Annotated in this window: 52 protein-coding genes, 1 tRNA gene, 1 other RNA gene and 1 pseudogene (1 of these 55 only partly in view); 26 read left to right on the forward strand and 29 right to left on the reverse strand. The window is 60.4% G+C overall.

Annotation, left to right across the window (positions count from 1 at the left end; genetic code table 11):
- From NW812_RS02100 to NW812_RS02115, 4 genes are all read left to right on the forward strand, one after another.
- Window positions 1–240, forward strand: partial view of a hypothetical protein gene (locus NW812_RS02100; RefSeq protein ID WP_414393603.1) — the final stretch only. 1,380 nt of this gene lie to the left of the window's left edge; only the last 240 of its 1,620 coding nucleotides appear in the window; its start codon lies beyond the left edge, outside the window; it ends in the stop codon at window positions 238–240.
- Entirely contained in the window at window positions 237–1,346 is a 1,110-nt protein-coding gene (locus NW812_RS02105) for a hypothetical protein (protein WP_414393605.1), read from the forward strand. The genes NW812_RS02100 and NW812_RS02105 overlap by 4 nt, the downstream gene beginning before the upstream one ends.
- A 28-nt stretch (window positions 1,347–1,374) precedes the next feature.
- Window positions 1,375–2,274 (forward strand): hypothetical protein, encoded by a 900-nt coding sequence (locus NW812_RS02110; RefSeq protein WP_414393607.1) that lies wholly within the window; start codon window positions 1,375–1,377, stop codon window positions 2,272–2,274.
- 101 nt (window positions 2,275–2,375) lie between these two features.
- Entirely contained in the window at window positions 2,376–3,212 is an 837-nt protein-coding gene (locus NW812_RS02115; RefSeq protein ID WP_414393609.1) for a universal stress protein, read from the forward strand.
- Between the two features lies 1 nt (window position 3,213).
- Here the strand turns inward: NW812_RS02115 and NW812_RS02120 are convergent, their stop codons facing one another.
- The 4 genes from NW812_RS02120 to prmA form a co-directional block, all read right to left on the reverse strand.
- Complete coding sequence (locus NW812_RS02120) at window positions 3,214–4,704, reverse strand: hypothetical protein (RefSeq protein WP_414393610.1); 1,491 nt, start codon at window positions 4,702–4,704, stop codon at window positions 3,214–3,216.
- A 7-nt stretch (window positions 4,705–4,711) separates the two neighbouring features.
- Window positions 4,712–5,971 carry a histidine--tRNA ligase gene (hisS, locus tag NW812_RS02125; protein WP_414393612.1) on the reverse strand — a complete coding sequence of 420 codons (1,260 nt, stop codon included), beginning with the start codon at window positions 5,969–5,971 and terminating at the stop codon, window positions 4,712–4,714.
- Between the two features lie 97 nt (window positions 5,972–6,068).
- Window positions 6,069–6,818 carry a 16S rRNA (uracil(1498)-N(3))-methyltransferase gene (locus NW812_RS02130; protein ID WP_414393614.1) on the reverse strand — a complete coding sequence of 250 codons (750 nt, stop codon included), beginning with the start codon at window positions 6,816–6,818 and terminating at the stop codon, window positions 6,069–6,071.
- A complete protein-coding gene (gene prmA / locus NW812_RS02135) occupies window positions 6,791–7,678 on the reverse strand; it encodes a 50S ribosomal protein L11 methyltransferase (RefSeq protein ID WP_414393801.1) in 888 nt (295 codons plus the stop codon). The genes NW812_RS02130 and prmA overlap by 28 nt, the downstream gene beginning before the upstream one ends.
- A 291-nt stretch (window positions 7,679–7,969) precedes the next feature.
- On the opposite strand from prmA, the gene NW812_RS02140 reads away from it, so the two are divergent.
- On the forward strand, window positions 7,970–8,797 hold the full coding sequence (locus NW812_RS02140) for a hypothetical protein (protein WP_414393616.1): 828 nt from the start codon (window positions 7,970–7,972) through the stop codon (window positions 8,795–8,797).
- Here the strand turns inward: NW812_RS02140 and NW812_RS02145 are convergent.
- Together NW812_RS02145 and NW812_RS02150 are read right to left on the reverse strand one after the other, a co-directional pair.
- A complete protein-coding gene (locus NW812_RS02145) occupies window positions 8,794–9,543 on the reverse strand; it encodes a phycocyanobilin:ferredoxin oxidoreductase (RefSeq protein WP_414393803.1) in 750 nt (249 codons plus the stop codon). The genes NW812_RS02140 and NW812_RS02145 overlap by 4 nt on opposite strands.
- Window positions 9,543–9,629, reverse strand: a tRNA-Ser gene (locus NW812_RS02150). Before NW812_RS02150 ends, NW812_RS02145 begins: the two co-directional genes overlap by 1 nt.
- Window positions 9,630–9,731: 102 nt before the next feature.
- Here NW812_RS02150 and panB point away from each other — a divergent pair.
- Together panB and NW812_RS02160 are read left to right on the forward strand one after the other, a co-directional pair.
- Window positions 9,732–10,550: a 3-methyl-2-oxobutanoate hydroxymethyltransferase gene (gene panB / locus NW812_RS02155; protein WP_414393617.1), complete on the forward strand. Its 819-nt coding sequence runs from the start codon at window positions 9,732–9,734 to the stop codon at window positions 10,548–10,550.
- Between the two features lie 38 nt (window positions 10,551–10,588).
- On the forward strand, window positions 10,589–10,849 hold the full coding sequence (locus tag NW812_RS02160; RefSeq protein WP_414393619.1) for a hypothetical protein: 261 nt from the start codon (window positions 10,589–10,591) through the stop codon (window positions 10,847–10,849).
- A 91-nt stretch (window positions 10,850–10,940) separates the two neighbouring features.
- Here NW812_RS02160 and NW812_RS02165 read toward each other — a convergent pair whose 3' ends face one another.
- A complete protein-coding gene (locus NW812_RS02165) occupies window positions 10,941–11,807 on the reverse strand; it encodes an acyl-CoA desaturase (protein WP_414393620.1) in 867 nt (288 codons plus the stop codon).
- 282 nt (window positions 11,808–12,089) lie between these two features.
- Between NW812_RS02165 and NW812_RS02170 the strand changes: the two genes are divergently transcribed.
- Entirely contained in the window at window positions 12,090–12,758 is a 669-nt protein-coding gene (locus tag NW812_RS02170) for a TetR/AcrR family transcriptional regulator (RefSeq protein ID WP_414393622.1), read from the forward strand.
- 8 nt (window positions 12,759–12,766) lie between these two features.
- Here the strand turns inward: NW812_RS02170 and rnpB are convergent.
- An RNA gene (gene rnpB / locus NW812_RS02175) (RNase P RNA component class A) lies at window positions 12,767–13,218 on the reverse strand.
- A 27-nt stretch (window positions 13,219–13,245) separates the two neighbouring features.
- Complete coding sequence (lipA, locus tag NW812_RS02180; RefSeq protein ID WP_414393624.1) at window positions 13,246–14,163, reverse strand: lipoyl synthase; 918 nt, start codon at window positions 14,161–14,163, stop codon at window positions 13,246–13,248.
- A gap of 300 nt (window positions 14,164–14,463) precedes the next feature.
- Between lipA and tkt the strand changes: the two genes are divergently transcribed.
- From tkt to NW812_RS02200, 4 genes are all read left to right on the forward strand, one after another.
- Window positions 14,464–16,464: a transketolase gene (gene tkt / locus NW812_RS02185; protein ID WP_414393626.1), complete on the forward strand. Its 2,001-nt coding sequence runs from the start codon at window positions 14,464–14,466 to the stop codon at window positions 16,462–16,464.
- 39 nt (window positions 16,465–16,503) lie between these two features.
- Window positions 16,504–16,989, forward strand: coding sequence for a hypothetical protein (locus NW812_RS02190; protein WP_414393628.1), 486 nt, complete (start codon window positions 16,504–16,506; stop codon window positions 16,987–16,989).
- A gap of 177 nt (window positions 16,990–17,166) precedes the next feature.
- Window positions 17,167–17,610, forward strand: coding sequence for a hypothetical protein (locus NW812_RS02195; RefSeq protein ID WP_414393629.1), 444 nt, complete (start codon window positions 17,167–17,169; stop codon window positions 17,608–17,610).
- The gene (locus tag NW812_RS02200; RefSeq protein WP_414393631.1) at window positions 17,594–18,199 is read left to right on the forward strand and encodes a hypothetical protein; all 606 of its coding nucleotides are present in this window, start codon (window positions 17,594–17,596) and stop codon (window positions 18,197–18,199) included. Before NW812_RS02195 ends, NW812_RS02200 begins: the two co-directional genes overlap by 17 nt.
- A 37-nt stretch (window positions 18,200–18,236) precedes the next feature.
- Here NW812_RS02200 and NW812_RS02205 read toward each other — a convergent pair whose 3' ends face one another.
- Complete coding sequence (locus NW812_RS02205; protein WP_414393633.1) at window positions 18,237–18,491, reverse strand: hypothetical protein; 255 nt, start codon at window positions 18,489–18,491, stop codon at window positions 18,237–18,239.
- A gap of 108 nt (window positions 18,492–18,599) precedes the next feature.
- Here NW812_RS02205 and NW812_RS02210 point away from each other — a divergent pair.
- A pseudogene (locus tag NW812_RS02210) lies at window positions 18,600–20,093 on the forward strand (DNA gyrase/topoisomerase IV subunit A); the annotation flags it as partial.
- 46 nt (window positions 20,094–20,139) lie between these two features.
- Here NW812_RS02210 and NW812_RS02215 read toward each other — a convergent pair.
- Together NW812_RS02215 and NW812_RS02220 are read right to left on the reverse strand one after the other, a co-directional pair.
- Window positions 20,140–20,703, reverse strand: coding sequence for a hypothetical protein (locus NW812_RS02215; RefSeq protein WP_414393635.1), 564 nt, complete (start codon window positions 20,701–20,703; stop codon window positions 20,140–20,142).
- Window positions 20,704–20,810: 107 nt separating this feature from the next.
- Window positions 20,811–21,941, reverse strand: coding sequence for a peptidylprolyl isomerase (locus NW812_RS02220; RefSeq protein ID WP_414393637.1), 1,131 nt, complete (start codon window positions 21,939–21,941; stop codon window positions 20,811–20,813).
- 330 nt (window positions 21,942–22,271) lie between these two features.
- On the opposite strand from NW812_RS02220, the gene NW812_RS02225 reads away from it, so the two are divergent.
- A complete protein-coding gene (locus NW812_RS02225; protein WP_414393639.1) occupies window positions 22,272–22,982 on the forward strand; it encodes a hypothetical protein in 711 nt (236 codons plus the stop codon).
- On the opposite strand, the gene tyrS is transcribed toward NW812_RS02225, so the two are convergent.
- Entirely contained in the window at window positions 22,960–24,216 is a 1,257-nt protein-coding gene (gene tyrS, locus NW812_RS02230) for a tyrosine--tRNA ligase (RefSeq protein ID WP_414393805.1), read from the reverse strand. The two genes, NW812_RS02225 and tyrS, sit on opposite strands and share 23 nt — an antisense overlap.
- Before the next feature lie 140 nt (window positions 24,217–24,356).
- On the opposite strand from tyrS, the gene NW812_RS02235 reads away from it, so the two are divergent.
- The 5 genes from NW812_RS02235 to glyS all read left to right on the forward strand — a co-directional run bounded on the left by NW812_RS02235 (window position 24,357) and on the right by glyS (window position 32,043).
- Window positions 24,357–26,327, forward strand: a complete 1,971-nt coding sequence (locus NW812_RS02235) for a transglycosylase domain-containing protein (RefSeq protein ID WP_414393641.1) — start codon at window positions 24,357–24,359, stop codon at window positions 26,325–26,327.
- Window positions 26,324–26,638 (forward strand): hypothetical protein, encoded by a 315-nt coding sequence (locus NW812_RS02240; RefSeq protein ID WP_414393643.1) that lies wholly within the window; start codon window positions 26,324–26,326, stop codon window positions 26,636–26,638. Before NW812_RS02235 ends, NW812_RS02240 begins: the two co-directional genes overlap by 4 nt.
- 223 nt (window positions 26,639–26,861) lie before the next feature.
- Entirely contained in the window at window positions 26,862–27,461 is a 600-nt protein-coding gene (locus NW812_RS02245) for a superoxide dismutase (protein ID WP_414393646.1), read from the forward strand.
- A 200-nt stretch (window positions 27,462–27,661) separates the two neighbouring features.
- A complete protein-coding gene (locus NW812_RS02250) occupies window positions 27,662–29,740 on the forward strand; it encodes a cation:proton antiporter (RefSeq protein ID WP_414393649.1) in 2,079 nt (692 codons plus the stop codon).
- A gap of 110 nt (window positions 29,741–29,850) precedes the next feature.
- Entirely contained in the window at window positions 29,851–32,043 is a 2,193-nt protein-coding gene (gene glyS / locus NW812_RS02255; protein WP_414393651.1) for a glycine--tRNA ligase subunit beta, read from the forward strand.
- Window positions 32,044–32,095: 52 nt separating this feature from the next.
- Here the strand turns inward: glyS and NW812_RS02260 are convergent, their stop codons facing one another.
- The 8 genes from NW812_RS02260 to NW812_RS02295 all read right to left on the reverse strand — a co-directional run bounded on the left by NW812_RS02260 (window position 32,096) and on the right by NW812_RS02295 (window position 39,619).
- A complete protein-coding gene (locus NW812_RS02260) occupies window positions 32,096–33,019 on the reverse strand; it encodes a fructosamine kinase family protein (protein WP_414393655.1) in 924 nt (307 codons plus the stop codon).
- A 157-nt stretch (window positions 33,020–33,176) separates the two neighbouring features.
- The gene (locus NW812_RS02265) at window positions 33,177–33,605 is read right to left on the reverse strand and encodes a hypothetical protein (RefSeq protein ID WP_414393658.1); all 429 of its coding nucleotides are present in this window, start codon (window positions 33,603–33,605) and stop codon (window positions 33,177–33,179) included.
- Between the two features lie 29 nt (window positions 33,606–33,634).
- Window positions 33,635–34,204, reverse strand: a complete 570-nt coding sequence (locus NW812_RS02270; RefSeq protein ID WP_414393660.1) for a GTP-binding protein — start codon at window positions 34,202–34,204, stop codon at window positions 33,635–33,637.
- 172 nt (window positions 34,205–34,376) lie between these two features.
- Window positions 34,377–34,910 (reverse strand): DUF4388 domain-containing protein, encoded by a 534-nt coding sequence (locus tag NW812_RS02275; protein WP_414393663.1) that lies wholly within the window; start codon window positions 34,908–34,910, stop codon window positions 34,377–34,379.
- Window positions 34,911–35,198: 288 nt separating this feature from the next.
- Window positions 35,199–37,667, reverse strand: a complete 2,469-nt coding sequence (locus tag NW812_RS02280; protein ID WP_414393666.1) for a heavy metal translocating P-type ATPase — start codon at window positions 37,665–37,667, stop codon at window positions 35,199–35,201.
- Window positions 37,668–37,759: 92 nt separating this feature from the next.
- Window positions 37,760–38,029, reverse strand: coding sequence for a hypothetical protein (locus NW812_RS02285; RefSeq protein WP_414393669.1), 270 nt, complete (start codon window positions 38,027–38,029; stop codon window positions 37,760–37,762).
- A 12-nt stretch (window positions 38,030–38,041) separates the two neighbouring features.
- The gene (fabF, locus tag NW812_RS02290) at window positions 38,042–39,307 is read right to left on the reverse strand and encodes a beta-ketoacyl-ACP synthase II (RefSeq protein WP_414393671.1); all 1,266 of its coding nucleotides are present in this window, start codon (window positions 39,305–39,307) and stop codon (window positions 38,042–38,044) included.
- 63 nt (window positions 39,308–39,370) lie between these two features.
- A complete protein-coding gene (locus NW812_RS02295; protein WP_414393674.1) occupies window positions 39,371–39,619 on the reverse strand; it encodes an acyl carrier protein in 249 nt (82 codons plus the stop codon).
- 193 nt (window positions 39,620–39,812) lie between these two features.
- On the opposite strand from NW812_RS02295, the gene rpsF reads away from it, so the two are divergent.
- The 3 genes from rpsF to NW812_RS02310 all read left to right on the forward strand — a co-directional run bounded on the left by rpsF (window position 39,813) and on the right by NW812_RS02310 (window position 41,214).
- Window positions 39,813–40,103, forward strand: coding sequence for a 30S ribosomal protein S6 (rpsF, locus tag NW812_RS02300; protein WP_414393677.1), 291 nt, complete (start codon window positions 39,813–39,815; stop codon window positions 40,101–40,103).
- A gap of 69 nt (window positions 40,104–40,172) precedes the next feature.
- Window positions 40,173–40,568: a single-stranded DNA-binding protein gene (locus tag NW812_RS02305; RefSeq protein WP_414393678.1), complete on the forward strand. Its 396-nt coding sequence runs from the start codon at window positions 40,173–40,175 to the stop codon at window positions 40,566–40,568.
- Between the two features lie 112 nt (window positions 40,569–40,680).
- Window positions 40,681–41,214: a universal stress protein gene (locus NW812_RS02310; RefSeq protein ID WP_414393681.1), complete on the forward strand. Its 534-nt coding sequence runs from the start codon at window positions 40,681–40,683 to the stop codon at window positions 41,212–41,214.
- Here the strand turns inward: NW812_RS02310 and NW812_RS02315 are convergent.
- The 5 genes from NW812_RS02315 to purM form a co-directional block, all read right to left on the reverse strand.
- Window positions 41,211–42,620, reverse strand: coding sequence for a DUF4340 domain-containing protein (locus tag NW812_RS02315; RefSeq protein ID WP_414393684.1), 1,410 nt, complete (start codon window positions 42,618–42,620; stop codon window positions 41,211–41,213). The two genes, NW812_RS02310 and NW812_RS02315, sit on opposite strands and share 4 nt — an antisense overlap.
- An 18-nt stretch (window positions 42,621–42,638) precedes the next feature.
- Window positions 42,639–44,207, reverse strand: a complete 1,569-nt coding sequence (locus tag NW812_RS02320) for a GldG family protein (RefSeq protein ID WP_414393687.1) — start codon at window positions 44,205–44,207, stop codon at window positions 42,639–42,641.
- Between the two features lie 24 nt (window positions 44,208–44,231).
- On the reverse strand, window positions 44,232–45,017 hold the full coding sequence (locus NW812_RS02325; RefSeq protein WP_414393689.1) for an ABC transporter permease: 786 nt from the start codon (window positions 45,015–45,017) through the stop codon (window positions 44,232–44,234).
- Window positions 45,014–46,024 (reverse strand): ABC transporter ATP-binding protein, encoded by a 1,011-nt coding sequence (locus tag NW812_RS02330; RefSeq protein ID WP_414393691.1) that lies wholly within the window; start codon window positions 46,022–46,024, stop codon window positions 45,014–45,016. The genes NW812_RS02325 and NW812_RS02330 overlap by 4 nt, the downstream gene beginning before the upstream one ends.
- 138 nt (window positions 46,025–46,162) lie before the next feature.
- Window positions 46,163–47,209: a phosphoribosylformylglycinamidine cyclo-ligase gene (gene purM / locus NW812_RS02335; protein WP_414393693.1), complete on the reverse strand. Its 1,047-nt coding sequence runs from the start codon at window positions 47,207–47,209 to the stop codon at window positions 46,163–46,165.
- A 239-nt stretch (window positions 47,210–47,448) separates the two neighbouring features.
- Between purM and NW812_RS02340 the strand changes: the two genes are divergently transcribed.
- Window positions 47,449–48,429: a septal ring lytic transglycosylase RlpA family protein gene (locus NW812_RS02340; RefSeq protein WP_414393696.1), complete on the forward strand. Its 981-nt coding sequence runs from the start codon at window positions 47,449–47,451 to the stop codon at window positions 48,427–48,429.
- Here NW812_RS02340 and NW812_RS02345 read toward each other — a convergent pair whose 3' ends face one another.
- Window positions 48,430–49,428, reverse strand: coding sequence for a ribose-phosphate pyrophosphokinase (locus NW812_RS02345; protein ID WP_414393698.1), 999 nt, complete (start codon window positions 49,426–49,428; stop codon window positions 48,430–48,432). It lies immediately after the preceding gene.
- A 129-nt stretch (window positions 49,429–49,557) separates the two neighbouring features.
- Here NW812_RS02345 and NW812_RS02350 point away from each other — a divergent pair, with 129 nt between their 5' ends.
- The 3 genes from NW812_RS02350 (at window position 49,558) to NW812_RS02360 (ending at window position 53,342) form a co-directional block, all read left to right on the forward strand.
- The gene (locus NW812_RS02350) at window positions 49,558–50,463 is read left to right on the forward strand and encodes an SDR family NAD(P)-dependent oxidoreductase (protein ID WP_414393700.1); all 906 of its coding nucleotides are present in this window, start codon (window positions 49,558–49,560) and stop codon (window positions 50,461–50,463) included.
- An 80-nt stretch (window positions 50,464–50,543) separates the two neighbouring features.
- Window positions 50,544–52,430, forward strand: coding sequence for an ATP-dependent zinc metalloprotease FtsH (gene ftsH, locus NW812_RS02355; RefSeq protein WP_414393703.1), 1,887 nt, complete (start codon window positions 50,544–50,546; stop codon window positions 52,428–52,430).
- A 90-nt stretch (window positions 52,431–52,520) separates the two neighbouring features.
- Entirely contained in the window at window positions 52,521–53,342 is an 822-nt protein-coding gene (locus NW812_RS02360) for a class I SAM-dependent methyltransferase (RefSeq protein ID WP_414393705.1), read from the forward strand.
- Here NW812_RS02360 and NW812_RS02365 read toward each other — a convergent pair.
- A complete protein-coding gene (locus NW812_RS02365) occupies window positions 53,339–53,968 on the reverse strand; it encodes a hypothetical protein (protein ID WP_414393708.1) in 630 nt (209 codons plus the stop codon). The two genes, NW812_RS02360 and NW812_RS02365, sit on opposite strands and share 4 nt — an antisense overlap.
- Window positions 53,969–54,051: 83 nt before the next feature.
- Window positions 54,052–55,455, reverse strand: a complete 1,404-nt coding sequence (gene dnaA / locus NW812_RS02370) for a chromosomal replication initiator protein DnaA (RefSeq protein WP_414393807.1) — start codon at window positions 55,453–55,455, stop codon at window positions 54,052–54,054.
- Window positions 55,456–55,534 lie beyond the last annotated feature (79 nt).

Consider the following 55,534-nt stretch of genomic DNA (forward strand, 5'->3'; position numbering starts at 1 on the left):
CCCCGCTCTTTCCTTACTCCTCACCAGTACGAGTTTGCCCTGGCCCTTCAGCATCCCCAGGAAAGGGTGGACTACCTCTTGGTAGCGGGGCCAGCGGATCCCTTGCGGAGCGCCGATCGCATCCTGCAATTTTGGCCTGAGCTCAATTTTGAGGGGCTGCCGGGCTTCAGGGAAGTTTATAGCTCCCCCCAAGTGCGGCTGTGGGCCCGCCAGGTAAAGCTTGAGGAGGAGACGGAATGAGCTGGAGACGACGATGGCCGAGGCGACAGGTGCTGCAGATGGGCGGAGCGCTGCTAGCTGCCTATGGAGTTGCCGGCTGTGGTCAAGGCTCCGAAAACGTTGCCCTTGGGAACCTGAACTTGTCAAAGCTGCTGGCCCGCTGGGAAGTGGGCATCGGGGCAGATCCCGGTCGCTTCCTCTGGGAGATTGAGTCGGATCCGCAGGTGGCGGCAGTGGCGCAGGGGTGGGATCCCCATTTCCTGAGTGGCTGGCTCAACAGCTTTGACCACCGCCAGGGGGATCTCTCCTTTTGGCGCAACTGGCACCAGGCCGGGCTTTTGCGGCAGTGGTTTGAGCGGGGCTATACCCTCCACATCATCACCTGGGAAGACGACACCCACCGCCCCTGCGGCGACTACCACATCTCCCAGCAGTTTATCCAAGACATAGCCGAGCTGGCGGGGTATATTGCCCAAGCCAACCCCCAAGGCCGCCCCACTTACTGGAGCTTGGCCACCGAGTTCTCCTACTGGCGCATTCCTGCCGATACCTACAACGCCGACACTGCCCCCTACTACCAGGCTCTCATGCGCAACGTCCTAAGAGCTCGCCAGGCCATCAAGGAGCGTTTGCCAGAGGCCGAAGTGGCCCTCTGTTGGGGCGGGTGGATTGCCACCTTCGACGATCCCCAGCGCGGGTCGGGGCGCAGCATGGTGGAGCCTTTTGCCGAGACGATGATCCAGATGGACGGGATCGCCTTCCAGTCCATGCGCCAGCGGCGGCCAGGGGAGTTTAACCCAGAGCTGAACGGCCCGGATCCCGGTAACCCGGAGCAGATCCGCCTCTGTTGCCATCTCTTTGCCCCCATCCACCGCAACTTGATGCTGGCCCACTACGAGCCCTCGATTAAGGAAAAACACCCCAACGGCGGTCGGGCCGACACGGTCCAGGTGGACTTTGCCATCATGAGCCGGCGGGAGTGGCTGCAAGAGGTGTCGCAACTGGGGCTGCGGCGCATGTCTCTCATGCACTACGGCCTCTACAAGGGGGATCCCTATGGGGCGCTGACAGCAGCGCGGCAATTCCGGGCCCGGGTGGGCTTGCCGGCTGTTGCCAGGAGGGTGTAGCCGTGGAGACGAGGACCCAAAACGGCCTTTGGCAGATACAATCCCCCTTGGCGGCGCTGTTGTTGGGGATCCCCAGATGAAGCCTTTTGCCATAGCAAGAAGCTGGCTGCTGGGCCTAAGCCTTGTCTTGGGTCTAGAGCTGCCAGCCTGGGCAGGCTGTGGCTTTCCTCGCGGAGAAGGGAAGACGTTTTTCTCGCTGCAGCCCGAGGTCTACCAACCCCGCACCCGCTTTGACCAGAAGGGACGCCTGCAGCAGGCCCTTTCCGAGTACGGCGAGACCCGCCTTAACCTGTTTACTGAAACTGGCCTTAGCGATCAACTCACCCTCAATCTCAACACCAGCTATGTTTTTTTGGAAAATCGCTTTGCTAGCGGCGACCAGCTTGTAACCCAGCGCAACCAGGGCCTGCGGGATCTGGAGCTGGGCCTGCGCCATACTTGGGGAGAGGGGGATCCCTTTTTCTCAGCTCAGTTGACGGCCCTCATCCCGCCTGGATACGCCACCGAAAATACCCCCCTGCCCTTGGGGTACGGAGTCTTTGGCTACGACTTCAGCTTAGGAGCGGCAGCCAATGTCGAGCTGGGATCCCTGCCTGCCTTTTTCGACTCCTGCCTCACGTTCCGGGACTACCTGGGCTATCCCGGCGATCGCCTCAAGGCCAACTTAACCCTTGGGGCTGATTTGACTCCTGAGCTGCAGGCCATCCTGGCTTTGGATGGAGATTTCACCCTGGGCAACGGTGCGCCTTTGTTGTTCGGGGATTTGGCCGTTCAGGATCCCAACTACGACAGCCTCAAGCTCTCCGGCCAGCTCAACTGGCGACTAGAGGGAGGGTTAACGCTGGGCCTAGGAGGGTTTCAATTCTTGACTGGTCGCAACACCAATGCCGGCGGCGGCTTCACCGGCTATGTGTGGCTGAGTTACTAAAACCCAACAAAATATTGCAGGATACCCGCCTCGGTAACAGGGATCCGCAGCGCCAGATCTAGGATGAGTCTTGGCAGCTGTTGGCCAGGAGAACGGATCCCATGCCTCGCTTTGAAAACATCATTGCCGCCATCGACGGCACTGGCCCCACCGAGCAGATGGTGCATACCCTCCTGTCCTTGCCGGCCTTTGCCCAGTGCCATGTGACGCTGCTGCATGCGGTGCCTTCCCAGACCTCTGCCGAGGAGATGCGGGCTGCCTGGCAAAGGGGGCAGGAGCTATTGGCCCAGACGCTGCAGACCTTTCCCCCGCGACCTGGGCTGAAGATCAGCACCCAACTGGTGGAAGGGGATCCCAAGGTGGTGGTGCTGCAGGTGGCGGAATCTCTACCCAATCCCCTGATTGTCATGGGATCGCGGGGGCGCAACCGCATCATGGCCATTTTGCAGAACTCGGTCAGCCAATACGTGTTCCAGCTTGCCTCCTGCCCCATGCTGCTGGTCAAGGACGACGCCTACGTCAAATACCCCAGCCACGTCATGGTGGCCCTCAACAACTCCCCCGCCGCCCAGGCCGCCTTTGCCACGGCCCTGGATCTAGTGGCCGGCATCCCGGGAGCCCAGATTTTCCTAGCCTCTGTGCAACTGGATGCCGATGCCCAAGCTCGGGACGAGGTTCTGGATAAAGCCATTGCCACTCTCAAAAGCCGCCAAATCAGCCATCGGGTGTTCACGGCGGTCGGGGATCCGGGCACCGAGATTGTCCGGCTGGCGGAAGAAAGCAAGGCCGACCTGCTGGTGATGGGATCCCCAGATCGCCGGCCCAGCATTGCCCGTAGCATCCCCGACTTGGATCGGCTCTTGGGACGATCTGTCTCCGACTACGTGCGGGTGCATATCGGCTGCCCAGTGCTGATGGTGCGCTCTGTCCAAGACTGACCTAGGGCAAGATGGAGCGGTGCTCCGTCACGCGGTCGCTCTGCTGCTGGCGATCTGGGCTGACGGCCCAAGCCTCGAAGATTAGCTCAGGGACGCCGGGAGGGATGGTCATGCGGGTGAGAGCTTGCCACTGCCCCTGCTCGTTGCGGGAGAAGTCCAGCAACCAACGAGGGCCATCCACCAAAGAGCGGGTGCGGCCATGCTTGACCCAAAACTTAATCCACAAGGGAGGCTGCTCGCTCGAGCTACTGGCAGAATTGAGCGAGGCGGGCAAACGCAGCACTACGTCAAAATTGTCACCTGCCCGCAGGTGCTCGGGCACCAGCAGTTGGGGCGCTGGGCACACGCCTGGGGGCAAAGGTAGGGTTTCCGGGTTTTGGTCGATAACAGCCGAAGGTGAGGTGGGCTGGATCTCGGTTTGGGCTGGCAGGACAGCCTCTTTGCCAGGCGGCTCAGTTGGAAGAGTCCCCACCCCAGGTTGGGCGTTGGCTTTGGCTGCAGCCTCTGCTGGGGAGGCAGGGGAGGCTGGGAGTTCTTCTGGCGGAAGCGGGTCGGGAGCTTCTTTTCCCCCAGAGGCGCTGCGCTGCCAGATGCGCAACAACTTCTGCAGGGTGCGCTCGGGGGAGAGCAAGGTTGTAGTCGAGGCAGGGCTGGCCTCAGGGGTGGGTGGCTCTGCTTCCTGGGGCAAAGAGGGTGGCCCTTCCCCCTGGCCGCGGCAGCGAACAGAGAAGGGGACTCTCAGCAGCTCTGGATGCTGCCAGGAGGAGGGAGCAAGGCACACTTCTCCCCGCAGAGGGCGAGCCCAGGGCTGGCTGGGTAGGGTGAGGGGAATGCTAAACACTGCCGTTCGCGCCTGTCCTGGGAGTTGAATCTGCCGTCGCCCTTGGAAAAGGGGATCCGGGCTCCCCTCCTGCCAAAGCCGTACCTGCAGTTCGCCGCTGCAGCCAATTCGCCCCGTCAACACCAGTACTTCCTCAGGGGATCCCTCCAGTTCGCTGTGCATGAGGGAAAACAGCTCGGGTGGGGGGGCAGGCTCTTTGGGCTGAGGAGCGGATTCGGGCTCTGTTGGCTGGGCCACCAAGGCGGCTGCTGGTTCTGACTGAGCCGGGGCAGGCACGACCTGGAAACGCAGACAATTCTTCAGCTCCTTCTCGCCAAACAGCTCAGCTATCAAGTCGGCATCGCGGCAGTGCAGTTCCCAGGAACCAGGGGCAAGACGAGTGGCCGGCAAGATAATGGCGATCCCCTCCTCGTTGGTGCGCACCGAACGGGTTTGCAGGAGCAAGAGATCTCTTTTCGAGGTCTTCGCCTCCGCCGGGGCCTGCTCATCCTCTGCTGCCAAAGGGCGGTGGCGAACTTCCACAGTAATGGTGAAGTAGGGCTGGGGACAATGGGCCAGGACAGTGTACGTGTCTTCCTCCAGAATGGCTCCTTCGGCTGGTACTGGCTGCCATTCTTCTTGTCCGTTGCGCCGTACCCAAAAACTCAGCATTCCGCGGTCACCTCTGGGAGAGCAAATACTTCACCAGCTCAGCTTGCAGGAGGGTTTGCTGCTGTCCTGTGGGCAAGTGCTTCAGCTGCACCTCGCCGGCCACCGCTTCCGCATCTCCCAGGACCACAGCCCAAGTGGCGCCGCTGCGGCTAGCCCGCTTGAACTGCTTGCTAAAGGGGCTGCCGCTGAGATCCAGCTCGGTGCAAAAACCAGCTTGGCGCAGGGCCTGGGCAACCTGAAGGGATTGGGCCTCTGCCTTGGCTCCGCGGGAGATCACGTAGACGTCCAGCGGCCTGGCCACCCCCTCTAGCTGCTTCTTTTGCAGCAGCAACACCAGCCGCTCCATGCCGATGGCCCAGCCTACGGCCGGGGTCGGCGGTCCGCCCAGCTCTTCCACTAGGCCGTCGTAGCGGCCGCCCCCGCAGACGGTGCTCTGGGAGCCCAATTCCGGCGAGACGATCTCGAAAGCAGTGTGGGTGTAGTAGTCCAAGCCGCGCACCAGGTAGGGATCCAGCTCATAGGGAATGTCTAGGGCTTTGAGATGAGCTTGCACTTGCTCGAAGAAGGCGCGTGAGTCAGCGCTAAGGTAATCGGGCAGCTTGGGCGCTTTCTCAACAATGGCGCAGGTGTGGGGATCCTTGCTGTCGAGGATGCGCAGGGGGTTGCGGCCAAGACGCTCCTGGGAGTCCGGATCCAGCTCTTCCTTCAAGGGGGTGAGGTAGTCCACCAGGGCTTGGCGATAGGCCAGCCGGTCCTGCGGATCCCCAAGGGAGTTGAGCCGTAGGGTGAGGTTTTCCGCCCCCACCGCCCGCAGCAGATCCCAGGCCAGAGCGATAACCTCGGCATCGGCGCGGGGATCGCGGCTGCCCAGGAGCTCCACTCCCAACTGATGGAACTGGCGTTGCCGCCCCGCTTGGGGACGCTCGTAGCGAAACATCGGCCCACAGTACCAGAGGCGCTGCACATCGCCCGCCATTTGCAGCCCATGCTGAATGTAGGCCCGCACCACACCGGCAGTGTTCTCGGGACGCAGGCTCACCTCCTGCTCGCCGCGGGTGCTAAAGGAGAACATCTCCTTGCCCACCACGTCGGTGGCACTGCCGATGCTGCGAGCAAAAAGCTCCGTCAGCTCCAAAATGGGGGTGCGGATCTCCTGGTAGTTAGCCCGCCCCAAGATCTCGCGGGCACTGGCCTCCACCTGCTGCCACAGCCTTACCTCCTGAGGCAGGATGTCGCGGGTACCCCGCACCGCGTGGATTTTCCCCATGTCTGTTCCTCTCACCCAGAGCCCCGCCCTGGGAAGCAAGGGTTCGTGTCAATGCCATAATATCGCCCTGCTGGCGGGGGGCAGAGCTAGCCTCGGCTCAAGGGCTCAAGCTAGCGTAGAAAGCGGCAACTTGGCTGGCAGCGGCCACCGCCGCGGTGGTGGATCGCAGGATCGTAGGGCCCAAAGAAACAGGCACTCCGCCGTGGGCTTCCGCTTGGCGGCGCTCCGTCTCTGTCCAGCCACCTTCTGGGCCAATAGCCAGCGCCACGACGGCACCCCTTAGAGGCGGCAGGACTTGCAGCAGCGGGGGGGCGTTTTGGCGGGCAACCGCTATGCCCCACCAGTTGGCCTTGAGCTCAGCCAGCCAGCGGCTCCAGGAAGTAGGCAGGTCAATTTGGGGCCAGTGCAGCCGCTCACACTGTTCTGTTGCCTCCCGCACAATTTTTTGCCAGCGTTCCTGCCGCCCCGATCCCGGCTCCACCACGGTGCGCTCCGTCAGCAGAGGGGTAATGCGCGCTACCCCCAGCTCGGTAACCTGGCGAAACACCTCGTCAAATCCCGGCCCCTTGACCACTGCTAAGCCCAGATGCAGGTAAACGGGCAATTCCCGCGGCGGGGCCTCTACCTCAGCCACAATTTGGCATTTCTGGGGCTGCCAATGGGCCAGCCACAGCTTGCCGGAGCCGTCCAAAACCAAAAAGGGATCCCCCCCCCGAAGGCGGTGCACCCGCTGCAGGTAGTGCCGCTGCGGGCTGGTTAAATAGATCCCACCGGTGGGATCCCGCTGGGCCGGGTCGATAGCCAGGCGGGGCAGGGAACTTAGAGAGCGCGTGCGTTCAGACAGCACCACTCCCCCCGTCGCCAAAGGGCTGCAACCAACCACTCGTTGGCCTCCAACATCTCCGTAACCAACCTGGCCTGCTCGAGGAGAATGCCGCTGAGGATAAGCCAGCCCCCTTTCTTCACCACTAGGCCAAACCCCGGGATCATATCCAGGATCACGTCGGTCAGAATGTTGCACACCAGTCCATCCACCATCTCCGGAATGCGTTCCAGACTGCCCTGAGCCACCTCGATCCGCTCTGTAAGGCCATTGAGGTCGCGATTGTGGAGTGTCGCCTGCACCGCCAGCGGGTCAACATCCACAGCATAAACCCGCTTGGCCCCTAAGAGGGCTGCCGCCACCGACAGAATGCCCGAACCGCAGCCCACATCGGCTACCGTCACCCCCTCTGTACCCGCTCCTAGGCGCATCTCCAGGGCTTCCAGGCAAAGCTGGGTGGTCGGATGGGTGCCTGTGCCAAAGGCCATGCCCGGATCCAGCCGCAGCAGGAGACGGCCAGGGTGAGGGGGTGGATCCAGCCAGGCTGGACAGATGAGCAGCCTCTCTCCCACTGGCTCAGGCCGCCAGTGTTGCTTCCAACTGTTGCTCCAATCCTCTGCTTCCATTCGTTCCCAGTGCAGCTTGGGAAGGGGCTGGCCAGCCACGAGGGCATCTTGCCGCAGGCGCAGCGCCAGAGCCGCCAAGTCCAAAAGAGTGGCGCGGAAGCAGGGCAAATAGGCGTGAATGCTAATTTGGTCTTCGCCATAAGCCTGGCTGGCCATGCCCTGACAGCCAAAGCTCTCCAGCCGCCAGAAGATCTGGTCTTCCTGCACAGGGGAGGCGAGGATGTGGAGATCCCACCAGGCTCCACCCGGATCCGGCACCTGGGCAGAGGAACGCGAGGAGGGATCGGCAACAGTCCTGCTCACGGCGGGAGTTCTTGAACGGGAAAACAAAAAGGCTGCCAAAGGGGTGCCGTTGGCTTGGCCAAACCAGTTCTTGTTCTAATTTAGGATCACCCGCTGCCCTGCAGCTCCCCCTGCTGGGGGGTTTTTGATGCCCTCCTTGATCCCGTGAGATAGAGTTTAATTGGACGCGCGCTTCGCCTCCCCTGAAAGCTCTGTGCGGGTGAGTGGAGTCGGGTTGTGCTTTGTCGAGCGGAAGGGGTGAGAGGGATGGCAGCTGAGCAGTCAGCAGAACAAGACACTCCACCCTCCCTCGAGATGGCTGGGGAAAGTGGGGCTGAGGCTCCCCCTTTGCCCAGGGTCGGCCCTGCCAAGAACTCGATCCCGCTGACCCGAACCGCTCTGATGCGGCGCTTCAACGAGAGTTTTCCACCTTTTTACAGCCAGTTTGTTAGCAGTGAGATCCAGGTGCAAAACTTGCGTCTGGCCTATGCCCTTTATCAAACCCGTAGGGCAGTGGTGCAGATGCAGGACGAGCGGGGCAAGACGGTGGTTTGTCTAGCCTATCGCAACCGGCCTTCTCTGCTCAGCGACCTATTTGGGGTGCTGACGGCCTTCAAGCTTTCGCTGCACGGCATCCATCTCTACGGGCAGATCTACTCGCCCCACTTGGTATTTATCCGCCTCACGGTCTCCCGTGATGGCCACAGCCTTTCCTCTCAAGCCAAGCTCAACCTAGAGCGAGCCATTCACGAGTGTCTGGCCGGGGTGTTTCCTGTTCACGAAACCCTGGCGCTGGAGTTCGATCTCAAAGCCAGCCTGAAAGACGTACAGGTTTCTTTTTACTTTGACCCAGTGTTTCACCTGCCCACGCTGTTGGTGGATGTAGACAACCAACTGGGCGTGTTTTACCGGGTGATGAGGGCCCTGGCGCAGGAGGATTTAACCGTTGTTAACCTCAATTTGATGTTTCGCCGCAACCGAGCGCGCTTTATTTTCTACTTGCTAGGTCCCGACTCAACTCTAACCATGCCGGAATTCCTGAGGCAAAAATTGGCCCTGAACATCCAGCAGCGGCTGCAGGGGGATCCCGTCTAGATCTGCACAGGATTGGGAGGCGAATCGAAAAGGACGGTGCTCAGGTAACGCTCAGCCCAGGGGGCGCCAAAGGCTTTTTCCAAAACACGGCGGGTGCGGTCGTTCTGCTGTTGTTGGCTGCAGTAGCGCTGCTGCCCTTGGTAGTGGAGCAGGATCTGCTGGGGATCCGTCTGCGGGGAGATCTGTTGCGCCAGGTGGCAGTGAATCTCCAGGTAACGGCAAGCAAAGTGCAAAAAGCGCTCGGCCTCTGCTGCATCGCTAGGACGTATGAATAGGCAGTAGGGGGAAAAAATCGTGCCCCAAGGTGGCAACTGGCGCCGGTGTTGGAAAGGGGCTAAATGAGCTCCTACAGCTTCCAGCTCCCGGATGTAGGGATCCGGCAAAGTGGGAGTGACCGGTGAGAGATCGACGATGGCGGCGCTCACCTGGCCGCGACCAGCCACAATGTCACAGCCAAACAGGGGCAGCGGGTACTGCGGCTGTGGAAACATAACACAGTGGAGGATATCCAGGCTTTGGCCAGCCTGGGCCAGCTCCAGGTGCAGCTTGCGAAAGGGCCCCCCCTGGTAGCAGCGGTTTTCAATCTGCAGTTTCTCGCCCTCTAGGCGGCCCTCCACGTAGCCCAGATCCTCTGGCAGGTCGTAAGGGGCCAGGGCAAAGTGGGATCCCCATAGCTCTAAAATCGCCTCCGAGAGGCGCTGGATGAGGGGATGCAGTTGAGCCTGTAACGCAGGAGCCGTGAACACGGAAGGGGTGGGATTCGAACCCACGGTGACCTTGCGGCCACAACGCTTTTCGAGAGCGCCACAATCAACCACTCTGTCACCCTTCCAGTTTGCATAGCGCTTTACTATCTTAGCGGCAAACGGGCTATCCTGACCGGATCCTCGCCCCCAGAATGCGGAGGATGCGACTCGATGAGATCATAGGAAGTATGGCTGCCCTCTCCATTCACCACTTCCGCCAGGCTAAGCAGACCGGTCAACCGCTGGTGGCCCTCACAGCTGCCGACTACGTCACAGCCCAGATTTTGGATCAGGCTGGGATTGACCTAATCCTGGTGGGCGATAGCCTGGCTATGACCAGCCTGGGCCATAGCAGCACCCTGCCCTTGACCCTGGAGCAGATGATCCACCATGCCCAGGCGGTGCGCCGCGGCGTAGAACGGGCCTTTTTGGTGGCCGACTTGCCTTTCTTGAGCTACCAAGTCTGCAAAGAACAGGCCCTCTTCTCGGCAGGACGGCTGATGAAGGAGGCGGGGGTAAATGGAGTGAAGCTGGAAGGGGGCTACCCGGCCATGGTTGAGACGGTGGCCTTTCTGGTGCAGCGAGGGATCCCCGTTCTAGGCCACATCGGCCTCACGCCCCAGGCCAAACACCAGCTGGGGGGCTACCGCCAGCAAGGGAAAACGCCGGAAGAGGCGGAGCGGCTGCGCCAGGAAGCTTTAAACCTAGAGCAAGCCGGGGCTTTTGCTCTAGTTCTAGAGCACATGCCGGCGGACTTAGCTGCCCAAATTACCCAGCAACTCCGGATTCCAACTTTGGGAATTGGGGCTGGCCCAGGCTGTGATGGCCAGATCCTCGTCACCCATGACCTCCTAGGCCTAAGCGAGCGGATCCCACCTTTTGCTAAGGCCTACGCCAACTTAAGACAGGTAATCCGGGAAGCAGTGGAAGCTTTTGCTGAGGATGTTCGCCAGAAAGTATTTCCCCCCTCTTATCCCTGTGGCCAGACTGTGTTATCCAACAAATAAGGAAGCAGAGCTAAGCAAAGACCCCGTAAGGTAACCCTGTGATTCCGGCTGGACTGAAACGCTACGCCGTTCGCTACCCTTCTATGCCCCTGATGGTTTATCGGGAGCTAGCTGCCCACTTGGCTTGTGTTCCCGGGGTAGAAACACAGCTGGAATGGAAAAAAGATCCCAGCTTTAACTACTCCGCTAGCCAAATTGAGGCGCTGCACATTTACCAAGCGCCAGAGGCTGACATAGAGCAAATTCAGCGTATCCTTGACCACTATGGGCCATGGCAGTATAGCCCTCTAGAGGGCTAGTTTCCTCTGCTTGCCGAACAGGGATCCCAGAAAAGGATCCCTGGCCTACTGTTAGCTGGAAAAGTTCTTGGGGCAGGAGTGCCTCGGAGGGTTACTGGCTTTGAGCTGGTAGGTGCAACTTACGGGCTAAGCCTAGCTGCGCCAGCACCCAAATGACCCAGTAGGTCATGTCAATTTCCCACCAACGCAAGCCTGCTTTTACACACTTTGGATCAGCGTGGTGGTTATTATGCCAGCCTTCGCCGTAGGTCAAAAGGGCAGCCCACCAAAGGTTGCGGGCATTGTCGTTGCTCTCGAAAGTTCGATAGCCCCAAAAGTGACTGGCCGAATTGATCAGCCAGGTGCAGTGCAGCAGCAGCACCGTCCGTACAAAAATGCCGTAGATAACGAACGACCAACCTCCCCACAGATAGAGCACGGCAGCTAGCGGCAGTTGCAGCAGCAACCCATATTTGTCCAGCCAGCGGTAAAAGGGATCCCGAGCCAAGTCAGGCGCAAAGGCAAAATACTTCTCAGGGTTGAAAAATTCTTCTCGCTGGTAGATTAGCCAAAGCATGTGGCTCCACCAAAAGCCTTTGCGGGCCGAGTAGGGATCCTTTTCCTCATCCTCAGTAAATGCGTGATGCTGGCGATGGCCACCTACCCAAAAGATTGGCCCTCCTTGAAGAGCCAGAGTACCGAGCGTAGCAAAGACGTATTCCAGCCACTTAGGCACTTGAAAGCTGCGATGGCTGAGAAGGCGGTGATAACCCAAACAAATCCCCAAGCTGCCAAAACACCAGTGGAAGAATAGGGCCACTCCCAAGGCAGGCCAAGAGAAGAAAAGAATGCCGCCCACCAAAGCAATGGCGTGGAGAACTAGGAAAAAAAGAGCGAATTCCCAAGCAAAGCGGAAAGACTTTTGGGATGCGGAGCCGTCGGAGTTGCCCAAGGACTTGGGGGAAAGAGAGATTGCCATGAACTAGATAAACCTCAAGGTAGAGAAGTAAAGTGGCGCAGAGTCCAATCGCTCCCTGCACAGTTGTCGCCCCCAGCACTAGGAAACGCAGTGTGCTTCCCCTACCCTTGCCAGTGCAAGTTTCAGCAAGGTAGGCGGACAGCAGCAAGAGGGCAACAGAGCAGACGATGTCATCTGGCCCGAGGTTAAGCTTAACGATATTTCACCCCAAGTGCAAGCGATACTTGCAGATTGCTTCTCGTCTTCAGGATCTTCTCTTGGCTCCTTACCCCATCCCCTACCATGGCACGTCCTTCTTCCCGGCAAAGGCTGCTAAAGGCAGCTCGAGAGCTATTCGTCCGACAGGGCATTGCCCAGACTACCACCCGCCAAATTGCAGACTTGGCGGGGGTTCACGAAGTAACCCTGTTTCGCCACTTTGGCAGCAAGCAGGGACTCCTCCTAGCCGTATTCGGTGAGCTGGGAGTTTTCTCCGGGATTGCCGACTTACCCCTGCCGGCGGCTCCTGCCACCTTCCAGAGCTCTGAGCTGCAAGCCATTCTCCTGCGCTATGTCCAAACCTGCTTCCAGGCTCTAGCCAATAACCCTGAGCTGGTGCGCTCATTGGTGGGAGAAGCAGGCTTCTACTCCGAGGAGCATCGCCGCGCCTTGAGAGCAGGCTTCCTGCAGGCCCAAGAGCAGCTAGCCGGCTACCTGCAGCAGATCCCCAGCCCCGAACTCCAGGCAATTGACCCGGAGCGCCTTCACGCAGCTGCTGGGGTTCTCCACCTGATGATTCTGGGGACAGCTGTGTTGGCCGTTACCGCTGGCTTGCCTACCGACGACGGTAACCAGCCCTCCTCTAATCCAGGGGACAAAGGCACTTCTGAAAATGACATCAGCGCCGCCTCTCTTCTCGATATCTGTGTAAAGCTGTGGATGGCGGCCTTGAGGGGGATGAAGGAAACCTAAAAAAAGAGAAGAGATGAGGAGGTTGTAAGCCGGGTTCTGTAGTGGGGTACTCCGAAGAGCAGCCCCCACTGGCGGCCATCTCTCTGGGAGTGATGTTGCCATCACCCTCTAGCGGCTCACCACCACCGAGACCACCCTTCCCCAACCACTTGGCTGAGTACCGTGACCTCGGTGCAGCCGACAGGGGCGAAGAACAGCCATAGTCCTGCGGCTGCGGCCTTGCTTTCCACCGGGGTTTACCGAGCCAGCGCCTCACGACGCTGCTGGTGGGCTCTTACCCCACCTTTGCACCCTTACCTGTGCTGGACTCCCAGCCATCGGCGGTATGTTTCTGTGGCACTATCCTCGCGGTTTCCCGCACTGGGCTTTCCCCAGCGGTGTGTTCTTCTGAAAGCCCGGACTTTCCTCATCCTGCTGTCTAGTGGCGACAGCGAGGACGCGGCCGCCTGCCCCTCCTATCTCTTCATTTCAATCCTACCGCATCCCCCTAGCGTAGAAAATCCCTCCCTGGGCCTACAGTTCCTTGTCGGGGAAAGCGCTGCATCAGCTCTTGGACAGCCTCGGCATGGTAGGAGCTGCGGGTAAGCGGGGAGGACACCACCTGCAAAAAGCCCAGCTCTTCCCCCACCCGTCGCCAGTGGTCAAACTCCTCTGGGGGCACGTAGCGCTCCACGGGCAGGTGCTTGGGGCTGGGCGCCAGGTATTGGCCAAGAGTGAGGATGTCGCAGCCTACCCGCCGTAGATCCTGCATCACTTGCAAAATCTCTGCCGCAGTTTCTCCTAGCCCCAGCATTACTCCCGACTTGGTGTAAAGGCCAGGATCCCACTGCCGCGCCAATTCCAGCAGCTTAAGGGAGCGCTCGTAGTTCCCCTGGGGACGAACCCGCCGGTAGAGGCGGGGCACGGTTTCGGTGTTGTGGTTAAGCACCGTGGGGCGGGCAGCGAGAATCTGCTCCAAGGCCTGCCAGTTGCCGCACAAGTCCGGGATCAAGACCTCGATGGTTGTCTGGGGCATGCGGCGGCGGATTTCGGTAATGCAGGCAACAAACTGGCTGGCTCCCCCATCGGGGAGATCGTCCCGGTTGACGGAGGTAATCACGGCATGACGCAACCCCAGCCGTTGCACAGCCTCTGCCACTCGCAGCGGCTCGGTGGGATCCAAAGGCAAAGGGCGCTTGGTGAAGTCGATATCGCAGTAGGGGCAGGCGCGGGTGCAGGCTGGGCCCATGATTAGGAAGGTGGCGGTGCCGTTGGCAAAGCACTCTCCTAGGTTGGGACAAGAGGCCTCTTCGCAGACGGTGTTCAGACCTAAGTCCCGCAGCAGCTGTTTGACGGAGCCTACCCGCTGAGGTGCCTTGGCCCGCAGCCAGGCTGGTTTGCCACTAGGGGAAGCAACGGCACTCAAAGAAAACCCTCCAACTAGCCACCAACGGCAACTCGTGTATCTCTTAGCTTATCCGCCTTGAGGGCAGGGCAAAAGCCCGCAAGCACTTTGATTACCAACTTGTACTAGACTAGGGTTGGCTGATACGAAGCCAAGGGCTTTGTCCCGCTAACGCGGTTGCCAAGGCGATGCAGCTTGCTGAGGGGGCCAAAGCGGGGGCAGGTAGCGCCTTTGCAAACCTTTTCATAGGTATTCCCTGCTTTGGTTGGCGGGAGTACCAAGGCATACTGGAAAGCGAGTGTCGAGCGATAGGGATCCCACATGGTTGTTGCTGCTCCTCCCTCTCTGGAACAACTTGCCATCAACACTATTCGTTTTTTGGCGGTGGATGCTGTTCAGAAGGCCAACTCCGGCCACCCTGGCCTGCCGATGGGGGCAGCACCCATGGCCTATGTGCTTTGGCAGCAGTTTCTGAAGTTCAACCCCCGCAACCCCAAGTGGGTGGATCGGGATCGCTTTGTCCTCTCGGCAGGCCACGGCTGCATGCTGCTGTATGCTCTGCTACATCTGACTGGCTTTGACGTCAGTCTTGAAGATCTCAAGCAGTTTCGCCAGTGGGGATCCAAAACCCCCGGCCACCCGGAAAACTTTGAAACCCCTGGCGTGGAGGTGACTACGGGCCCTCTGGGGCAGGGGGTGGCCAATGCAGTAGGGCTGGCCATTGCTGAAGCTCACCTTGCGGCCCGCTTTAACAAGCCTGGCCACACGATTGTTGACCACTACACCTACGTGATCCTGGGCGACGGCTGCAACATGGAGGGGGTGGCCTCGGAAGCGGCTTCCCTAGCTGGCCACCTCAAACTGGGCAAGCTGATCATGCTCTACGACAGCAACCACATCTCCATCGATGGCAGGACGGAAATTACCTTTACCGAAGATGTGGGCAAACGCTACGAGGCCTACGGCTGGCATGTGCAAAAAGTGGAGGACGGCAACCACGATCTGAAGGGGATTGCCGACGCTATCCAGAAAGCCAAAGAAGTTACCGACAAGCCTTCCCTGATCATTGTCGAGACCACCATTGGCTACGGCTCCCCCAACAAAGCTGGCACTGAGAGCGTCCACGGAGCACCGCTGGGGCCAGAGGAGGTGAAGCTCACCAAGCAAAACCTGGGCTGGCCGCTGGAGCCTGAGTTTTACATTCCCGACGAAGTGCTGGCTCACTTCCGCCAAGCCATTGAAAGAGGGGCCAGGGCCGAGGCCGAGTGGAACGAGCGCTTTGCCGCCTACGAGAAGGCCTACCCAGAAGAGGCTGCTGAGTTTAAACGGATCATGGCGGGCGAGCTGCCTGTGGGCTGGAAAGAAGCCCTAGCGCCAATTGCCGAAATCGGCAGGGAGTCCACCCGCAATCTCTCAGGTCTTTGCCTTAACGCCTTGGCCAAGGCGGTACCTGAGCTGCTGGGCGGATCTGCCGATCTGGCCCACTCCAACATGACTTACCTAAAGGGGATCCCAGAATTTCAGGCCGGCTCCTACCACGGGCGCAACTTCCGCTTTGGAGTCCGGGAACACGCTATGGGAGCTATCGCCAACGGCATGGCCCTGCACGGCGGCCTTATCCCCTACGACGCCACCTTCTTGGTTTTCAGCGACTACATGCGGCCGGCCATTCGCTTGTCGGCCCTCTCGCGGGCGCGGGTGCTCCATGTGATGACCCACGACTCCATTGCCCTGGGAGAGGACGGCCCCACCCACCAGCCTATTGAGACACTGGCCTCCCTGCGGGCTATCCCCAACCTCTACGTCATCCGCCCTGCTGATGCTCGCGAGACGGTAGGAGCCTACCAAGTAGCCCTCGAGTCCAAGTCCACCCCCTCGGTGCTGGTGTTTACCCGGCAGGCGGTCAATCCCGTGGAAGGTACCTCTGTGGAGGGAGTGGCCAAGGGAGCCTACGTGGTGGTGGATGCCCCCAACCCGGAGCTAATCTTGATTGCCACCGGCTCAGAGCTGGAGCTGGCGGTGAAGGCTGCTGCCCAACTGAAGCAGGAAGGCCGGGCGGTGCGGGTGGTCTCCATGCCCTGCATGGAGCTATTTGAGGCCCAGCCTCAGAGTTACCGGGACTCTGTCTTACCTCCCAACGTTACTAAGCGCATCTCCATCGAGGCGGGCTCCACCTTTGGCTGGCACAAGTACCTGGGTTTTGAGGGGGTAGCCATTGGCATTGACCGCTTCGGCGCTTCTGCCCCCGGCCCCGTGTGTATGGAGAAGTTTGGCTTCACGGTGGAGAATGTGCTCAATACTGCCCGTCGTCTCCTAGGCTAACCCTTGATACGCCCAGCAGGGATCCCTAGCCTGTAGCGTATGAGCACCTCAAAGCTAGGCAAAAGCAAGGGTGGGAGGGTAGCAGCTCTACTGGCTGGCGGGATCAGTGGAATGCTGCTCCAGGGATCCCCCTGGGTTGCCGCTCAGCCTGCCTTCCAAACGGTGCCGCTGCCGCGCCTGCCAGTGGGTGTGGATCAAGCGGTCTTTGGCCGGCCAGTGGCTCGCTTCAACCCCACCCCACCTGTTGAGGTGGTAGTCCGCAACCGCACTGGCCTGCCTTTGGAGTACGGCTTTACCGATCCGCGCCAGGGTATCTCGGAACTGCAGCCGGGAGAAACGCTACGCTTGAGCAACCTGACCCTCCCCAACTGCCTGGCCATCAACACACCCATGTTGGGGCCGGTGGGCTACCAGGTGAGTGTGGATCCCGCGAATGTAATCACCGTGGAGGTGCGCCTAGTCAACGACGTTTCGGGCGATCACTGCCTAGACCTGCAAGAGACAGGCGCCATCTTTGTCAATTGATGGTCAATTGATGTCAGTGCGAATCCCTTCACCTCCTCTCCGCCACTGGGTTGCAAAGACACCGCATCTTGACAGAGGTTGCCAGCTGGAACAGGATGCAGAGAGAAGGCTGGGATCCAGCTTCTAGCTAGGCAGGGGTAAAGCTGCCCCAACTTAGCTTTTCCTTTGGACGGTCTCATGAGCAATCAGCGGTGTCCCTGGTTCCGCAGGGTTCTGGTGGCTGGCGCGGCAATTGTGGGGTTGGCAAGCTTGCCAGCCAAGGCCCAGCAAGTTACGAATCCCAGCCCAGCTCAGGCAGCCACCGATGTTGAGCCTACCTCTCCCATCTCGGCTTCTTTTCGCAGCCAAAATGGGGTCAGCGTACGCCCGGAAACGGTGAGGGTTTTCCTGAATGGCAGAGAGGTTACCTCGGAAGCGGTGATCACGCGCGATTTCTTTACCTACCGTTCCCCTCAGCCCCTGCCGTCAGGGCGTCACGAAGCCTTGCTGGAGTTCACCAACACCCAGGGAGTGACCCGCCGCGTCACCTGGAGCTTTACGGTGGGCAGCCCTGTCCGTGCCTCCATTGAACGCCGGCCATCGCCCCCTGTCAGCAGGCGAGATCTTGCTGGTAACCGTTAAAGGCACTCCCTCTAGCCGAGTAACCGTTTACCTCGTTCAGGATGGACGGCAGGTGCAAACTCTACAGGCCCGGGAAGTTTCCAGCGGCACTTACGTGGTCAACGTCCTCGTCGAACCGAAAGATGCTACTCGCGAAGGGATCGTCATTGCGCGTTTGGAAAACAACGGCCAGGTGCGCTTTATGACTGCAGAACAGCCAGCTCGCTTGATCGAGGGGGCTGGCGGCGGTATCCAGCGTCTTGCCGCCCAAGAAGTTTCCGCAACTGCCCCTGTCCCCAGCCTGGTGCCCCAGATTACTAACTTGCGGGACGGGGATCGGGTTGCCGGCCCTTCCTTTACGCTGCAAGGCACCACGGCTCCCAATGCTTCGGTGCGGGTAACAGTAACGGCCTCAACTTCAGTGGGGGGCATTCTCAGCGCTCAGCAGACGGTGATGAACCAAACTGTCCAGGCCGATGGGCAGGGCCGTTTTACCATCACCGTCCGACCCCCCATTCCGGCCGCCGGCACGGTGTATCCGGTCAACCTCACGGCTACTTCTGGTAGCCAAACTAGCCCGACAGTAACCCTGCGCCTTACCCAGCAGTAGCGATCCGGCCTATCGTTTGTCTCCGCTAGGGGGAAGGTCAGTCCAGGTCTTTAAGCCCTGCCGTTGGTGGCGAGCCCTGAAGGTCTTGGGTAAGGGTTGGGGAGAGGGAAGAGCGCTGTTGCCAGCGCCACAGAAGGGCGGCCATAACCACAGCAGGGGAAGCAATCATGGTGACCATTACCGGCAGAGTCTTCGGCAAGGCCAGGTAGGGGCCACCGTATTTGATGGCGGCGCTAATAGCAGCAGCAGCTACCATCAATTTTAGGGTCGACCCAAGGGTCTTGGGCTGCATAGCTCTGCCACTCCTTTGCCATCTGGACGCCAGCTCTCACAGGCTAGGCTAGCATTCCCTGCAGGGCACTTTCTGGAGACGAAACAGCGCTAGAGGCTCCGCTGGGTCATGACTCGGCAACTACCGGGATCCCGTCCAGGGCGGGTGATTGCAACCGATTTGCGGGAGGAGATGCAGCGCTCCTACCTAGAATACGCCATGAGCGTGATCGTGGGGCGGGCCTTGCCAGATGTGCGGGATGGCCTCAAGCCAGTCCATCGCCGCATCCTCTACGCCATGCACGAGCTGGGCCTGATGCCGGATCGCCCCTACCGCAAATGCGCTCGGGTGGTGGGGGAGGTGCTGGGGAAATACCACCCGCACGGGGATCAGGCAGTTTATGACGCGCTGGTGCGCATGGCTCAAGACTTTTCCAGCCGCTATCCCCTGGTGGCGGGACACGGCAACTTCGGTTCGGTGGACAACGACCCGCCGGCAGCCATGCGCTACACCGAGTGCCGACTGTCGACCCTGAGCCACAGAGTGCTTCTGGAGCAGCTCTCGGAAGAGGTCGTCGATTTTGCCCCCAATTTCGACGGATCCCACATCGAGCCGACTGTTTTGCCAGCCCGCCTGCCCATCTTGCTCCTCAACGGCGCTTCCGGGATCGCCGTAGGCATGGCCACCAGTATTCCGCCCCACAACTTGGGAGAAGTGGTGGACGGCTTGCTGGCTCTGATTGACCGTCCCAACCTCAGCCCCGAGGAGCTGTTGCGCTGGATCCCGGGGCCGGACTTTCCCACCGGCGGCCAGATTGTCGACAGCCAAGGGATCCGCGAAGCCTATCTCAGCGGGCGTGGCTCCATCACCCTGCGGGGAGTGGCCCACTTTGAGGAGGCTCAGCCGGGCAAAGGACGCCACCGGCGGCCCGCCCTGGTCATCACCGAGTTTCCCTACCAGGTGAACAAAGCCGCCTGGATTGAGAAAGTGGCAGAGCTGGTTGCCCAGGGTCGTCTCAGCGGCATTGCCGACTTGCGGGATGAGTCGGATCGCAAAGGCATTCGCGTGGTGGTGGAGCTTAAGCGGGAGGCCAATCCCCAGGAGGTTTTGCAGCAGCTCTATGAGCTGACCCCTTTGCAGAGCAACTTTGGGGTAATCCTGCTGGCCTTGGTGGATGGCAAGCCGCAGCAGCTTAACCTGAAGCAAATCTTGCAGCATTTTTTACAGTTTCGCGAAGCCACCCTCAACCGCCTGTTCCGCGCCGAACTGCAGCAGCTACAGCGCAAGGTAGAAGAAGTGGCGGGGATGGTGCTGGCCCTGGCCAATCTGCAGGGGGTGATCGACCTGCTGCAGCAAGCATCCGATGGCGCCACCGCCAAAGCCCAACTGCAGGCCCGCTTGGGTTGTACCCCTCAGCAGGCGGAGACCATCTTAGCCATGCCTCTGCGCCGCCTGACGGCCTTGGAACGGGAACGGTTGCAGCAAGAGCAGTCCCAGCTACAGGCCCGCATCGAAGAATTGCAGGGGCTCCTGAGTGACCGCCGCAAGCTTTTGAACTATTTGAAGAAAGAGCTGCGCCACCTGAAGAAAACCTTCGGCGATCCCCGGCGAACCCAGATTCTCTAGTGGTTGCCAGAGGAAAGGGTGATCTAGCCAGTGCAGAAGGGCGCTAGGCCAAAGAGGTTTTGTCGGCGGCGGGATCGACCTCTGGCGCTTCAGGATGGCGGGCAGATTTGGGAAGGGAGCCACCTGACTGGAGAACTAAGCAGCGCACGGTCTGGTGCAGTTCCTCCAGCAGGATGTTGAGGGCAGAGCGAAAGTCGCGATGGTCGTCCCGCATGTGTTCCAGAATGGCGCGGATGACTTCCTTACAATCCTTGAGAATGTGCTGCTGCTGGGCAATGATCTGCACCAGCTCACTGTGTTCTTTGAGCAGATCCCGCAGGCAGGTGCGCAGATCGTCTACCTGGCTTTGCCAGAAGGCCTGTCCCTCCCGCAGCTCCATGACGCTAGCGCGCAGGTCAACGATGGCGTCGCGCAGAGCTTGGCTTTGGCGGCACTCGGCCTCCAGTTGGCGCTGCAGCTTCTCTTGCTGTTGGCGCAACTCGGCATTGGCCTGCAAGTTGGCTTCAGCGGCTCTAAGCAGTTGCTCAAGGCGGGCCTCGACAAGAGCCCAGCGCTCCTGCCCTAGCGAGGATTGACCCCGACGGACTTGCCTGCTGAAGTACCTCACAGTCGCTTCCCCCTGTCTCCTAGGCAAGGGCATCCTGCAAGCTGGGGCTTGCCAGCCCTACCGATCATACTGCCTCTTGGGGATTCCCCTCGCTTGCGGAAACGGCTTTAGGCATTTTTGAGGTTTTCTTTGCCCGAGATGATGCGGGCGCTTAGAATGCGATCCCCCAGCTTAATTTTGCGCAGCACCTCGGTGCCTTCAGTAACATACCCAAACACAGCGTAGCGGCCATCCATGAGGTTGAGGCCGGCGGGGGTGAGATCCGGCTCGGCCATGAAGATGAAGAACTGAGAAGAGGCGCTGTTGGGATCCTCCAGATAGCGAGCCATAGCCACTGTTCCCTCGGCAGAAAAAGGCAAAGCCGGCTCCACATCCCAGAGGCCCATCTGATCAAAAGTCTGGCCGTAGCGGGGCATTAATTCACCTTTGGCGCGAATCTCCAGAGGAATGGTGCGAACTTTGCCCGTGGCCGGATCCACATAGCCGTCGGCAGGGCCAGGAGGATCCCCGGCTTGCACAAGGAAGAATTTCTCCACTCGATCAAAGGTCAGGCCATCGTAGAAGCCCCGCTGCACCAAGTCAGCGAAGTTGCCGGCAGTGATTGGAGCACTATAGCCATCGAGGGTGATCACCATACGCCCAGCGGTGGTGTTCAGCTCCACTTCTGCTCGGCCCAGGAGCTGAGGCTTGTCGGCATACTCCTGCGGGATCTCGTAGGGGAAAGCCCCCACCCACTTGCTCTCCAGGGATCCCAGTTTGTCCACCAGGCGGTCGTAGGCGGCGCGAGCCTCTTCTTTGCCCTTGGGTTTGCGCTCCGTGGCCTGGCTGATGGTTTGCAACTCCTGCCGCAGAGCGGCAATTTCTTCAGAGGCGGCAGCAGCTTGCTCAGGGGGCAACTCCGCCAGCAGGGGATCCGTATAGCGGTCCAGAAGCCGCTCCACCTGGCGCACATCCCCCCGCACGGCTGACCAGCGGTTGTACTTCAGGTCCGCCTCGATTTTGGTGATGGCTTCATCGATTTCCCAAATCCGACTGTCCTGGATGGGCAGGGCCCGCCGCAAGAGAGTACGCGGATCGGTAATGGCATCCCCTTGGGGCAGCGCCAGCGCCGGGATCCCACCCAGCCAAACCGCCCAAAGCAATACAGCGGCCAAAACCAGCCGGAGCGATTTCCTCCCCCCCTCCCACCGCTCGGCCCTGCCGCCAACTGGGGATCCCTGCTGAGCACGCTGTGTCATGTCTTCACCCATTGCCAATGCTGCTTTTGCTCTCAGCCTGGCATTCTACCCTCGCCGGCGGCAAGCGCTGCGTGGTCAGAGCCCTTGCCTCGTAGCGGCAGCGGCGGAAGTAGGCTCAGCTGACTCTAGCTCGACCAGCCGCTTGGATCCTGATAGGGGGGCTGAAGTCTGTCTTGTGCGAAGGCGGCTCCGACTTTGCCAATGATGGAGAGCTTGATCTCCGGCTGATTGTCAAATGAGGCCAGCGCTTTCTTCCATGGCCTATAGTGCATAACAGCTTGTCAATTCAGGTGAAGGGATCCCGTCATTGGACAAGAGGACGGCTAGAGCATGGCGGCAAAGCAACTGAAGTTCTACTGGAGCCCTCAATTCCAGCTCTTTAGCTGCGACGGCGCCAAACTGGAGGGACATGGCTTTATTCAAACCAACCCTTCCCACGACCTGGTGCACCTATTTATTGCCGCCAACGGCAACATGCCCTGGCAGCCAGTGGAAAGCCGCGAGCAAACCTGCTTTGCCGAGTACAACGCGGTAATGCTGGAGCACCTGTTGGTCAACTGCTTCAACGCAGCGGTGCTGGGATCCCTGCCTGCCCAGCAGATCATCCCAGAGGCGCGGAAGTTCTTGCGGTGGTTTGTTTCAGAACATTACGCCCCTTTTCCGGTGTCTGAAGAAGAGGCTTTTCGTCGCTTTGCCGAGCACCTGGATATTGAGCGCATTGTGCGTTTGTTCCCCTATTTTTACAGTTTGCGAGCTTGGGAATGCTTCAGCCCCACCTACCGCAGCGAGGTTTACGATTTGGAGTTTACTTCCGAAGATGACCCGGTCAGGGAAGCTCCAGAATGGGCAGCAGATCCCAATATTTTGCAAGCCCAAGAGCTGGTAAGACAAAAGCTCACTGAGGCAGTAGCTGAGGCCAGATCAAGCTGGCCCAAGCCAGAGTCGGTCTTCTTGCCAACCTCCTCAGCTTCACCGTCCTTCAGCCCACAAGCCAAGTCCAGAAAATCTGGCCTCGGCTTCAAGCCTGCCCGTGCTCGCTGAGGGAATTACCCACCACCAGCCGCCGGAAAGCCTTTTTGCCCACCTGCAAAACCCGCCCCGCCAACTCCGAAGCGTTGGCAAACTCCAGGTCGGGATCCTCCACCTTTTGACCGTCCAGCCGCACGGCGCCCCCTTGAATCTGCCGACGGGCCTCGGCAGCGCTCTTGCACAGGCCGGACTCGCGCAGGATGTAGCTGAGCTTAACCGGATAGGACAAGCCCTCGACAGGAAAGGTGGGGATGGAGGCGGTCTCGACAAGTTCACCTTGCAACACCAGGGCTTGGGCGGTGCGCTGGGCCTCTTCTGCCACCTCAGGGGAGTGAAACTGAGCCACTAGGGTTTTGGCTAGGAGAATCTGGCGCTGACGGGGATCCGCCGGCAGCTCCGAAAGAGGCACTGAGGTGAGCAACTCGAAGTAGCGCTGCACCAGGTGATCCGGCACCTTCTCCAGCTTGGAGTACATGGTGAGGGGATCCTCGGTCAAGCCCACGTAGTTGTTCTTGGACTTGGACATCTTCTGGTAGCCATCCAAGCCCTCCAAAAGAGGCACCGTTAGGCAAAACTGCGGGGTTTGCCCTTTCCAAAGCTGTAGCTCCCGGCCAACTAGGAGGTTAAAGCGCTGGTCAGTTCCCCCCAACTCCACGTCCGCCTCCAGCGCCACCGAGTCGTAGCCTTGCAGGAGAGGGTAGAGAAATTCGTGCAAGTAGATGGGCGTTCCTGAGCGGTAGCGCTGGGCAAAGTCTTCTTTGGCCAACATCTGCCCCACTGTCATTTGGGCTTGGAGCTCAATGAGCTCGCTGAGGGTGAGGCGGGCTAGCCACTCGCTGTTGCGGCGCACCTCCAGCCGGCCAGGGGTCTCAAAGTCCAGGATCTTGGCAGCCTGCTCCAGATAGGTGCGGGCGTTTTCTTCCACTTCTTCTGGGGTCAGGCGGGGACGGGCCTCCGATTGGCCGGTGGGGTCCCCGACCAGCGCCGTAAAGTCACCGATGAGCAAAATAGCCACATGGCCGGCATCCTGGAACTGGCGCAACTTGCGCAAGACCACCGCATGGCCCAGGTGCAGATCCGGCCGCGTGGGATCGATGCCCAGCTTGACCCGCAAGGGGCGATCGGTTTTGGCTAGGCGCTCTGCCAGAGCTGCTGCTCCCCCTGGAAAGATCTCGGCTACCCCCCGCTGGGTGATCTCGGCAATGCGGGGATCCTCTAGAGCGGAAGAGATAGGAGTTGGCTCCATCTCTGCACTGAGAGGCAACATGAGCCATTTTATTCCCTTGCCTAGAGGCGGCGAGGATCCCCTGCCGGCCCAGGAAGCGCCGCCCTATAATGGGGCAAACTTGGGGTTCTCCGCAACGCTGAAGTGACGGAGTTCTTGACGTGACCTACAGTCCCAGACCCTCGAGAGCTCCGCGGCACTCTTCCAGCCGCCCCTTTCCCCACCTGGACTACGACGAGTATACCGCTGACATCCCGCCCACCCGCTTCTCCTGGCTTGCTCAGGTTGCTGGCACGGTGGGCAACCTGTTGCTGGGATCCCTGCTTTTGGGCTCTACGGCAACGGCTGCTGGCTTGTTGGGGTTGGCCATTAGCTTCCGCAACCTGCCCGATGTGCGTCAATTGCGGAACTACGTGCCGGTGGCCACCACCCACATTGTCGATATCCACGGCGAGCCCATTGCTAGCCTCCACGGGGAAGCCAACCGGGAGGTAATCTCCCTCGAAGAAGTCTCCCCGGAGATGAAGAAAGCGCTGCTGGCTATTGAAGACAGCCATTTCTACACCCACCCCGGCATCAACCCGGTCAGCTTGGGCCGGGCACTCTTGGGCAGCGTCGAGGGGGGATGGGGCTCGGCGGGGGGTGGATCCACCCTGACGATGCAGTTGGTGAAAAACCTTTTTCTAAAGCCGGAGCGCACCCTCAGCCGCAAGGTGGCCGAGATTGTGCTAGCGGTGCGGCTGGAGCAGGTCTTCACCAAAGACGAGATCCTAGAGATGTACCTCAACCAGGTGTACTGGGGGCACAATCTCTACGGCATTCAGGCGGCAGCCCGCAGCTACTTCAACAAAGATGCGGCGGAGCTCAACTTGGCGGAAGCAGCAATGCTGGCCGGGATCCTGCCGGCGCCAGAAATCTTCAGCCCCTTTCGCAACCTGGAGGCAGCCAAGCGGCGCCAACGGCTGGTGCTGGATCGCCTGGTGCAGCTCAAGTGGATTACCCCAGAAGAGGCCCAGGCAGCGCGAGAGCAGAAGCTGACTTTTGGCCGCATCACCTCTTTCCAAAGCAACGCGCCGGCGGTTACCGACGCCATTGAGGCAGAGCTGCGGCGCCGCTTTGGCGAGCAGGCCATCCTCCAGGGGGGGCTGCGGGTTCAGGCCACTATCGACCTGCGGCTGCAGCGCATTGCCCAGCGCATCGTCAACGAAGACGGGCCTCGCCTTACCGCCACTCGCCGGGCTGATCAGATGGCTCTGGCGGCGGTGGATCCCCGCACAGGCTACGTCAAGGCCCTTGTGGGCGGCATCAACGCTCGGCGGGGCCAATTTAACCGCGCCACCCAAGCCTTTCGCCAGACTGGCTCCACCTTCAAGCCCTACGTGTACTATGCGGCCCTGGCTAGCGGCCGCTACACACCCTACAGCATCCTCTACGACACCCCCGTCACCTATCCCGGCTCTCCTCCCTACAGGCCGAAAAACTATGACAACACCTTTTACGGCCCCCTCACCTTTGCCCGCGCCTTGGAGCTCTCCCGCAACGTGCCCACCGTCAAGCTGGCAGAGGAAGTCGGGATCCACAACGTCATTGCTGCAGCCCAGGCCACCGGCCTCAGCGCCGAGATGCCCCCCAACTTAACCACTGCCCTGGGGTCGGCCAGCGCCAGCCCCCTAGAGATGGCAGCCAGCTATGCCGTGTTTGCCAACGGCGGCTACTGGGTGGAGCCGACGCTCCTAGCCCAGGTGGTGGGTCGCAACGGCCAAGTTCTCTTCGAGGCCAAACCCCAGCCGCGGCAGGTTTTGGATCCCTGGGCGGTGGCCACCCTCAACCAGATCCTCAAAGGGGTGGTAACCCAGGGTACCGGGACGGCAGCCCGTCTGGACGATGGGCGACCGGTGGCTGGCAAAACGGGCACCACCTCGGATTTCCGCGACGCTTGGTTCATCGGCTATGTGCCGCAACTGTCCACTGCCATCTGGATTGGCAACGACAACAACTCTCCCATGCTCCCGGGTACGGCAGGAGGCGCTTTTGTCGCTCCCATCTGGAAGCGCTTTATGACAGAGGCCCTGCAAGGGATCCCGCCCCAGGATTTCCCCAGCCCCGATTACTTTCCCCCTCCCCAACCATGAGCGATAGCGAGGAGCGGTTGGCGCGCATTGAGCGCACTGTCGAGGCCAACGCCCAGGCCATCGCCCAACTGGCCCGGCAAAACCAAGAGCTGCTACAAACCATTGCCGGCACCGAGGAGCGCATTGCCAAGGCTGAGGAACGGATTGCCAAAGCAGAGGAGCGCATTGCCAGTGCCGAAGAACGCCTGGAGGCGGAAGTCAAACGCTGGGACGAGCGCTTTTTCCAGCTCAGCCGCGACACCCTCAACTTCACCCGCAATGGGGTTACCATGGCCGCCATCACCGCGGCTTTGATGTTGTCCCCCTGCTGATCGAGCTGCTGGGGCAGGGATCCCGCTGGTTTGGGCTTTCAGGCCAAGGCAAACAGGGCGCTGGGGCACCAGATCCCCACCGCCATGACTGGGGGATCCAGAGCGCAGTGGTTCTGAGTTACACTAAGACTGCAAAGAAAGGTAACGCCTTTGTCTGGTTTAGGCTTGCCTTCCCGGCGTCCTTTCTTGCATCTTTCGCACAAGACCCAGAGGACAGACGACTATGGCCTTTGAACTCCCACCTCTGCCCTACCCTGCCGACGCGCTTCAGCCCTACATGTCGGCAGAAACCTTCTCCTACCACCACGGCAAGCACCATGCGGCCTATGTAGCCAACCTAAACAAGCTGATCGAAGGCACCGAGCTGGCCAACAAGTCCCTGGAAGAAATCATGAAGACTACGTTCGGGGATCCTGATAAAGTGGGCATCTTCAACAATGCCGCCCAGGTTTGGAACCACACCTTTTTCTGGGAATCCATGAAGCCAGGCGGGGGCGGCGCGCCGACAGGGCCCATTGCCGACAAGATCAACGCCGATCTAGGCGGCTACGACAAGTTTGTGGAGGCTTTCAAAACGGCGGCGGCCACCCAGTTTGGCAGTGGCTGGGCCTGGCTGGTGCTGGACAACGGCACCCTGAAAGTGACCAAAACCCCCAACGCGGAAAACCCGCTGGTCCACGGCCAAGTTCCCCTGCTAACACTGGATGTGTGGGAGCATGCCTACTACCTGGACTACCAGAACCGGCGGCCTGACTACATCACCGCCTACCTGGAGCACCTGGTGAACTGGGATGCTGCCAACGCTCGGCTGGCGGCAGCCTGAGTGTATCTGTTCTGGGATCCCTGGACAGGGGATCCCCTTGAAGACTAGCTCCGCCTCTGCCAGCTAGGCAGACCTCTTTTGATGGGATTCGAGGGATCCTCAGCAACTGGGGATCCCTTTGCTCTTTTTGCAAGGCACCTCGAACCTGGAAGAATCTGATAGACTCAGGCGGGCATCTGGTTGCTGTCCTTTGGGTATCTATGCTGGCTAGCTGGCTGCAAATTTCAGGGATCCCTCTAGCCGTAGTCGGCCCGGTGAAAAACCCGGTGCTGGTATTCCTCATCATCCTGACGATCATGCTGGTGGCCCCGCTGCTGTTTGAGCGACTGCGCCTGCCGGGGATCATCGGCCTGATCTTGTCCGGGTTGGTGGTGGGGCCCTACGGCTTGGGGATCCTGCAGCGGGACGAGACCATCGTCTTGTTGGGCACGGTAGGGCTGTTGTTTCTCATGTTCATGGCCGGGCTGGAGACCAGCCTGGAGGATTTAAAGCTCAACGCCGGCAAGGCTAGCATCTTCGGGGCGTTTACCTTCCTGTTGCCCATGCTCATTGGCACAGCAGCCATGCTGGCCATTGGGTATGACTTCCTGGCGGCGGTGCTGGTGGCCTCCTGCTTTGCCTCTCATACCCTGATTGGGCTGCCCATTGTCTCCAAGCTGGGGTTGATGCGCCTGCAAACGGTAACGGCAACCCTGGGGGGTACCCTGATCACGAATGTCCTGGCCTTGTTGGTGCTGGCGGTGGTGGTGCGCGCCCATCAAGGGGAGCTGACGCCGCAATTTTGGCTGACGTTGATCCCTTCCATTGCCCTCTACACGTTTGCCACCCTGTGGGGGGTGCCTAAGCTGGGCAGTTGGTTCTTTCAACGCTTTGGTCACGACGAGGGAGCAGAGTTTACTTTCGTGATCGCCACTTTGTTTGTGGTGGCCTACGGAGCGGGGTTGATCGGCATTGAGCCGGTGGTGGGAGCCTTTCTGGCCGGGACGGCCATTACCCCCATCATCCCGCCTCTCAGCCCCCTGATGAACCGGATCCGGTTTATCGGCAACACCCTGTTTGTGCCTTTTTTCTTGATCTCGGTGGGGATGCTGATCAATCCCGGCATTCTCTTGGGAGAGCCGCGCTCGCTGCTGGTGGGAGGGGTGATGATCGCAGCGGAGGTGGTGAGCAAGTTTTTGGCGGCTTGGATCCCGGCGCAACTGTTTGGCTGGCGCTTGGCCAGCGCTATGGTCATGTTTGGCCTGTCGATGGCCCAGGCGGCGGCTACCCTAGCGGCGATCACGGTGGCTTTCAACGTGAAATTGGTGGATGAGCTGACGGTGAACGGCACCATCGCCATGATCCTGGTTACCTGCATTGCCTCGCCTTGGATTGTGGCCCGCTGGGGGCAGCAGCTCCAGCCTAGGGAGGTGGCATCAGAAGCCAGCGACTTGCCTAGGCCAGCCTGGGGATCCCGCGTCCTGGTGCCGGTAGTCAACCCCGAGACTGAGAGCAACCTGCTGCGGTTGGCTCTGATTCTGGCCAAGAAAGAAGGGGGAACACTGCTGCCGCTGCATGTTTTGTCTGACCGTGCTGGGATCTCGCCAGCAGCCCTGGCCCGGCAAGAGCAGTTGTTGTCCTTTGCCGAGTCCCTAGCCCACAGCGCTGCAGCGCGGGTGGAAGCCATTCGCCGGGTGGATGACTCGGTGGAAAAGGGAATCGTCCGCTCGGCCCTGGAGCGGCAGGCGACCTTGGTGATCCTGGGCTGGAAGGGCTACTCCACCTACGCGGAAAACTTCTTCGGCAGCACCATTGACGCCGTGGTGCGGCAGGTGGAGATCCCGGTGCTAATCGCGCGCTTCCCTGTTCCGCTCGAGACGACGCGGCGCATCCTTTTGGCAGCCCCAGAGTTGGAAGTGTCTCCTGGATCCCTGCAGCAGACGATTGGGCTGGCGCAGACGCTGGCTGGGGAGTTGAAAGCGGCGCTGCAGCTTCTCTTAGTGCAAACCCGACCGCTGCGGGAGCGCTCTCCGGGCCCGAGGGCGGCAAGCTATGCCCATCTGCCGGTACAGCGGGTGCAGGGGGGGTTGGTGGCCGAGGTGCTCAAAGCCCTGCAGCCGGGGGATATGTTGGTGGGAGTGCTCAGCGAAGCCCGCAGCCGCTTTCGCCTAAGCCGCGAGCCGGAGATCATCGCCCGCCATCGTCCCGACCTCCCCATGATCGTGGTGCATCTGCCTGCTGCCCACCCGCCGCGTTTGCAGGAGAGTGTTCTGGCGGCAGGAGACTCCACTTGGTACTAGGGCTAGTGAGACTGGCTCAAACGGCAGCCCGCTTCCCCTGCTAGACTGAGAAATCGCGATCAACACCCACCCTCGCCGAGGAAAGACGTCGCTAGCGCCGGGCGGAACCTATGGTTGCCTATTTGCTGGAAGTTGGCTGTGAGGAGCTGCCAGCTAGTTTTGTGGATTCGGCCCTAGAGCAGTGGAGGACGGGGATCCCGGCCTCTTTGGCAGAAGCCCATCTGCAGGCCGAGCAGATGCAGCTTTTCGGCACGCCGCGGCGCCTGGCAGTTCTGCTGCAGGGGCTGCCCACCCAACAGCCGGATCGCCTTCTGGAGGTGAAGGGGCCGCCAGTTCAGGTGGCCTACCAAGACGGCCGGCTTACCCCTGCCGGGGAAAAGTTTGCCCAGAAACAGGGGGTGGATCCCACTAGCCTAGAGATCCGGCAGGTGGGGAAGGGCTCCTTTGTCTTTGCCGTGCAGCGGGTGCAGGGACGTCCAACAGCAGCGGTGCTCCAGGAATTGGCGCCCACCTGGATCACCTCCTTGAGCGGCAAGCGGATGATGCGCTGGGGCTACGGGGAGTTCAAGTTTCCCCGCCCCATCCGCTGGCTGGTCTCCCTCTGGGACGATCAGGTGCTGCCTCTGCTCTGGCCTACCCCTGACGGCAATCCTCCGTCGGGCTTAGTGGCTGGTCGGGTAAGCCGTGGTCACCGCGTCTTGGGATCCCCGCAGGTCGTCTTGGAGCGGGCCGAGAGCTACGTTCAGCAGATGCAAGCAGCAGGGGTAAACCCCGACCCGGCAGCGCGGGCAGCGCACATCCAGGCGGAGGTGACCCGGCTAGCCAAGCAGGTGAACGGGCAGGCCCAGATCCCCTCTGCTCTGCTGCAGGAGGTGGTGCAGTTGGTGGAGTGGCCAACGGCAGTTCTGGGGCGCTTTGAGCCGGAGTTTTTGCGCTTGCCCCCTGCGGTCATTGAAACGGTGATGATTGCCCACCAGCGCTACTTTCCCGTGCGGGATGGGCGGGATCCCGGAAAACTGCTGCCCTACTTCATCACCATCTCCAACGGCGACCCCCGGCAAGCGGAGCGGATTGCGGCAGGCAACAGCCGTGTGGTGCGGGCCCGCTTGGCCGATGCCCGCTTTTTCTACGAGGAGGATCGCCGCCTCCCCTTGGCCCAGCGGGTGGAACGTCTCCAGGCGGTTACCTTTGCCGAGGGGCTGGGATCGATGCGCGACAAGGTAGAGCGCATCCGCCACATCAGCCGCCTCATTGCCACTGCCTTGAACTTGGATCCCCAAGAGCAGGCCTTGGTGGATCGCACGGCTTACCTGTGCAAGGCAGATTTGGTTACCCAAATGGTGTACGAGTTCCCAGAGCTGCAGGGGATCATGGGCGCCGAGTACGCCCGCCAGGACGGCGAGCCTGAAGCCGTGGCCGAGGGGATCGAGCAGCACTACTGGCCTTTGGGGGCAGGGGAGGCTCTGCCCACCTCTTTGACCGGGCGGGTCGTGGGCTGGGCAGATCGCCTAGACACCCTGGTGGGCATGTTCCACCTGGGGCAGATCCCTACGGGCTCTTCGGATCGCTTTGCCCTGCGGCGGGCTGCCAACAGCCTGGTATTGATTGCCTGGGAGGCTGACTGGAGGTTGGATGTCAATGAGCTCCTGCGCCAGGTGGTGCGGGACTACGCGGCGGGAGACGAAAGGACCTTAAAGGCCTTGCAGGAGTTTCTGGCCCAGCGGCTGCAAATCCTTCTGCAGGAGGAAAAGCGAATTGACTACGACTTGGTCAGAGCCGTGGTCGGGGATCCCGAGTCTGTCCACGGCAAGGAGCCCCAGAAAGCGGAACTGACCTTGCGGGCTTTGAGCAACCTGCCTCTCACCCTGCTGCGGGCCGAGTACCTGCAGCATCTGCGAGCGACTGGAGAGTTGGCAGATCTCTACCCCACCCTCAACCGCTGCGCCCGCCTGGCCACCCAAGGGAATTTGGACTACGCCGTGCTGGATCCGGCGGCTGCAGTGAATCCTAGGCTGTTTCAGGAGACGGCAGAGCAGGAGCTGTACGAAGCCTGTCAAAGAGTTTACTGGCTGGGCGTGGGGCCAGCCTGCCAAGGAGACTTTACCCCACTGGTGGGGAGCCTACAGGCAGCAGCCCCTGCAGTGGATCGTTTCTTCGAGGCGGTTTTGGTCATGGATCCGGATCCCAGCCTGCGAGCCAACCGGCTGAACCTGTTGGGGATATTGCGCAACCAGTCTCGCCTGCTGGGAGATATGGGGGCTGTGGTCATGGCCGGGGAAGCGGCGCCAGAGAAGAGCCGCTAGCTGCCGGCTGGCTATCCCAGTAACTAAGCGTAGGCGAGGGAGTAGAACAAGACTAGGCAAGAAAGCGTAAGCATTGCTGCAAGGCCCGCTGCACTGAGCCCAGGTAGCCCTCTCCAAACAAGTTGAGATGGTTGAGCCAGTGGTAGAGCTGGTAGAGGGGCTTGCGGTGAGGATACCCCTCGTCCAGGGGATAGGCCTCTTGATAGGCCCGGTAGAACTCCGCCGGGAAGCCGCCAAAAAGCTCAGTCATCGCCAGATCCGTCTCCCGATCCCCGTAGTAGGTGGCTGGGTCAAAAATGACCGGCGAGCCATCGGGCAAGGCGCCGTAGTTGCCGCCCCAGAGATCCCCGTGTAGCAGAGACGGGACGGGCCGGTAGTTGCGAAAGAAAGTCTCTAGCTCCGCCATTACCCGCTCGGCTTGCGTCACCCAGGCGCCGCGGTAACCCCGCTGACAAGCCAGCTTGACCTGGTAGAGCAGTCGCTGTTCTCGGTAGAAGTCCACCCAGTTCTGCCGCCAACTGTTGATCTGCGGCGTCGAACCAATGGTGTTGTTGCGATCCCAGCCGTAGTTGCCGTTGGGGGAGAGCGTGCGGTGCAACTGGGCCAACTGGGATCCCAGCAAACTTCCCGTTTGGGGGCGGGGCGAACTCAGCTCCAGGTATTCCAGCACCAGGTAAGCCTGCCCATCAAAGGATCCCCAGGCAATCGGCTGTGGCACCCGCACGGCATTGGCCGCCGCCAAGGTTTGCAGGCCCGCTGCCTCTGCTGCAAACATCTCCAGCGCTCTTTCTCCTCCCCCCGCCACCTTGACAAAGTAGTCCCGTCTTTCCTGGCCAGAAGAAGCCTGAAGCACACAGGAAAGCTGGTAGGCGGCGTTGATGCTGCCCCCGCCCAGGGGACGGTAGTGTAGAGGATGCAAGGGATCCCCTGTGGCTTCAGAGAGGTGCTGGGCAACGGCCTGCCAAAAGTTCTGCATCAATACTGGGCTAGCTGGGCTAGTTAGATGAACTATCGGTGTCAGTCCGGCAACCGACCCAGCTACCAGCGTAGCAAAGCTGCCTGCCGCGTCCATTTCTCGCTTGGGTGATAACCTCCGCCGCCTTTCTGGCCGCCTGGCGAGAGCCCAGAAGCTGCTATTCTCCTTCTACCGCTGCCTCAGCATCCAAAAAGTCGAGTTCAATGGCTTGGGATCCCCCCACTGCCAACAGCTCCAGCAGGGATCCCAGCCGCCACCAGATCAGTCCTGCTGTGCTGAAGACAAGGATCCCGCCGACCAAGGCCGCCAAAGCCAGAGATAGGCCAAAAACGTGTAAACAGGCAGCTACAAAGCCAAAGGCAAACAGATTGCAGAGGGTGTAGCTGAGGATGATCCCCGGCGTGCGGTAGCGGATCTGCCCCTGGCCCTCTCGGTTCTGCTGCCAAAGGGCTACCTGGTATTCCAACTTGTCTTTAAAGATGATGCCGAAAATAATAGCAAAGAAGCTGAGCAGGGCAATGGCCGAGTAGATAGGGGGGTTGACAAGGCTACGGGAAAACTCGCCGCTGAGGTAGAGGGACTCCATAAGACTTAGCTGACCCAACTCCCCCTAGCTTAACATTTCTTAGCATCTTCTGCTGGGACAACCACCTGGGGCATCAGTTGCTCAACCAATAGGAGCAGCGTGTTGGCCACAGAAGCCGGCTCTTGAGCATTTAAGGTCGTGTGGGGAATTGAGCCGTCTTGGTTGTTCAGGATCAGCAAAATGTCTTCCGGATCCCAGGCATGGGGGTGATCGACGTGGGTGATCCCAATAACTGAGGGAGCACGGGTTCTGGACCTCATAAAGGCTTGAATGGCCTGGGCATTGCGAAACTGGCCAGGCAGGTGGGCAGGCACCAGAAGAACGTAGCCATGAGCGCGCTGGATTAAAATATCCCACATAAAGCCAAAGCGGGCCTGGCCGGGCGTGCCGTAGAGATGCAGCCACATCTCTTCTTCCTCTTCGCCAATTCTCAGGCGGCCAAAGTCCATGCTGACCGTTGTGCTTTGCTTTAGCTCTGCCACCTCATCGGTGGCCTTGCAATCGGTATCGACCACCTCTATCTCGCTGATGGTGCGAATAAAGGTGGACTTTCCAGCGCCCACGGGCCCGGTGACAACAATGCGGAGAATATTGTCCATAGTGAGCTTCCCCCCACGAAAGACCAGCTCGCTCAAACCCAATTGGTTAGGAAGAAGCTAAACTGCTAGCTCCGGTAGCGATCAAGCGTTTAAACAAGGCCTCGCTCATACCCGTTTCCTGTTGCACAGCGTTGTAGGCCACCTCAAGGTAGGCTTGCTCAATAGAGGAAGCTCAAGGCTGGTGCGCCAGAAGTAGCTGTCCGGCTGAGGCAAGTTTTCTTCCCGACGTTCGTTGACCCTGCTTCAGCTGCTGCAGCCCTTCCAAAACTACGGCCGAAGCCTCCTTGCTTAAGCCAGTCATCTCCTGATAGGGCAACGGTACGTTGGGTAAGAAGCTGAACTGGCCCGCTTCCAAGGCAAAGAGGCAGTAGAGCCCCACTTGCAGTTGATGGCGAAAGAGCTTGACCAAATCTACAGGGGAGATCAACCCTTGCTGCTGCAGGCAACGCCCCAGAGGTTCCTCCAGACCCCTGGCAACCAACTGGCTAAGCACCTGGCTGTCCACTAGCCTAGAGCCAGTCAGCAGGTTTTCCAAGCGATGCTTTTCTTCAGGGGGCAAAGCGGCAATCACCCGGCCTTGATAAAGCCAGATGCGGTAGATACCATTGGGCGCCCAGACAGACAATTGCCCCGATTTCTTACCCTTCTCCATCAAATGCAATAGGTCGCTCAGGGAGAATTCCTGAAGATCCCCTAGCATTGCCATACTTTTACTCCCCTTGCCCCTCTAGGATCAGTTTCTCCAGTATTTTCATGGATCTTGCCCTGTTAGGCAAAAAACCAAAGAGTGCTCTCATGGGCTAGTCTGGACTTAATCATAAGCCCAGGTTGCAAAAGGTTAAAGATGATGCATTTTTTAGTCAGAGTTAGTCGAACTTGCTAAATTTTCCTAACTTGTATGCAGCAGTTGCTATGTCAGCAGCTCGGTAAAAACTCGGAAGATTAACAAATATTTAACAATCAATGTTCGGTTGTTCGCAGCCTCTAACACTTTTTAGCTGTAGCTACTCGAAAATTCACGGGGCACAAATGTTCTCCTCAAGAGAATCGAATTGAGGGTTACACTGAGGGAGCTCAAGGCCATGAGACCCCCAGCCATTGCCGGGCTCAGGCCAATGCCAAAGGCGGGCAGGAGCACCCCTGCTGCCAGCGGGATCCCCAGCAGGTTGTAGCCAATAGCCCAGAGGAGGTTTTGCTGGAGCTTGTGAAAGGTGGCGCGGCTGAGACGGATGGCTTCCACGACGTCCCAGAGGCGGTTGCGCATGAGGATGATATCGGCAGTCTCCAGGGCGGCAGCAGTAGCAGAGTGCAGGGCAATGCCCACATCGGCCTGGGCTAAAGCTGGTGCATCGTTGATGCCATCGCCCACCATGGCAACTCTCTGGCCCTGGGCCTGCAGATCTCGGATGACTTGAGCCTTGTCGGCTGGCTGCACCTCGGCGATGACGCGGATCCCTGGCACCTGCAAGGCTTGGGCCACCTGGTGAGCCACCTCGGCTCGATCCCCAGTCAGTAAGACCACCTGTAGGCCCATTTTCTGGAGCTGTTGCAGCGTTGCCTGGGCATCAGGCCGCAAGGGATCCTGGGCCGCCAGCAGCCCTGCCAGGGATCCCTCTACAGCCACGCCCACCACCGTTTTGCCAGCTTGCAGCAACACCTCGGCTTGGGCCTGCGCTGGAGGGGAAATCGGGATCCCCAGGGTAGCCAGCCCCTCGAGGGAGGCCAAGATAACCTGCTTTCCTTCCACCCGCGCCGAGGCTCCCACTCCCGCCTGGGTGTAAAACTCGTCGGCAGAAAGCAGGGGCAGTCCTTGCTCGCGGGCGGCTCCCAGGATGGCTTGGGCTAGAGGATGGCAAGTGCCGCTTTCCACGGTGGCCGCCAGCTGCAGCAGCCGAGCCGGATCCAGGGAGGGGTCGAGGGCAAGGCAATCCGTCAGGTGCGGATCCCCCTGGGTGAGGGTGCCGGTTTTGTCGAAGACGACTGTTTGCAAGCGGTGAGTCTTCTCCAGGACGTCGCCGCCGCGGATGAGCAGTCCCCGCTCCGCTCCCAGGCCGGTGCCTACCAGAATGGCTGTCGGCGTGGCCAATCCCAACGCACAGGGGCAGGCCACCACCAGCACCGAGATAGCCAGCTTAAGGCTGAGGAGCAGGGGAGTTGAAGGAGGGGGGTGACCCCCCAGGTGCAGGTAGGAGTGGAGGCCAACTCCCATCAGGATCTCGCTTCCCCAAAGAGGGATCCCGATCCAGTACCAGAAGGCGAAGATGAGAAAGGCTAGCGCCACTACGGCGTAGGTGAAGTAACCGGCCACCCGGTCGGCCAGGCCCTGGATGGGGGCCTTGCGGGCTTGGGCTTCCTCCACTAGCCGGATAATCTGAGCCAGGATGGTGTCTTTCCCAGTGCGCGTAGACCGACACAGCAGCACTCCCGATTGGTTGACCGTCCCGGCCACAACCGGATCCCCTGGCTGTTTGAGCACGGGTAGGGATTCCCCGGTGAGCATGCCCTCGTTGACCATGGCCTGGCCGGCAATAACCTCCCCATCCACCGGGATCTGTTCGCCAGCGCGCACCTGCAGCCAATCCCCTACCTGGACTTGTTCAATGGGGCACCATTCTCCCTCCTGGGATACCCAGTCGGATCCCAGCCCTTTCTGGGCTCGCAGCCGGCGAGCTGAGGTGGGACACAGGCTCACCAAAGCCTGCAAACTGCTAGCAGCCCGCAGACGGCTCTGCTGTTCCAGCGCCCGTCCCAGCAAGATGAAGCTGAGCAGCATCACCGGCTCGTCGAAGAAGCACTCCCAACCCACCTGCGGGGCCAACAGCCCCACCAAACTGGCCAGGTAGGCGGATCCGGATCCCAGGGTAACTAGCGTGTTCATGTTGGGAGCTAGCCGCCGCGCCGCCCGCCAGCCGTCCAGGACAATGCCCCGAGCTGGGCCAAGAAAAGTCAACGTCGCCAACCCCCAGTGCAGCCAGACGTCGTTGAGAACGGGCAAGCCCAAACGGGTGAACAGATCCAGGTGGCCAGCGGCAGAGACCAGCAGCAAAAAAGCGGCGGCGAGGGCCTGGCGAATTTGGTCTTGGGTTTGCCGCCGCTGCCGGGCCAGGGGATCCGCGGGCGCGTCCAGGGCCTTTTCGCCCGCTGCCAAGGGGGCCTGATTTTGGGGAAAAGTGCTGGGAAACCCCGCCTCTGTCAAGATCCGGGCCAGCTGTTCTGGGTCAGGCTGGATCCCGGGGGCAAATTCCACAAGGGCCGACTCGGTAACCAAGTTAACCCTGGCCTTGACCACTCCAGGCTGGCTTAGGAGCAGCTGCTCAACGGTCCGGACGCAGCCAGCACAACTCATCCCCCCTACTTGGAGCAGCAGGGATCCGTTCCCAGCCAATTCTGAGGGCCTATCCTCCACAGCGGGCTTGGCTGGCTGGGTTTCTTCCCCAGGGTGCGGCGCCTCTGCAGGGGCCATTACGGGGACTCCCTCGACCTCGCTTTTTGGCGCCATCGGCAAAATCAGGAATGAGGGGTACTCTCCCCATCCTAACGCTGGGATCCCCGCCACTACCCCCTTTGAACTCGCCGCTCAAACTCCTCGCGGGTGGCATCCACCAGTTGCACTGCCTCTGGATAGAGATTGGGGTGGTTTTGCTTGAGCCAACTCAGGAGGCGCGCCAACTGGGCTGTGCAGAGATCCAGATCGGCCTGAAAAATCACCGCCGCCGCCATGTGCTGGGCATACTCAGGCGGGTGGCCTCTTTGGGTTAGCTCTGCAGTCAGGGCAGCCAGAGCCTGCTGACGAATCGAGGGCAAGGGGCCTTCGGGGGTGGACATGGGCAAGATCCCCTAGTCGGCGGAATAGCGGCGCAGGGCCAGGGTCACGTTGTGCCCCCCAAATCCGAAGGCGTTGACCAAGGCCACGTCAACAGCCATCTGCCGCGCCTTATGGGGGACAAAGTCCAGCCCTTCGCACTCGGGGTCGGGGTTATCCAAGTTGAGGGTGGGGGGAACCCAGCCGTGGTAGATGGCTAGGGCCGTCGCTACGGTGGCAATGCCGCCTGATCCCCCCAACAGGTGGCCGGTCATGGACTTGGTGGCGCTGATGGCTAGGCGAGGGGCATGCTCACCAAAAACTGCCCTGATGGCCTGCACCTCGGCAACATCCCCCACAGGCGTGCCGGTGGCATGGGCGTTGATGTGCTGCACCTGGTCAGGCTGGATCCCGGCATCTTTAAGGGCTAGCCGCATCGCACGGGCGGCACCTTCGCCAGCGGGGGCGGGGTTGGTGATGTGGTGGGCGTCGCAGGTGAGGCCGTAGCCGACGATCTCGGCATAGATCTTGGCGCCGCGGGCGCGAGCATGCTCCAGCTCCTCCAGCAGCAGGATCCCTGCCCCTTCCCCCATGACAAAGCCATCCCGATCCCGGTCAAAGGGCCGGCAGGCCTGCTCCGGGGCGTGGTTGCGGGTGGAAAGAGCTTTCATGGCGCTAAACCCGGCCACCGACAGAGGGGTTACGGCTGCCTCCGTACCCCCCGCAATCACAGCCTGTACCTCTCCCCGCTGCAGGAGCCGGAAGGCATCACCAATGGCGTTGGAGCCGGAAGCACAGGCTGTTACAGTACAGAAATTGGGCCCCTTGGCGCCAAAGTGAATGGCCACGTGGCCTGCTGCCATATTGGCAATCATCATCGGCACCATAAAGGGGCTGCAGCGATCTGGCCCTTTCTGGAGATAAATGGTCTGCTGCTCTTCCAAGACCCGGATGCCGCCGATGCCGCTACCCAGCACCACCCCCACCTGCTCAGCATTGAGATGGGTAATCCGAAATTGGGCATCCTCTAGAGCCTGCTGAGTGGCAGCCAACGCCAGGTGGACAAAGCGGTCAGTGCGCTTGACATCCTTGCGATCTAGGTAGTCGAGGGGATCAAACCCCTTCACCTCCCCAGCAATGCGGCACTCGTGGCGGGAGGCGTCGAAGTGGGTAATTGGCCCAATGCCAGAGCGCCCTGCCAGCAAGCCCTGCCAAAACTCAGCAGGAGAATTGCCAAGCGGGGTTATTGCCCCCAGCCCCGTGATGACGACGCGACGCTTGGAGGGGAGTGGAACGGACATAGGAGCAAGGGCAGGATCTGTAGACAACGCTAAATCAGGGGAAGGCCCCCATCCTCCCGCAGGTTATGCAGCTTTCTTCTTGGAGAGGATGTAGTTGACGGCATCCTGCACAGTGGCAATGCCCTGAGCGTCCTCATCGGGGATCTCTAGATCGAACTCCTCCTCGAAGGCCATGACCAGCTCGACCGTGTCGAGGCTGTCAGCCCCTAGGTCGTTCTGGAAATTGGCTTCCAGGGTTACTTTGTCGTCTTCCACTCCCAGCTGCTCGGACACAATCTTGCGAACACGCTGGTAAACTTCCTCGGCGCTCATGCTTGGAACCCTAGAGTCTCTTAGCTATGGCTATCGAAGCACCCCCTATTGTATCGGAGAAAGGTTCTCCTCTTACGGAGCTCTACCCGCTTTTTTGGCCGCAGAGGGGGGAGGTGGCTTTTCCGGTTCCAGAAAGAGCAGCTAGGATAGTCAACTGCACCTCAAGTTGGATGCTCAAGGAGAACCTGCTTCCATGCCGCGCGCTTACGAAACGATGCTGATTGTGCGCCCCGACCTCTCGGAGGAACCCCTCGCCCAACTCCTTAGCGAACAGGAGTCTCTCTTGCGAGAAAACGGGGCAACTGAGCTAGAAATTACCAACCGTGGCAAGCGCCGCTTCGCCGGGTTTGAGATGAAGAAGTTTAAGGAAGGACTGTACATCCAGGTCAACTACAAGGCCGAGCCGAAGACAGTGGCCACCTGGGAGAAGAATCTGCGCATCAACGAGAACGTCCTGCGCTACATGACCCTGCGCCTGGATTGAGTCGACAGAATCCCGGCCAGAGCACAGACTAGAAATATAAGGCCCTAGCAAACTTCCCGTGGCTTTGTTATGAACTCGATTGTTTTGATGGGGGAGGTAGCGAGCGAGCCAGAGCTGCGCTACACACCTGACAACTTGGCAGTTGCCTCTTTGCTCTTGCGCTTCCCCAGCTTGCGCCCAGAGGAGCCGCCCTACCAGGTGCGGGTTTCCTCTTTTGGGGAGCTGGCCCAGCGGGTGGTGGATACCTGTCGGGTGGGGGATCAGATCACGGTAGAGGGTCAGCTGCACATGAATGTGGTGGAGCGAGATGGACGAAAGGAAAAGCTGGCGGAGATTACTGCCCGCCGCATTCATCAACTCAGCTCTGCTCGCGTTCTCTCCCTCACTGAGATGGGCGAGGCAAGCGGGGAGCCTGGGGAAGAAGATGCCGCCCCTCCGCTCAACCCAGACGAGGTTCCGTTCTAGCCCTAGGGATCTCCTACTTGGCTAGGTAAGGGGGTTTAGGTTTCGCCCGCCCCCCAGGAGGATAGGTTGCTCCTTATTGCCAAGAGAGACTCATGCGGTCGAGGAAATCGGTATGTTCAAAAGGATTCTGGTGGCAGTGGATCGGTCGGAGCTGAGCGAAGGGGTATTTCAAGGGGCTCTGCAGGTGGCAAAAGCCATGCAGGCCGAGATGATGATCCTCCATGTTCTGTCTCAGGAAGAGCCCGGTGCCCCAGAGCCCCCTATGATTCTGGGCATGGATTACAGCTCTGCTCTCAGTGCCGAGCTGTGGCAGTCCTACCGGGAGCAGTGCGCCATTTTCGAGCAAAACCAGATGAACTATCTGCGCTCGCTGGTGGAAAAAGCGACTGAGGAGGGAGTTCGGGCTGAATGCAACCTCAGCTACGGTAGCCCTGGCCGGGTTATCTGCGACTTGGCCCGCTCCTGGAAAGCCGACCTCATCGTGGTGGGTCGCCGTGGCTACTCTGGGCTGAGCGAGCTGTTTTTGGGCAGCGTCAGCAACTACGTGCTCCACCGCGCCCCCTGCTCAGTTCTCACCATCCAGGGGGAGACCCTGAAGAAGGGATCCCAGCCCCAGGCAAACCAGGTGGCTGCCCCGCCCTCCTAGGGCGAAGCGGTGGGAGCAGGCGTTCCTTCCTCTGCCCCTTTCTCCTCCAGAAGACGCTTGACCTCTGTTTCAATGCTGTTGAAGGTGCTAAGGTCAAGCACGGCGATATCGGGCTGGCGGCTGCTGCGAGCGTAGGCCCGCAGGCCAGCAGAGCTTAGGCTCAGGGTCAAGGGCTCCTGCTCCGTCTCAGGCTTGGGTGTAATGTCAAGGGTAAGGTCGGGAGCAGCTAGGGCCTTTTGAGCGTCGGGATCGGTTGCGGGCACGAACTCCTTGGCGCGGGCAGCGTTGAGGCTGGCAAAGAGGGAGCTGAGGTTGACTACCTGGCCGGGCCGTTCTGGGTTTTCCCAGCGCACCTCCAGGGATCCCTTCTCCTGGGGCAGAGGGTTGAGGGTAACTCGCTCCTCCAGCAACTCCAGGGTAACTTGACCTACCTGGTTGGGGTTGAGGCGGGCGAGGCGGTGATCCCGCAGCTCCTCTAGGTCAGCGCGGAGGATGTCGGCAGTGCTGGTGAGGAGGGTAGCCACCGCCGGGTGCTCAGAGGTGATGACGTACACTTGGCCCTCTTTTTCCGAGCCCAAGGCTACGCTCAGGGTTTTGCCGTCCTTAAGCTCAACGGTTAGCTGGGCAGAAGGCTGCTCCAGACCGTAGCGAGCTAGCTCCGCCTTGGTTTCAGCCGGAAACTCCACCGCCTGTAGGCGAGACAAGGTATTGAGCAGACGGTCGACATTGAGGTCATCAGCAGGCAGCACCCGGGGCTTGACGATCTGCCAAGTCTCTTCCTGCCGCTGCAAACGGACAACCTCTGCCTCGGCTAGTTGCACTTGGAGAGACTTCACCGCTGCCCTATCAAAGCTCAGCAGGGTTTTGTCCCGCAAAGCCAAGAGGGAAGGCAGCAGGGATCCCTTTTGGCTGCTGGCAAGAAGCACTACTTTTCCCCCTTCGGGCTGGGCGTAGAAGCCGGAGCCGTCGAAGTTGTCATTGCCGATGGCCAGCCGGTAGGGCTCCCCTTCTTTGGGGAAGAGGGCAATCTGCTGGCGCGGCTGATCCAGGCCAAAAGCAGCTAGATCGTTAGCTTCCTCCAAGGTTAGCTGAGGCGTGAGGCGGGAGAAGGTGTTGAGCAACTGCTCCACCGGGAAGTCCAGCGCCGCTGACTGGATAGGCTGGCGGATGCGCCAACGGGATCCCTTTTCTCCTTCCGGGGTCCGCTCCAGGAGGATAACTTCTGGCTGGCTGTCTTTCTGCTGGCGGATCTCGATGCGGGCAATGGTGTCGGGGGCAAAGTGGAAGAGCCGCGCCCGCTCCGCCTGCTGCTGCTGGCGCAGTTGCTGAAAGCTGTCAAGGAGGAAATACCCCAGAAGAGCAGCCACTGCCAAGCCCAAGAGAATCCAAGTGCTGCGCTTGAACATGCTTGTCCTCCTCCCGCTCTACCGCCTTTGCCACCAGAGCACGGCTCCCGAGCCCAACGCCACCAGCGGCAGCAGCACCGTTGATCCCAGGATCAACCAGCGGAAGTTTTGTTCCGTCAACGTGAGACGGCGGTCGGTAATGGACTTGGGGCGGATGGAGATTTGTTCCGTTCGCTCAGCAAGCCAGTTGAGGGTGTTGAGGAAAAGATCGCGGTTGCCCTGCTGCCGCAAGTTGCCGTTGAGGGCAAAGTTGACATTGCCAACCACCACCAAGCGGGCCTCTGGCGGCGCCTCCTGGGATTCTGACTCCTTCTTCTCGCTATCTAGGCGGCGGGTTAGGGCTACGCCGAGGGTTAGGGGGCCGGGCTTGTCTTGATCTGGCTCAAACTGCAGCGGGCCGCTTTCCAGATTGGGGCTGGTTTCCCCCCAACTCTGGGGGCTGCTGCGCAGCAGAGGGGTAGCTTGGATCCCTTGCCGCTCTTGGGTTTCCACCGAGCGAGCTAGAGGGAAAAGGGTCATCAGCCGCTGGGCAGCTAGCGGGGCAGTGATGGGGTGATCCCCGTAGTCCGTAACCAAGGCTACGGCTGGCCCTGTCCCCAGAAGCTGGCTGATGCTGCTGACCTCCAGGATGAGGTCATCCTTTAGAACCACGCCCCACTCTTGCAGCAAGGGATCCAGGCCGGCATCCACCCGCGGCCCAATCAAGACCAGCAGCCGCCCTCCCTTGGCCAGGTAGTTTTGCAGCTTCTCCACCTCGCCAGGAAACAGAGCCCGCTGCGGCCCCGCCAATACCACTACATCCGCCTCCTCGGGGATCTCGGCCTGGACAAGGTTCAAGGGCTCCACTCGATAGCCCTCCTGCTTGAGAGCGGCCACCGCCTGGGCCAGGGTTGGGGTGCCCTCTCGAGCTTCTAGGCTTACTTCCCCATGTCCCTGGACAAAATAGGCCACCACCTCGCCGCGGTTGACCACCTTGGCCAGCACCGGGGTGAGCTTACTCTCCAACTCAGGGGCGGGTGGCTGGGGCAGTTGCTGGCGGCTGTTTCCAGCTTCCACCACCAGCGTGTTGTTCTGGGTTACCTGCAGCCGCTGGACGGTGAGAGGATCGCGGTTGGGATCGACGAACTCAAACTGGAAGCGGTCGGGGTTGAGGCGGCGGTAGCGCTCCAGCTGTTCCCGCAGGTTGGGATCGGGAGCGGTGGTTACCGCCCAGACTTTAACAGGTTGCGCCAGTCCCTGCACCAGCTGCCGGGTCTGAGGCGACAGGGTAAACAGGCCCTCCTCGGTGAGATCCAGGCGCAGGTCGTAGCGCACCGCCACCACATTCACCAGCACCAGAATGACGGCCATAGCCGTCACCGCCACCAGGATGTTGGCGTTGGTCTGAGTAGAGCGCAGGCCCAGGAAGACGCCGACTTCCCGTTGGTGGGTGAGGCCCCACACCACCACTAGGGCCAGGCCTGCTGCCAGCAGGCTCAGCGGCACAGCCGTCCAGCCCGTGAGGACAGCTCCCACCACCAGCCCAATGGCGATGACGCCCAGCCCAAGGATCCCCGTCCAATCTGCAAGTACCCGCCAATCCTTCATCGGCGCACGCCTCCCAGGACAACTCTAGCCTTGCTGCCAGCGCAGGCTTTCCACCGCTTGCACCGTGGCAAATAACCCCAGCAGGATGATGCTGAGGAAAAGGACGATGCTACTGCTGCTGAGGATCCCTTGGACCCAGTTGCTGTACTGCTGCAGCAGCGAGACATGCCGCAGGGTAGCGGCAATCCACGTGTTTTCCTGGCCCGCTGCAGCGTCGATGACCCAAAGCAGCAGGATGAGCCCAAAGGTGGCCACTGCAGCAATGAGGGTGCTGTCGGTTAGGGAAGAGATGAACAACCCCAAAGCCATGACGCTGCCGGCCAGCAAAGCAAGCCCCACATAGCCCATCAGGGTTAGGCGGTAGTCCACTGCTGGGTTAGAACTGCTCAGCACCAGCACGTGGTAAACCAGCGGCGGCAGCAGCAAGGTAATGAAGAACACCCACACCGCCAGCCACTTGCCCAGGGCCACCTCCAGGTTGGTAATGGGGGAAGTGGCCAGCAGCTCCATGGTGCCCCGCCGCCGCTCTTCGGCATAGGAGCTCATGGTGAAGATGGGCAATAGAAATAAGGAAAGGGTGCCCAGCAGATTGAGAAACTGCTGCGACAGGATGGTGGCAGCATCAAAAGGGTTCTCCTGGCCAAACTGGGCAAACAGATCCACCTGCTGGGAAAAATTGATGACCCGCACCAAGATGTTGACAAAGAAAAACCCTGCCAGCCCCCAAAACACTGCCGCCACCACATAGGCAATGGGGGAGGTGAAGTAGCCGCGCAGCTCTTTGCGGAAAATGGCAACCACGCCGTTCATGCCGCTTCCTCCAACGCGCCTGCTGCTTCCTCTTGGGTGGTGAGCTGCAGGAAAATTTCTTCCAGAGAAGCTTGAGGACGGCCAATCTCGTAGAGGTCGATCCCTGCCTGCACCAGAGCCCTAGCCACCTCTGGGATCCAGCCCTCTGCGGAAGCATTGCTCTTGAGCTGCAGCTGCCAGCGAGGGGGATCCGCGGCCAAGGGCTGTACACTTACCACCTCCACGTGCAGCAGGTTCTGCAGAGCTGCTCGAATGGCCGCTTCCTCGGCTGCCCCCACCACCAGCTTTGCCTGCTGCCGATCCTGCAACTGAGCCGTCAGCTCAGCGGGCGTGCCGACAGCTGCCACCTGGCCGCGGTTGATAATCACCACCCGGTCGCAGGTCATGCTTACCTCCGGCAGGATGTGGGTGGAGAGGATAATGGTGTGCTCTCCTGCCAGGCTTTTGATCAGGTTGCGCACTTCGATAATCTGCTTGGGATCCAGCCCAATGGTGGGCTCGTCGAGGATGATCACCGGCGGGTCGTGCACCAGAGCTTGGGCCAGGCCCACCCGCTGCTTGTACCCCTTGGAGAGCTTGCGGATAAGGGTGTGGCGCCTGTCTTCCAGACTGCAGCGGCGGATGACCTCGTCTACTCGCCTAGGTCGGTCACCGGCACTGACCCGCTTGATCTGGGCCACAAAGTGCAGATAGGCCTCCACCGTCATATCGGGGTAGAGGGGCGGGTTTTCCGGCAAATATCCAATGCGCTGCCGCACCGCCATCGGGTTTTCGTGCACATCAAACCCAGCCACCCGCGCCGTTCCTTCCGTAGCAGGTAGATACCCTGCCAAAATGCGCATCGAGGTGGTCTTGCCGGCGCCGTTGGGCCCCAAAAACCCCATGATCTCGCCGGCATTGACCTGGAAAGAAATATCGCGGATGGCGGTAAAGCGGCCGTAGGTTTTGCTGAGGTGCTCCACTTCAATGGCAGCTCTGGCTACTGGAGCCGTGGGTAAACCGGTCATTGGCGCTTCCTCGCCTAGAGAGTTAGCGGCAGTTGTTGGCCCAGAAGGCCTAAGGCAGACGCCGAGGCCATCTGCAAACTTAGCATAGCGACGCTCAGCAGGAGCACAGGGGATCCCCATCCCCCTTTTGGTGGGGACTCAAGGCGCTAGGGATCCCCACTCCTCCAGCCCCAAGACCCGGCTCTCCCCAGGGCGGGCCGCCACCACCTCCCCAATGGGGAAGGCTTCGGGGAGCAAGGATCTCACCCGATTCTCCTCCTCAGGAGGGATCACCAGCACGTAGCCCACCCCCAAGTTGAAAGTGTTGAACATCTCCAAGGTTTCCACCTGGCCCTGCTCCTGCAGCCAGAGAAACTCCGGCGGAACTTGCCAACTGTGGGGCTCTATCCGCGCCGCCTGGTCAGGAGCCAAACAACGGGGCAGGTTTTCCGGGATGCCGCCGCCGGTGATGTGGGCCATGCCGTGGAGCTTGACCCCTGCTGCTTGGAGTTTCTGCACTGCTTGGACATAGATGCGGGTGGGGGTGAGAAACACCTCTGCCAACGGTCGATCCCAGCCAGGGGGTTGGTAATCCCAAGGCCAGCGCCGCTCGGCCACAATGTGCCGCACCAGGCTAAAGCCGTTGCTGTGGAGGCCGCTGCTGGGCAAGGCCCACAGCCGATCCCCCAACTGCACCCGCGCGGTGTCTAGGATATCTGCCTTGTCCACGATCCCGACACAAAATCCTGCCAGGTCGTACTTTCCAGGCAGGTAAAATCCCGGCATCTCCGCCGTCTCCCCTCCCAGCAGTTGGCATCCGGCTTCCTGGCAGCCCGCTAAGATGCCATCGATGACTTGCCAGAGGGCTTCCGGCTCCAGCTTGCCAGTGGCAATGTAGTCCAGGAAAAACAGCGGCCTGGCTCCCACCGTCAGCACATCGTTGACACACATGGCCACCAGGTCGATGCCGACGCCGCGGTGCTGCCCCCACTGCTGGGCAATCTCCAGCTTAGTCCCCACTCCATCGGCAGTGGCAACCAGCACCGGGGCAAGGTAGCCCTTTGGCAACTCCAACAAGCCGGCAAAGCCGCCAATGCCCCCCAAAAGTCCTGGGGAACCTGCACCAAACCGCTCAACGCGCTCCCGAATCCCTTGGACAAAAGCGCGTCCGCGAGCGATGTCAACCCCTGCTGAGCGGTAGTCCAAGATGCCGAAAGGCCTTGTGATAACTGGGCTTGGGCTTTTGCGCCTGGGCGGGCAAAGCCGTCACCTCAAAAATCCATGGTACATTAACTTCCGTTGTTTTAACCCTCGCGTTGGAAGTTGGACGAGTTGAAGAGGAGCGCGGCCTCATGCGAACTCAAAAATGGCTCGGACAGGGACTGGCTCCTGCCCCCAAGCTGGGCTTGGTTAGCTGTCTCTGTGTCACAGCCTTGAGCTGGCCCATGGGCCTGCTGAGTGAGGCAAGGGCCCAAGCGTCAGCCCGCAGGGGATCCGCCCCCACCCACGCAACAGAGTTACCGCTGGAAAACCCTTCGCTCTCCCCTGCCGCCGATCTGGTCTTTGCTCCCCAGTTCAAGGCTTCCCTTCCCGCAAAACTTGGCACCTTGAACGTGCAGGACTTTTCCCCTCAGGCAAGTTTCTCCCCGCTACCTGAAGAGCCTATCCTCAAGATTGGCGAACAGCGGCAGTCTGCTCTTCAACCCATTGCCACCCTCTACTCCTACGCAATGGACGGGCGGCAGGCAGTGACCGTCTATGTGCGGGACTTGCCCATCGTCACCTTTATCGAGCACCCTCGCTTGGAGCCGCCGCTGCTCCGGGCCAGTTCTCTGGTGGCCCAGCTCAACCAAATGGCGCAGGGATCCTTGAAAGACACCACCATCACCCTAGCTTGGACGGAGTTCCAAGGCCGGGATCCCCTCTATGCCGTTCAGGTCAACGACCAGGAACTGTTGCGCATTGACGAGGGCGTGCTGCTGGTGGATAGCCAACGCCCAGTGGATACCGCCCTTTTGGCCGCCAATCGGCTGCGCCGGCTGTTGCTGGATGCCCCTCCTCTCCCCGCTCCCACCTTGCCGCAGCTTGCCACTCTACCTGCCAGGGCCGCCGCTCGGCCGCCGCAAAGGCCAGCTCAGCAGGATCCCCTTCTCATGGTCGAGCGAGTGCAGGAAGGGATCGCCTCCTGGTACGACCTGCACCCCACTCGGCATGAGATGACGGCAGCCCACCCTACTCTGCCCTTCGGGACCGAGGTGCGGGTAACCAACCTGAAAAATGGCCGCCAGGCAGTGGTGCGCATCAACGATCGCGGCCCCTTTATCCCAGGTCGGATCATCGACCTCTCCTTGCGGGCGGCAGAAGCCCTAGGCATGGTCCGCGCAGGACTTGCCCCAGTGCGCCTGGAAGTGCTACGGCGCCGCTAGTTAGTGGAACATGCTGCTGACAGAGCTATCTTCGTGGATACGCCAGATGGCTTCCCCTAGGACACTGGCCACCGAAAGGATGGTGAGGCCGGGGAACTGCTTCTCTGGGGGAACAGGAATGGTGTTGGTGACAATCACCTCTTCAAAGAGGCCACCCCGTAGGCGCTCAATAGCGGGATCGGAAAAGACGGGATGAATGGCACAGGCGTAAACTGCCTTGGCTCCTGCCTTGCGCAGCAACTTTGCCCCTTCAGAGATAGTGCCCGCCGTGTCGATCATGTCATCCACAAGGATGGCAATCTTGCCCCGCACGTCGCCGATGAGGTTCATGACCTCCACATCGTTGTGGGCCTGGCGGCGCTTGTCAATGATAGCTAGCGGAGCTTCCTTGAGTTTTTTGGCAAAAGCCCGAGCCCGGGCTACGCCGCCCACGTCAGGAGACACAACCACAATGTCTTCCTCCAGCAGGCCCTTTTCCTTGAGGTAGGCCTGAAGAACCGGCTGGGCATAGACGTGGTCAAGGGGGATGTCGAAGTAGCCCTGGATCTGGGCCGAGTGCAGATCCATGGCCAGCACCCGGTGGGCTCCCGCCTGAGTAATCATGTTGGCCACCAGCTTGGCGGTGATGGCTTCCCGCCCTGCAGTCTTGCGGTCGGCGCGGGCGTAGCCGTAGTAGGGCAAAACGGCAGTGATCTGGCGGGCAGAGGCGCGGCGGCAGGCGTCAATGATCACCAACAGCTCCATGAGGTGATCGTTGACTGGGCGGCAGGTGGGTTGGATTAAGTAAACATCAGCGCCGCGAATTGACTCCTGGATTTGAATGTACAGCTCGCCATCGGCAAAGCGCTTGCGCAGGATTGGCCCTAGATCCAAGCCCAAATATCGAGCTACCTCCTGGGCCAGGGCTGGATTGGCACTGCCGGAAAATATCTTCAGTCGGTTGCTCTCAGAAACAGGCGGCAGCGGGGAGGGACGAAGAAAGGGGGCAGAGCGAACCACAGATCGGTGTTGAACTCGTCCGTAGTAGCGCCCGAAGGCATGCTTCGCTATCGTAGCATCAGCTTTTCCCCCCTCAGCAACTAGGTTGAAGTCCCTCTAGGATGGAGAAAGTTTGCAGGGAGGAAAGCCATGCCTTCACTTGCCAATCAGGTGGTGCTGATTACGGGGGCCTCTGCCGGCATTGGGAAGGCCGTCGCCCTGGAAGCAGCCAAACGCGGAGCTTGCCTGGTGCTAGCGGCCCGCCGCGCGAAGCTGCTGCAAGAGGTCAAAACCTTGGTGGAGAAGCACGGAGTAGAGGCGCTGGCAGTGCCCACCGACATGGCCGATACCGCCCAGGTGGAGGCGCTGGCCCAAAAGGCCCTAGAGCACTTTGGCCGAGTGGACATCCTGGTCAACAACGCCGGCTACGGCCAAATGGGGCCCGTGGAAGAGGTGGATGTGGCGGCGATGCGGCGCCAGTTTGAGGTCAATGTGTTTGGCCTGCACGCCCTTACCCGCGCCCTCTTGCCCCAAATGCGGGAACGGGGCAGCGGCCGCATCCTTAACCTCAGCTCCGTGGCTGGCCAGATCTCGATGCCCTTCAGCGGCGTCTACAACGCCACCAAGTTTGCCGTGGAGGCCCTCAGCGATGCCTTGCGGGTGGAAGTAGCTCCCTTTGGCATCAAAGTTATTGTGATCGAGCCGGGGCCGGTGGCCACCGAGTTTAGCCGCGTGGCTGAAGAGACCTTTGCTGCCGTTGTCAATCCCAACGGCCCCTACAAGGCCATCTTGGGCAAAGCTGCCGAGCTGGCCCGCTCTTTTAACAGAATGGCCTGGCCAGTGGAAAAGGTGGTAGAGCCGATCCTACGGGCCATGACCGACCCTCATCCTTCCGACCGCTACACTGCTTTTACAGGCGGCAAGTTGGCTCTGGGGCTGATGCGGCTAATGCCGGCCGCTCTAGCTGACGCTATGTGGCGACGTGTCTATGGCCTCCCTATCTCGGCCCCGGTGCCCGCTAGGGCAAAGGAACCTACTGCCGCCGGGATCCCCTAGCCTCTGTGGGGTTGTGCCTGGTAGGAGCAAGAGGTTAAGTTTGTTAAAGGACTTTTAATGATGGGGTGTCCTTCTTCCTTATGAACAAGCTGCTTTCCCCCCAGCGCTGGTTGATGGCTCTTGTGCTGGGCTTTTGTCTCTGGCAGGGCTTTAGCCTAGATCCTGCTCACGCCGCCTTGGCCTCTGCCCTTACCTACGACCGCTTCTTGCGCTATGTCGAGGAGGGCCGCGTTACCGACGTGCGCCTTCTAGACAACAACCTGGTGGCAGAAGTTACGGCTATCGATCCCCAGACGCAGCACTCCACCCGCTATCGGGTCAACCTACTGCCTACGACTGTGCCGCAACTGGTAGACCGCCTTACTAAGAAGGGGATCGAGGTGACGGTGGTGCCTAGCCGCGATGGCAGCGCCTTCTGGGCCATTCTAGGCAACCTGGTGATTCCCCTGATGCTTCTGGGGGGCCTGTTCTTACTCCTGCGCCGGGCGGGCGGGGGGGTGGGTGGCCCTGGGCAGGCCATCAACTTTGGCAAGTCGCGGGCCCGCTTCCAAATGGAAGCCAAAACTGGCGTTACGTTCGACGACGTAGCCGGGATCGATGAGGCCAAAGAGGAGCTGCAGGAGGTGGTCACCTTCCTGAAGAAGCCGGAGCGCTTCACGGCCGTGGGGGCAAAGATCCCCAAAGGCGTGTTGCTGGTGGGGCCCCCAGGGACGGGGAAGACCCTCTTGGCCAAGGCGATTGCCGGCGAGGCAGGAGTGCCCTTTTTCAGCCTTTCCGGCTCCGAGTTTGTGGAGATGTTCGTCGGCGTGGGGGCCTCGCGGGTGCGAGATCTCTTCAGGAAAGCCAAGGAAAACGCCCCCTGCATCGTCTTCATTGACGAGCTCGACGCCGTAGGTCGGCAGCGGGGAGCTGGCATTGGTGGCGGCAACGACGAGCGCGAGCAAACCCTCAACCAGTTGCTGACGGAAATGGATGGGTTTGAGGGCAACTCGGGTGTCATCGTTATTGCCGCAACCAACCGTCCGGATGTGCTGGATGCGGCTCTCCTGCGGCCTGGACGCTTCGACCGCCAGATCACCGTGGATCGACCCAGCTTTAAGGGCCGCTACGAGATCTTGCGCGTGCATGCCCGCAACAAGAAGCTGGCGGAAGAGGTCAGCCTCGAGGCCATTGCCCGCCGTACCCCTGGTTTTGCCGGCGCTGATCTGGCCAACCTGCTCAACGAGGCGGCCATCCTGGCGGCCCGTCGTCAGCATAAGGCCATCACCAACCAGGACATCGACGACGCCTTCGACCGCATCACCATCGGCCTGACCAAGCCGCCGCTGTTGGACGGGAAGAGCAAGCGCCTAATTGCTTACCACGAGTGCGGCCACGCCCTGTTGATGACCCTCTTGCCCCATGCGGATCCCTTGAACAAAGTAACCATCATCCCTCGTTCTGGGGGTGCCGGCGGTTTTGCCCAGCAACTGCCCAACGAGGAGCAGATTGACTCCGGCATGTACAGCCGCGCCTGGCTGTTGGATCGGGTGGTGGTCGGTTTTGGCGGTCGGGCAGCGGAGGAGATTGTCTTTGGCTACTCGGAAGTGACGACGGGGGCCAGCAACGACCTGCAGCAAAACACCAACCTGGTGCGGCAAATGGTGACCCGCTTTGGGATGTCCGAGTTGGGGCCGCTGATGTGGGATCCACCCAACAACGAAGTCTTTTTGGGCGGCGGCTGGATGAACCGCGTCGAGTACTCCGAAGATGTGGCGGCTAAGATCGATCGGCAGGTGCGGCAAATCCTGGAAAGCTGCTACCAGAAAGCCAAGCAGATCCTGCTCGAGCACCGCGCCCTGCTGGATCGTCTGGCCGACACCTTGGTGGAGCGGGAAACCCTGGATGGGGACGAGTTTCGGGCCATTGTGGCCGAGTACGTTCCCATTCCCGAGAAGATTGGCTTGCCCAGCCCAAAGATAGCCTAGGGATCCCCTCTGACTGCCGAATGGACTAGCTTAAGGGGGTAGTTGTCGGGGTCGTGGCCTGGCAACTGCCCTTTTGAGTCGGGTTCTCTCATGCGCTCTTTTCCGTCTGCTCTGCCAGCTCATCTTTACCGCTGCCTCAGCTGTGGTCAGGAAGGGCTGAGCCTACCGCCAGCGCGGGAGCCAGGATTTGCTGTGGATCGGGTTTACTGTCCTCGCTGTGGCCAGGTTTACCCCATCCTCCCTTCCGGGGCAGTGGATTTTCTAGCCACCTCGCCAGCGCTGTCCCTCACTCCAGCCCAAGCCATTGCCCATCTGCCCGGCTTTGCCTGGGGCTACGACCGCCTCTGGCGGCCCTGGGCCCTGTCGCTGTTGTCGGGGGAAAGCTTTGGCAGCGAGCGAGAAGGCCAATTGCTGGCCGAGCTGGTGGGAGAGGCCGATCCGGTCTTGGACCTAGGCACGGCAGGAGGGTACTGGAGCCGCCTCCTCCTAGCCAGGGATCCGCAGCGGACGGTGATTGGTTTGGACAATGCGGCGGGGGTGCTGGCAGAGGCAGCCCGACAAGCCCAGCCCCAATGGCAGCACTACAGCCTGGTGCGGGCGCGGGCGGAGCAGCTTCCCCTGTCCTCTGGAGCCTTTGGGGCAGTCATTAGCGGCGCCACCTTAAACGAGGTGCCGTTGGATCTCTGTCTGGAGGAAGTGGCTCGCATCTTGCGTCCCGGAGGCGTCCTGGTGTCCATGCACAGTCAGCAGGTTCAGGGGTGGGGGCAGGTGGTGCAGCGCTGGCTGGAGACGACAGGACTCCGCTTTTTCTCTGCCGATGAGCTGCGCCAGCACCTGGAAGCAGCAGGGCTGCAGTTGGAGCGCTATCTCAGTTTTGGCTGGGTGGCTTTTGTGCAGGCGGTACGCCGCTAAGGGATCCACTCCAGGCCAACTCCAAAGCTGGATTCCCGCGCTAGGGTGGAGTGGCGCAGGCTGTAGCGGGCAGCAAGACGAAAGGAAGGGCTGATAGCGTAGGCAGCTGTAAGCTCCGCCAGGGTAACCTGGACTTCTCTTGGCTCCTGAGGGGTCAGCCAGGTGTAGCTGGCGGTTAAGTCGGCAGCTTGGAGAGCTAGGGACAAGACAACGAAGGCCCCATAGCTCACACCCCTGAGGCGGCGGTTCTCTTGTTCCAATTCCAAGGCGCGGTAGCCCAGTTGGGGGGCTAGATTGAAGCGGGATCCCATAGGGGCAAGAAAGTAGCGCACCTCTAAGCCGTACTGGCGGACTACTGGGTTCTCAGAAGATTGGCGATAGTCGCCGCTGAGGGTGAGGCGATCCCCCAAGCGCAAGTCCTGCAAGGCAATTCGCCACGCAGAAGCCGACTCAAAACCCGCCTGCAAACGGGTGGGCAAAGCGGGAGTATTGCGGATTTCTTCCAGGAGATTGGGCGGGCCTTGCAGCCAGCGGCGCAACACGGGGCTATCGATTTGGCCCTCCACCCCCAAAGTATCTCCCTGGGCGGTTGAGGTCAAATTGGCCCAGGCTGGCCACCGGGGCATCAGTCCAGCTCCAAGGAGCAACACACCCAAGCAAAGCCCTCTGCCCACTTCCCCCCTCCCTGCCAGCCCCACCTGGCCGAAAACTATTTGTTTCGGCTGTTGGCCATGATCCGCAGCCGCTGCGACAGGTTTTGCAGTTGCCGCTCAAGTTGCAAATCTTCCCGCTGCAACTGACTAATTTTTTCACAGCTATAGAGAACGGTGGTGTGATCTTTTCCACCAAAGTAGTCGCCAATTTTGGGCAAGCTGAGACGGGTATGTTGGCGCATCAAAAACATGGCAATTTGACGTGCATGACTGACGTCCCGCCTGCGGGAAGATCCCAATAAGCTCTCTCGGTCGATGCCAAATTCCTCACAGACTACATCAACAATCATATCGGGAGTAATTTCCTTGGGTTCGCTGGGAGGGTTGAGGATGGGCCGAATCGTCTCTACACTCATCGGCAAGCCAGAAATGGAGACGTAGGCAACGGCCCGGATGAGGGCACCCTCCAGCTCGCGGATGTTGCTGGTGTAGGTGGTGGCAATATATTCGATGACCTCCGGCGACAAGCTCATCCCCTCATACTCAGCTTTTTTCTTGAGGATGGCCATACGGGTCTCGATGTCGGGCGGCTGAATTTCTGCAATCAAGCCCATTGAAAACCGAGAACAGAGCCGCTCCTGCAGCCGCGGGATTAGATGAGGGGAGCGGTCGGCGGCCAGCACAATCTGCTTGCCCGATTCATGGAGGGTATTAAAGGTGTGAAAAAACTCCTCCTGGGTGTACTCTTTGCCCTCAATAAATTGGATGTCGTCCACCAACAAAATATCCACATCTCGGTACTGCTCCCGAAAAGACTGCATACTGTCTCGCCGGATAGCGTCGATGAGATCGTTGGTAAAGCGCTCGGTGGACACGTAGAAGACCTTAGCCCGGGGATTGGCCTCTAGCTGGTAGTGGCCGATTGCCTGCATCAGGTGAGTTTTGCCTAGCCCTACGCCACCGCAGAGAAACAGAGGGTTGTAGGCCCGCCCCGGCTTGTCAGCCACGGCCAGGGCTGCAGCATGGGCCATGCGGTTGTTGGGGCCGACCACAAACCGCGAGAAGGAATACTTGGGGTTGAGCTCTGGTGCCCGCATAGGTAAGCTGCTGCCCCCCTCCAGCCCCCGAGGAACAGAATCCGGGAAACTGCCGGCGCAGTAGGAGCTTGGCCTCTCAACTGTCGAAGGAGGCTCTTCCGCAGCCAAGGCTTGGGGAGCAACGGAAAACTCTACCTGCAAAGGGATCCCTGCTACCCGCTGCACCACCTCGGTGATGGTAGAGGCATAGTGCTTCTGCAGCCAGCCTCGTGCCCATTCGCTGGGAGTGGAGATGGTGAGGCGGTTGCCCACTAACGACTCAGGCCGTGCTGTTTTGATCCAAGCCTCAAAGGTTGGCCGGCTGAGCTGCACTTGTAGATGGCCCAGAGCCTGATCCCAGAGCTGATCTAGGGAGATATCCACGCCACACACCCAGAGCGACACACCACAAACCCCGAGAGCTAAGCAGGGCCTCCACTCTCGGGATTCCCAATTTAACTGC

Source organism: Synechococcus sp. O70.2 (assembly GCF_047462135.1).
Lineage (GTDB): Bacteria > Cyanobacteriota > Cyanobacteriia > Thermostichales > Thermostichaceae > Thermostichus.

Excerpts from the sequence above, each read along its gene's own strand:
- NW812_RS02360 (WP_414393705.1), top strand. The coding sequence starts at position 52,521 with ATGCGCTCTTTTCCGTCTGCTCTGCCAGCTCATCTTTACCGCTGCCTC.
- NW812_RS02265 (WP_414393658.1), bottom strand. The coding sequence starts at position 33,605 with ATGGAGTCCCTCTACCTCAGCGGCGAGTTTTCCCGTAGCCTTGTCAAC.
- NW812_RS02270 (WP_414393660.1), bottom strand. The coding sequence starts at position 34,204 with ATGGACAATATTCTCCGCATTGTTGTCACCGGGCCCGTGGGCGCTGGA.
- NW812_RS02170 (WP_414393622.1), top strand. The coding sequence starts at position 12,090 with ATGGCACGTCCTTCTTCCCGGCAAAGGCTGCTAAAGGCAGCTCGAGAG.
- ftsH (WP_414393703.1), top strand. The coding sequence starts at position 50,544 with ATGAACAAGCTGCTTTCCCCCCAGCGCTGGTTGATGGCTCTTGTGCTG.
- NW812_RS02285 (WP_414393669.1), bottom strand. The coding sequence starts at position 38,029 with ATGTCCACCCCCGAAGGCCCCTTGCCCTCGATTCGTCAGCAGGCTCTG.
- NW812_RS02220 (WP_414393637.1), bottom strand. The coding sequence starts at position 21,941 with ATGACACAGCGTGCTCAGCAGGGATCCCCAGTTGGCGGCAGGGCCGAG.
- fabF (WP_414393671.1), bottom strand. The coding sequence starts at position 39,307 with ATGTCCGTTCCACTCCCCTCCAAGCGTCGCGTCGTCATCACGGGGCTG.
- NW812_RS02140 (WP_414393616.1), top strand. The coding sequence starts at position 7,970 with ATGGCAGCTGAGCAGTCAGCAGAACAAGACACTCCACCCTCCCTCGAG.
- panB (WP_414393617.1), top strand. The coding sequence starts at position 9,732 with ATGGCTGCCCTCTCCATTCACCACTTCCGCCAGGCTAAGCAGACCGGT.
- hisS (WP_414393612.1), bottom strand. The coding sequence starts at position 5,971 with ATGGGGAAAATCCACGCGGTGCGGGGTACCCGCGACATCCTGCCTCAG.
- NW812_RS02240 (WP_414393643.1), top strand. The coding sequence starts at position 26,324 with ATGAGCGATAGCGAGGAGCGGTTGGCGCGCATTGAGCGCACTGTCGAG.
- NW812_RS02250 (WP_414393649.1), top strand. The coding sequence starts at position 27,662 with ATGCTGGCTAGCTGGCTGCAAATTTCAGGGATCCCTCTAGCCGTAGTC.
- tkt (WP_414393626.1), top strand. The coding sequence starts at position 14,464 with ATGGTTGTTGCTGCTCCTCCCTCTCTGGAACAACTTGCCATCAACACT.
- NW812_RS02225 (WP_414393639.1), top strand. The coding sequence starts at position 22,272 with ATGGCGGCAAAGCAACTGAAGTTCTACTGGAGCCCTCAATTCCAGCTC.
- NW812_RS02315 (WP_414393684.1), bottom strand. The coding sequence starts at position 42,620 with ATGTTCAAGCGCAGCACTTGGATTCTCTTGGGCTTGGCAGTGGCTGCT.
- NW812_RS02245 (WP_414393646.1), top strand. The coding sequence starts at position 26,862 with ATGGCCTTTGAACTCCCACCTCTGCCCTACCCTGCCGACGCGCTTCAG.
- NW812_RS02310 (WP_414393681.1), top strand. The coding sequence starts at position 40,681 with ATGTTCAAAAGGATTCTGGTGGCAGTGGATCGGTCGGAGCTGAGCGAA.
- NW812_RS02195 (WP_414393629.1), top strand. The coding sequence starts at position 17,167 with ATGAGCAATCAGCGGTGTCCCTGGTTCCGCAGGGTTCTGGTGGCTGGC.
- rpsF (WP_414393677.1), top strand. The coding sequence starts at position 39,813 with ATGCCGCGCGCTTACGAAACGATGCTGATTGTGCGCCCCGACCTCTCG.
- NW812_RS02325 (WP_414393689.1), bottom strand. The coding sequence starts at position 45,017 with ATGAACGGCGTGGTTGCCATTTTCCGCAAAGAGCTGCGCGGCTACTTC.
- NW812_RS02305 (WP_414393678.1), top strand. The coding sequence starts at position 40,173 with ATGAACTCGATTGTTTTGATGGGGGAGGTAGCGAGCGAGCCAGAGCTG.
- NW812_RS02280 (WP_414393666.1), bottom strand. The coding sequence starts at position 37,667 with ATGGCCCCTGCAGAGGCGCCGCACCCTGGGGAAGAAACCCAGCCAGCC.
- NW812_RS02350 (WP_414393700.1), top strand. The coding sequence starts at position 49,558 with ATGCCTTCACTTGCCAATCAGGTGGTGCTGATTACGGGGGCCTCTGCC.
- NW812_RS02330 (WP_414393691.1), bottom strand. The coding sequence starts at position 46,024 with ATGACCGGTTTACCCACGGCTCCAGTAGCCAGAGCTGCCATTGAAGTG.
- NW812_RS02365 (WP_414393708.1), bottom strand. The coding sequence starts at position 53,968 with ATGCCCCGGTGGCCAGCCTGGGCCAATTTGACCTCAACCGCCCAGGGA.
- NW812_RS02275 (WP_414393663.1), bottom strand. The coding sequence starts at position 34,910 with ATGGCAATGCTAGGGGATCTTCAGGAATTCTCCCTGAGCGACCTATTG.
- NW812_RS02205 (WP_414393633.1), bottom strand. The coding sequence starts at position 18,491 with ATGCAGCCCAAGACCCTTGGGTCGACCCTAAAATTGATGGTAGCTGCT.
- NW812_RS02115 (WP_414393609.1), top strand. The coding sequence starts at position 2,376 with ATGCCTCGCTTTGAAAACATCATTGCCGCCATCGACGGCACTGGCCCC.
- NW812_RS02120 (WP_414393610.1), bottom strand. The coding sequence starts at position 4,704 with ATGCTGAGTTTTTGGGTACGGCGCAACGGACAAGAAGAATGGCAGCCA.
- NW812_RS02295 (WP_414393674.1), bottom strand. The coding sequence starts at position 39,619 with ATGAGCGCCGAGGAAGTTTACCAGCGTGTTCGCAAGATTGTGTCCGAG.
- tyrS (WP_414393805.1), bottom strand. The coding sequence starts at position 24,216 with ATGGAGCCAACTCCTATCTCTTCCGCTCTAGAGGATCCCCGCATTGCC.
- glyS (WP_414393651.1), top strand. The coding sequence starts at position 29,851 with ATGGTTGCCTATTTGCTGGAAGTTGGCTGTGAGGAGCTGCCAGCTAGT.
- NW812_RS02340 (WP_414393696.1), top strand. The coding sequence starts at position 47,449 with ATGGGCCTGCTGAGTGAGGCAAGGGCCCAAGCGTCAGCCCGCAGGGGA.
- NW812_RS02190 (WP_414393628.1), top strand. The coding sequence starts at position 16,504 with ATGAGCACCTCAAAGCTAGGCAAAAGCAAGGGTGGGAGGGTAGCAGCT.
- NW812_RS02105 (WP_414393605.1), top strand. The coding sequence starts at position 237 with ATGAGCTGGAGACGACGATGGCCGAGGCGACAGGTGCTGCAGATGGGC.
- NW812_RS02260 (WP_414393655.1), bottom strand. The coding sequence starts at position 33,019 with ATGCAGAACTTTTGGCAGGCCGTTGCCCAGCACCTCTCTGAAGCCACA.
- NW812_RS02165 (WP_414393620.1), bottom strand. The coding sequence starts at position 11,807 with ATGGCAATCTCTCTTTCCCCCAAGTCCTTGGGCAACTCCGACGGCTCC.
- NW812_RS02320 (WP_414393687.1), bottom strand. The coding sequence starts at position 44,207 with ATGAAGGATTGGCGGGTACTTGCAGATTGGACGGGGATCCTTGGGCTG.